51 protein-coding genes, 3 tRNA genes and 1 riboswitch (2 of these 55 only partly in view) are annotated in these 56,523 nt (G+C 69.0%); of the genes, 25 read left to right on the top strand and 29 right to left on the bottom strand.

The features are described from left to right. The 3 genes from FJ887_RS15035 to FJ887_RS15025 form a co-directional block, all read right to left on the bottom strand. Positions 1-1,443: the 5' portion of a phytoene desaturase family protein gene (locus FJ887_RS15035; RefSeq protein ID WP_137825851.1), read on the bottom strand. Its footprint begins 48 nt before the window's first position; only the first 1,443 of its 1,491 coding nucleotides appear in the window; it begins with the start codon at positions 1,441-1,443; its stop codon lies beyond the left edge, outside the window. A 4-nt stretch (positions 1,444-1,447) separates the two neighbouring features. Next, positions 1,448-2,131 (bottom strand): nucleoside/nucleotide kinase family protein, encoded by a 684-nt coding sequence (locus FJ887_RS15030; protein ID WP_171007055.1) that lies wholly within the window; start codon positions 2,129-2,131, stop codon positions 1,448-1,450. A 97-nt stretch (positions 2,132-2,228) separates the two neighbouring features. Then, positions 2,229-3,377 (bottom strand): hypothetical protein, encoded by a 1,149-nt coding sequence (locus FJ887_RS15025; RefSeq protein WP_137825852.1) that lies wholly within the window; start codon positions 3,375-3,377, stop codon positions 2,229-2,231. A 53-nt stretch (positions 3,378-3,430) separates the two neighbouring features. Here FJ887_RS15025 and FJ887_RS15020 point away from each other — a divergent pair, with 53 nt between their 5' ends. Next, positions 3,431-5,134, top strand: a complete 1,704-nt coding sequence (locus tag FJ887_RS15020; RefSeq protein WP_137825853.1) for a dihydroxyacetone kinase subunit DhaK — start codon at positions 3,431-3,433, stop codon at positions 5,132-5,134. Positions 5,135-5,174: 40 nt separating this feature from the next. Here the strand turns inward: FJ887_RS15020 and FJ887_RS15015 are convergent, their stop codons facing one another. After that, on the bottom strand, positions 5,175-5,819 hold the full coding sequence (locus FJ887_RS15015; RefSeq protein ID WP_249356800.1) for a TenA family protein: 645 nt from the start codon (positions 5,817-5,819) through the stop codon (positions 5,175-5,177). 23 nt (positions 5,820-5,842) lie between these two features. Then, positions 5,843-5,947, bottom strand: a riboswitch (TPP riboswitch). Positions 5,948-5,954: 7 nt separating this feature from the next. Next, the gene (locus FJ887_RS15010) at positions 5,955-6,965 is read right to left on the bottom strand and encodes an ATP-grasp domain-containing protein (RefSeq protein ID WP_137825855.1); all 1,011 of its coding nucleotides are present in this window, start codon (positions 6,963-6,965) and stop codon (positions 5,955-5,957) included. Positions 6,966-7,055: 90 nt separating this feature from the next. Between FJ887_RS15010 and FJ887_RS15005 the strand changes: the two genes are divergently transcribed. Next, complete coding sequence (locus FJ887_RS15005; protein WP_137825856.1) at positions 7,056-7,418, top strand: VOC family protein; 363 nt, start codon at positions 7,056-7,058, stop codon at positions 7,416-7,418. A 54-nt stretch (positions 7,419-7,472) separates the two neighbouring features. Here FJ887_RS15005 and FJ887_RS15000 read toward each other — a convergent pair whose 3' ends face one another. Next, positions 7,473-8,399 (bottom strand): alpha/beta fold hydrolase, encoded by a 927-nt coding sequence (locus tag FJ887_RS15000; protein WP_137825857.1) that lies wholly within the window; start codon positions 8,397-8,399, stop codon positions 7,473-7,475. A 109-nt stretch (positions 8,400-8,508) separates the two neighbouring features. Between FJ887_RS15000 and FJ887_RS14995 the strand changes: the two genes are divergently transcribed. The 4 genes from FJ887_RS14995 (at position 8,509) to FJ887_RS14980 (ending at position 13,058) form a co-directional block, all read left to right on the top strand. Beyond that, positions 8,509-9,042 (top strand): HutD family protein, encoded by a 534-nt coding sequence (locus tag FJ887_RS14995; protein ID WP_171007056.1) that lies wholly within the window; start codon positions 8,509-8,511, stop codon positions 9,040-9,042. A 200-nt stretch (positions 9,043-9,242) separates the two neighbouring features. Continuing rightward, positions 9,243-10,796, top strand: a complete 1,554-nt coding sequence (locus tag FJ887_RS14990; protein ID WP_171007057.1) for a hypothetical protein — start codon at positions 9,243-9,245, stop codon at positions 10,794-10,796. Positions 10,797-11,022: 226 nt separating this feature from the next. Next, positions 11,023-12,192 (top strand): Cmx/CmrA family chloramphenicol efflux MFS transporter, encoded by a 1,170-nt coding sequence (locus FJ887_RS14985; protein ID WP_137825859.1) that lies wholly within the window; start codon positions 11,023-11,025, stop codon positions 12,190-12,192. 20 nt (positions 12,193-12,212) lie between these two features. After that, positions 12,213-13,058: a DNA-formamidopyrimidine glycosylase family protein gene (locus FJ887_RS14980; protein WP_137825860.1), complete on the top strand. Its 846-nt coding sequence runs from the start codon at positions 12,213-12,215 to the stop codon at positions 13,056-13,058. A 42-nt stretch (positions 13,059-13,100) separates the two neighbouring features. On the opposite strand, the gene FJ887_RS14975 is transcribed toward FJ887_RS14980, so the two are convergent. Continuing rightward, positions 13,101-15,005 (bottom strand): primary-amine oxidase, encoded by a 1,905-nt coding sequence (locus FJ887_RS14975; RefSeq protein WP_137825861.1) that lies wholly within the window; start codon positions 15,003-15,005, stop codon positions 13,101-13,103. A 108-nt stretch (positions 15,006-15,113) separates the two neighbouring features. Here FJ887_RS14975 and FJ887_RS18595 point away from each other — a divergent pair, with 108 nt between their 5' ends. From FJ887_RS18595 to FJ887_RS14955, 4 genes are all read left to right on the top strand, one after another. Further along, positions 15,114-15,746 carry a TetR/AcrR family transcriptional regulator gene (locus FJ887_RS18595; protein ID WP_137825862.1) on the top strand — a complete coding sequence of 211 codons (633 nt, stop codon included), beginning with the start codon at positions 15,114-15,116 and terminating at the stop codon, positions 15,744-15,746. A 5-nt stretch (positions 15,747-15,751) separates the two neighbouring features. Beyond that, positions 15,752-16,684 carry an AraC-like ligand-binding domain-containing protein gene (locus FJ887_RS14965; RefSeq protein ID WP_137825863.1) on the top strand — a complete coding sequence of 311 codons (933 nt, stop codon included), beginning with the start codon at positions 15,752-15,754 and terminating at the stop codon, positions 16,682-16,684. Between the two features lie 103 nt (positions 16,685-16,787). After that, positions 16,788-18,341, top strand: coding sequence for an APC family permease (locus FJ887_RS14960; protein WP_137825864.1), 1,554 nt, complete (start codon positions 16,788-16,790; stop codon positions 18,339-18,341). Between the two features lie 106 nt (positions 18,342-18,447). After that, entirely contained in the window at positions 18,448-19,863 is a 1,416-nt protein-coding gene (locus tag FJ887_RS14955) for an aldehyde dehydrogenase family protein (protein ID WP_137825865.1), read from the top strand. 75 nt (positions 19,864-19,938) lie between these two features. Here FJ887_RS14955 and FJ887_RS18590 read toward each other — a convergent pair whose 3' ends face one another. The 3 genes from FJ887_RS18590 to FJ887_RS14940 form a co-directional block, all read right to left on the bottom strand. Further along, positions 19,939-21,936: an HNH endonuclease signature motif containing protein gene (locus tag FJ887_RS18590; RefSeq protein WP_140955677.1), complete on the bottom strand. Its 1,998-nt coding sequence runs from the start codon at positions 21,934-21,936 to the stop codon at positions 19,939-19,941. 210 nt (positions 21,937-22,146) lie between these two features. After that, the gene (locus FJ887_RS14945; RefSeq protein ID WP_140955678.1) at positions 22,147-22,680 is read right to left on the bottom strand and encodes a hypothetical protein; all 534 of its coding nucleotides are present in this window, start codon (positions 22,678-22,680) and stop codon (positions 22,147-22,149) included. A 304-nt stretch (positions 22,681-22,984) separates the two neighbouring features. Continuing rightward, a complete protein-coding gene (locus tag FJ887_RS14940) occupies positions 22,985-24,886 on the bottom strand; it encodes an FAD-dependent monooxygenase (RefSeq protein WP_140955679.1) in 1,902 nt (633 codons plus the stop codon). A gap of 176 nt (positions 24,887-25,062) precedes the next feature. Between FJ887_RS14940 and FJ887_RS14935 the strand changes: the two genes are divergently transcribed. Further along, entirely contained in the window at positions 25,063-25,743 is a 681-nt protein-coding gene (locus FJ887_RS14935; protein WP_140955680.1) for a GntR family transcriptional regulator, read from the top strand. 56 nt (positions 25,744-25,799) lie between these two features. Here the strand turns inward: FJ887_RS14935 and FJ887_RS14930 are convergent. From FJ887_RS14930 to FJ887_RS14920, 3 genes are all read right to left on the bottom strand, one after another. Continuing rightward, positions 25,800-25,875, bottom strand: a tRNA-Phe gene (locus FJ887_RS14930). Between the two features lie 68 nt (positions 25,876-25,943). Continuing rightward, positions 25,944-26,017, bottom strand: a tRNA-Asp gene (locus FJ887_RS14925). Between the two features lie 37 nt (positions 26,018-26,054). Further along, positions 26,055-26,127: transfer RNA gene (locus FJ887_RS14920), tRNA-Glu, on the bottom strand. Positions 26,128-26,293: 166 nt separating this feature from the next. Between FJ887_RS14920 and FJ887_RS14915 the strand changes: the two genes are divergently transcribed. Together FJ887_RS14915 and ybaK are read left to right on the top strand one after the other, a co-directional pair. Further along, on the top strand, positions 26,294-26,641 hold the full coding sequence (locus tag FJ887_RS14915; protein WP_140955681.1) for a metallopeptidase family protein: 348 nt from the start codon (positions 26,294-26,296) through the stop codon (positions 26,639-26,641). A gap of 243 nt (positions 26,642-26,884) precedes the next feature. Then, on the top strand, positions 26,885-27,391 hold the full coding sequence (ybaK, locus tag FJ887_RS14910; protein ID WP_137825194.1) for a Cys-tRNA(Pro) deacylase: 507 nt from the start codon (positions 26,885-26,887) through the stop codon (positions 27,389-27,391). Positions 27,392-27,431: 40 nt separating this feature from the next. Here ybaK and FJ887_RS14905 read toward each other — a convergent pair whose 3' ends face one another. Continuing rightward, positions 27,432-28,043, bottom strand: a complete 612-nt coding sequence (locus tag FJ887_RS14905) for a YigZ family protein (protein ID WP_140955682.1) — start codon at positions 28,041-28,043, stop codon at positions 27,432-27,434. A 119-nt stretch (positions 28,044-28,162) separates the two neighbouring features. On the opposite strand from FJ887_RS14905, the gene FJ887_RS14900 reads away from it, so the two are divergent. Continuing rightward, on the top strand, positions 28,163-29,527 hold the full coding sequence (locus FJ887_RS14900) for an aspartate aminotransferase family protein (RefSeq protein ID WP_140955683.1): 1,365 nt from the start codon (positions 28,163-28,165) through the stop codon (positions 29,525-29,527). 15 nt (positions 29,528-29,542) lie between these two features. On the opposite strand, the gene FJ887_RS14895 is transcribed toward FJ887_RS14900, so the two are convergent. Together FJ887_RS14895 and FJ887_RS14890 are read right to left on the bottom strand one after the other, a co-directional pair. Further along, a complete protein-coding gene (locus FJ887_RS14895; protein ID WP_140955684.1) occupies positions 29,543-31,174 on the bottom strand; it encodes an amidohydrolase in 1,632 nt (543 codons plus the stop codon). 60 nt (positions 31,175-31,234) lie between these two features. Next, positions 31,235-32,956 carry a thiamine pyrophosphate-dependent enzyme gene (locus FJ887_RS14890; protein WP_140955685.1) on the bottom strand — a complete coding sequence of 574 codons (1,722 nt, stop codon included), beginning with the start codon at positions 32,954-32,956 and terminating at the stop codon, positions 31,235-31,237. A 115-nt stretch (positions 32,957-33,071) separates the two neighbouring features. Between FJ887_RS14890 and FJ887_RS14885 the strand changes: the two genes are divergently transcribed. From FJ887_RS14885 to FJ887_RS14865, 5 genes are all read left to right on the top strand, one after another. Then, positions 33,072-35,921: an aminotransferase class I/II-fold pyridoxal phosphate-dependent enzyme gene (locus FJ887_RS14885; RefSeq protein ID WP_137825189.1), complete on the top strand. Its 2,850-nt coding sequence runs from the start codon at positions 33,072-33,074 to the stop codon at positions 35,919-35,921. A 30-nt stretch (positions 35,922-35,951) separates the two neighbouring features. Continuing rightward, positions 35,952-36,311, top strand: coding sequence for a UBP-type zinc finger domain-containing protein (locus tag FJ887_RS14880; RefSeq protein ID WP_137825188.1), 360 nt, complete (start codon positions 35,952-35,954; stop codon positions 36,309-36,311). 27 nt (positions 36,312-36,338) lie between these two features. Continuing rightward, a complete protein-coding gene (locus tag FJ887_RS14875; RefSeq protein ID WP_137825187.1) occupies positions 36,339-36,587 on the top strand; it encodes a DUF2630 family protein in 249 nt (82 codons plus the stop codon). Continuing rightward, positions 36,584-38,440, top strand: coding sequence for a GMC family oxidoreductase (locus FJ887_RS14870; protein WP_137825186.1), 1,857 nt, complete (start codon positions 36,584-36,586; stop codon positions 38,438-38,440). The genes FJ887_RS14875 and FJ887_RS14870 overlap by 4 nt, the downstream gene beginning before the upstream one ends. A 169-nt stretch (positions 38,441-38,609) precedes the next feature. Then, positions 38,610-39,611, top strand: coding sequence for a hypothetical protein (locus FJ887_RS14865; protein WP_140955686.1), 1,002 nt, complete (start codon positions 38,610-38,612; stop codon positions 39,609-39,611). A 15-nt stretch (positions 39,612-39,626) separates the two neighbouring features. Here the strand turns inward: FJ887_RS14865 and FJ887_RS14860 are convergent, their stop codons facing one another. The 6 genes from FJ887_RS14860 to FJ887_RS14835 form a co-directional block, all read right to left on the bottom strand. Then, entirely contained in the window at positions 39,627-40,106 is a 480-nt protein-coding gene (locus FJ887_RS14860) for a protein-tyrosine phosphatase family protein (protein ID WP_140955687.1), read from the bottom strand. Between the two features lie 5 nt (positions 40,107-40,111). Further along, entirely contained in the window at positions 40,112-40,894 is a 783-nt protein-coding gene (locus FJ887_RS14855; protein WP_140955688.1) for an amino acid ABC transporter ATP-binding protein, read from the bottom strand. 6 nt (positions 40,895-40,900) lie between these two features. Further along, complete coding sequence (locus FJ887_RS14850) at positions 40,901-41,692, bottom strand: amino acid ABC transporter permease (RefSeq protein ID WP_198500565.1); 792 nt, start codon at positions 41,690-41,692, stop codon at positions 40,901-40,903. Positions 41,693-41,826: 134 nt separating this feature from the next. Further along, a complete protein-coding gene (locus FJ887_RS14845; RefSeq protein WP_140955690.1) occupies positions 41,827-42,657 on the bottom strand; it encodes an ABC transporter substrate-binding protein in 831 nt (276 codons plus the stop codon). 260 nt (positions 42,658-42,917) lie between these two features. Further along, positions 42,918-44,354 carry an MFS transporter gene (locus FJ887_RS14840; protein WP_140955691.1) on the bottom strand — a complete coding sequence of 479 codons (1,437 nt, stop codon included), beginning with the start codon at positions 44,352-44,354 and terminating at the stop codon, positions 42,918-42,920. 156 nt (positions 44,355-44,510) lie between these two features. Beyond that, positions 44,511-45,722 (bottom strand): MFS transporter, encoded by a 1,212-nt coding sequence (locus FJ887_RS14835; RefSeq protein ID WP_140955692.1) that lies wholly within the window; start codon positions 45,720-45,722, stop codon positions 44,511-44,513. Positions 45,723-45,855: 133 nt separating this feature from the next. Here FJ887_RS14835 and FJ887_RS14830 point away from each other — a divergent pair, with 133 nt between their 5' ends. Beyond that, complete coding sequence (locus tag FJ887_RS14830) at positions 45,856-47,274, top strand: MFS transporter (RefSeq protein ID WP_140955693.1); 1,419 nt, start codon at positions 45,856-45,858, stop codon at positions 47,272-47,274. Between the two features lie 10 nt (positions 47,275-47,284). On the opposite strand, the gene pcaDC is transcribed toward FJ887_RS14830, so the two are convergent. From pcaDC to FJ887_RS14800, 5 genes are read right to left on the bottom strand one after another with little or no spacing between them, the layout of a single operon-like run. Then, positions 47,285-48,577 (bottom strand): bifunctional 3-oxoadipate enol-lactonase/4-carboxymuconolactone decarboxylase PcaDC, encoded by a 1,293-nt coding sequence (gene pcaDC / locus FJ887_RS18665; RefSeq protein ID WP_140955694.1) that lies wholly within the window; start codon positions 48,575-48,577, stop codon positions 47,285-47,287. A 14-nt stretch (positions 48,578-48,591) separates the two neighbouring features. After that, entirely contained in the window at positions 48,592-49,947 is a 1,356-nt protein-coding gene (locus FJ887_RS14815; protein WP_140955695.1) for a lyase family protein, read from the bottom strand. Between the two features lie 18 nt (positions 49,948-49,965). Beyond that, the gene (gene pcaG / locus FJ887_RS14810) at positions 49,966-50,538 is read right to left on the bottom strand and encodes a protocatechuate 3,4-dioxygenase subunit alpha (protein WP_140955696.1); all 573 of its coding nucleotides are present in this window, start codon (positions 50,536-50,538) and stop codon (positions 49,966-49,968) included. Continuing rightward, positions 50,531-51,331 (bottom strand): protocatechuate 3,4-dioxygenase subunit beta, encoded by an 801-nt coding sequence (pcaH, locus tag FJ887_RS14805; protein WP_140955697.1) that lies wholly within the window; start codon positions 51,329-51,331, stop codon positions 50,531-50,533. The genes pcaG and pcaH overlap by 8 nt, the downstream gene beginning before the upstream one ends. Positions 51,332-51,348: 17 nt before the next feature. After that, on the bottom strand, positions 51,349-52,545 hold the full coding sequence (locus tag FJ887_RS14800; protein ID WP_140955698.1) for a 4-hydroxybenzoate 3-monooxygenase: 1,197 nt from the start codon (positions 52,543-52,545) through the stop codon (positions 51,349-51,351). Positions 52,546-52,816: 271 nt separating this feature from the next. Here FJ887_RS14800 and FJ887_RS14795 point away from each other — a divergent pair, with 271 nt between their 5' ends. After that, positions 52,817-53,872: a YeeE/YedE family protein gene (locus FJ887_RS14795; protein ID WP_140955699.1), complete on the top strand. Its 1,056-nt coding sequence runs from the start codon at positions 52,817-52,819 to the stop codon at positions 53,870-53,872. Next, positions 53,869-54,093, top strand: coding sequence for a sulfurtransferase TusA family protein (locus FJ887_RS14790; protein WP_140955700.1), 225 nt, complete (start codon positions 53,869-53,871; stop codon positions 54,091-54,093). Before FJ887_RS14795 ends, FJ887_RS14790 begins: the two co-directional genes overlap by 4 nt. A 1-nt stretch (position 54,094) precedes the next feature. Here FJ887_RS14790 and FJ887_RS14785 read toward each other — a convergent pair whose 3' ends face one another. Further along, entirely contained in the window at positions 54,095-54,886 is a 792-nt protein-coding gene (locus FJ887_RS14785; protein ID WP_140955701.1) for a class II glutamine amidotransferase, read from the bottom strand. 28 nt (positions 54,887-54,914) lie between these two features. Between FJ887_RS14785 and FJ887_RS14780 the strand changes: the two genes are divergently transcribed. From FJ887_RS14780 to FJ887_RS14770, 3 genes are read left to right on the top strand one after another with little or no spacing between them, the layout of a single operon-like run. Beyond that, a complete protein-coding gene (locus tag FJ887_RS14780; RefSeq protein WP_140955702.1) occupies positions 54,915-55,448 on the top strand; it encodes an O-acetyl-ADP-ribose deacetylase in 534 nt (177 codons plus the stop codon). A gap of 10 nt (positions 55,449-55,458) precedes the next feature. Further along, on the top strand, positions 55,459-55,812 hold the full coding sequence (locus tag FJ887_RS14775) for a VOC family protein (protein ID WP_140955703.1): 354 nt from the start codon (positions 55,459-55,461) through the stop codon (positions 55,810-55,812). A gap of 16 nt (positions 55,813-55,828) precedes the next feature. Then, positions 55,829-56,494: an SDR family oxidoreductase gene (locus FJ887_RS14770; protein ID WP_140955704.1), complete on the top strand. Its 666-nt coding sequence runs from the start codon at positions 55,829-55,831 to the stop codon at positions 56,492-56,494. Between the two features lie 2 nt (positions 56,495-56,496). On the opposite strand, the gene FJ887_RS14765 is transcribed toward FJ887_RS14770, so the two are convergent. After that, positions 56,497-56,523, bottom strand: partial view of a GTP pyrophosphokinase gene (locus FJ887_RS14765; RefSeq protein WP_140955705.1) — the 3' end only. It continues 711 nt past the right edge of the window; only the last 27 of its 738 coding nucleotides appear in the window; its start codon lies off the right edge, out of view; it ends in the stop codon at positions 56,497-56,499.

Here is a 56,523-nt window from a genome sequence, read left to right as displayed (position 1 = left end):
GAAGCGGTGCTTGAGCGCGCGCTGGGCGGCGAACCAGCCGTTCATGCCGTGGACGCCGGGGGCCGGTGGGGTGGCCGCGGAGCAGAGGTACGCGCCGGGCACGCCGAGGCTGTAGTTGTCCCAGTTCGTCCGCGGGCGGGCGAGCATGCGGTAGAACGTGATGATGCCGGTGGCGATGTCCCCGCCCTGGTAGTTCTGGTTGTGCTCGGCCATCTGAGAGGCGGGCACCGATCGGTAGTCGACGATCGTGTCGCGGAAGCCGGGGGCGAAGCGCTCGAGCTGCCTGATGATGTAGTCGGCGGGGTCGATCGGGCAGTCGAAGGGGACGTGGCAGTACGTCCACAGCGGCCGCAGTCCGTTCACCTCGCGGGAGGGGTCGAAGACCGTCGGGTCGGAGACGAGGCAGACGGGGTGGGCAGGCATGCGGCCGGCGACGACGTCGCCCTCGGCCTCGGCCATCTGCGCCCGGGTGCCGCCGAGGTGGACGGTGCCGGCGCGGGCGACGTTCGGGTCGGCCCAGGGGACGGGGCCGCCCAGCACGAAGTCGACCTTCGCCGCGGCGTTGCCGTGTTTGAACGCCCGCAGGGCGCGGTCGACGTGGGCGGGCAGGAGGCCGGAGAAGATCTGGGCGGCATTCAGCGCCGAGGTGTCGAGGATGTAGGCGCGGGCCGCGGGCATATCGGAGACGTGGCTGATCCGGGCGTCGGCGGTGACCCTGCCGCCGTGGGCTTCGAGGTCGGCGACGAGTTCGTCGGTGATCGCCTGCGACCCGCCGATCGGGGAGGGCCAGCCGCCGGCGTGGGCGATCGTCGCGAGCATCGTCGCCGTGGCCGCGGTGCCCATGCCCGGCAGGGGGCCGATCGCGTGGGAGCCGACACCGGTGAAGAGCGCCTGCGTGGTCTCGTGGGAGAGCGGAATGTTCCACGCGGGACTCGCCTGCGAGAGCAGCCGCATCCCGAACTTCACGATGTTCGCGACCCCGTCGACATCGCGCAGGGTCGGGGGAATCGAACGCTTGTCGCCGAGGGAGAGCCAGATCGTGTCGTCGACGCGCTCGAGGAGGGGACGGAAGAACCGGTCCCATTCCGGGCCGGCGTCGCCGAGGTGGTCGACCGTCGTCGCGAGATCGTGGAACGCCAGCGCGGCGGGCTGCCCGTCGAGCGGTTGGGCGTAGGAGATCTCCGGGGTGGTGAACTTCAGGCCGCGGGCGCGCAGGTCGAAGTCGACGAAGAAGGGGCTGGCGATCGCGAGCGGGTGGACGGCCGAGCAGATGTCGTTCGTGATGCCCGGTGCGAGCCCGAGGTCGAGGGTGCGCGCTCCGCCGCCGATCGTCGGCTGGGCCTCGAAGACCTCGACGGACAGTCCCGCCCTGGCCATCGTCACGGCGGCGGCCAAACCGTTGGGACCCGATCCGACGACAGCGACATCCAGCTCAGTGCTCATGGCTTCAGTCTCTCATGTCGGGATCGGGGTGGCGCGTGGAGCGCAACCGCGGTCGGGTGAGGTCGGTGTTGTCAATGACCCAGGTCGCTCTCTCCCAGGGAGCGCACTCCTCGAAGTAGAGGCGTTGTCCTCCGACGTAGCGATGGTTCGAGGCACCTTCCGGGTCGGGATCGTGGTCTCCGGTGAAGCGTTCGCTGCCGCGCGGGACGGATACGTCGAAGGGGACGTCGATCCAGATGCTGGCGTCCCAGAGTTCGCGCAGCTCGGGGCGGTGGAGGAAGATGCCGTCGACGATGAGCACGCAATCGGCTGGCAGAGACAGCCGTGTCGTTGGCATTGGTTCATCAGCGTCGACATCCCAGATCGCCCGGACGGGCGACTCGCCTGCGCGGAATGGAGAGATGACGGAGTCGACGAACGCGTCATAGTCGTACGAGTCACGGTAGAACGATTCCGGGCCCATCCCTTGCGCGTATCGACGTGCCTTCGGGAAATGGAACCCATCGATGCTGAGATTCGCCAGGCGCCGCCCGTCGTCCTCCGCGGCGAGCTCCTCGAGCTCGTCGGCAAGCATCGTCTTCCCCGCACCATCGACCCCATCGACGGCGATGACGGCGCGGTTGCCGGGACGGACGCCGCGGATACTCCTGACTAGCTGCCAGAGAACTGTCTGCCGGGTGGTCACCACACGACTGATGCTAACGCTCCCCGGTTGAAGAATACGCCGAAAGCGTCAAAGCTTCGGCCGGTGCTCGTCGGAGGATCCGGAGGATTGGTCACACCGGTCAGAACTCGCCGAGGCCGTTCTGGAGAAGGTCGCGCAGAGCCGAGCGGAGGAGGCCGAGCTCTTCGAAGCCGTCGAACTCCTCATCGCCGATCGCGACCGCATCCGGTGTCGTCACCCAGTCGCAGAGGACGGTGCTCGACCCGAGACGATCGGTGCCGAAGAGGAGGAGACTCGCGGCGATCGGGGTCTCGCCGGCGGGCAGGGCCCGAGTGGCGAGCGTGGCGACCCGCGGATCGAGCGGACGCGTCGGTGAGTCGTCGGGGACGAGGGAGCTGAGTTCGGGCAGTGTCTCCCGCATCAGACGCGTGGGGTCGTCGTCATCGTCGAAGCTGTCGAGGAGTCGCGCCTCGACCTCGAAGGTCATCCGTGCCAGGGCACCCGCGAGGACATTCTCATCGAGCAGGGGCGTGCGCCGGGTGTACCGCTGGATGCCGCCGTCCGAGTCGGTGGCGAGGAGGAGCGACCAGACGGCGCTGACATCGGCGTCCTCCGGCAGCGGCAGGAACACCCAGCCGGCGAAGAGCTCGCCGAACGTCGTCACGTCCGGCAGGGACGTCACGGGCGAGTCCGCGCTGCCCTCGTTGTCCTCCGATTCCTCGTCGTCGTCATCGAACGGACTGAACGAGAACGTCTCGGCGAACCGCGCCCGAGCCACCCGGAGCAGCCCCTCGACGAGATCGCTGCTGACGTCCTCGGTGAGGAGTTCGACGTTGCCGGACTCGAACGGATCGTCATCGCAGATGAGGGCGACGTAGCGGCCGGTGGCCTCGTGCCCGTCAGGGAACGGGTACACCATGAGGTTCGACAGCGCCGCAGAGGCCTCTGCGACGAGGACGTCACCGCTGGACACCGGCGCGATGGGAACGTCAGGGTCATCCGCATCATCGTCATCGACCGGCACTTCGTCGTCGACCCACGCATTCGCGGCTTCGGTTTCGACGAGGAAGCCCGAGATCTGCGAGAGGATCGTCGCGTACGACGCCCCGTCGGAGGTGCGCTCGATCCACCCGGTCTCCCCGTCCGCGTTCTCCGTCTCGAAATACCCCCACACGGCGGTGGGGAAGAACCTCGGCGGCACACTCTCGATGATCTCAGGGCAGAGCAGCCCGAACGGGATGCGCTCGGACTCGACAGGGGAATCGTTCATCGGACAATAGTGCCACGTGGTGCCCGGCATGACCGGACGTTAGGCTGGCCGTCATGAACGCGTTCTTCGTCTCGTCCACCCCGATCCCCTCAGCGCTGGCCGGGTTCGCCCGGGCCCACGGGGACCTCGTCGCGCTCAACACCGACCCGCTCTACGTGAGCGCGACAGCGCAGTCCCCGACGCGGACGGTCGGCCTCGTCTCCGGCGGCGGCTCCGGTCACGAACCGATGCACGTCGGTTTCGTCGGCCCGGGCATGCTCGACGCCGCCGTCCCCGGCGAGGTCTTCGCCTCACCGCACAACGCGCAGATCTTCGCGGCGTCGAAGGCGGTGGCCGGTCCCGACGGCGTCCTCCACATCGTCAAGAACTACACGGGCGACGTCATCAACTTCGGCATCGCCGCCGAACGTCTCCGCGCCGCCGGTATCCCCGTGGCGACGGTGCTCGTCGACGACGACATCGCCACCGACAGCGACGACACCGAGACCGGTCGACGCGGCACCGGCGCCACCGTCATCGTCGAGAAGATCCTCGGTGCTGCCGCCGACGCCGGATGGGGTCTGGACGACCTTGCCGATCTCGGCGCCGAGGTGGTCGCCCGCTCCCGGAGCCTCGCCGTGGCCGCTCGCGCCCAGACCGATGCCCACACTGGTCGACCCGCGTTCGACCTTCCCGAGGGCACCCTCGAATACGGCGTCGGCATCCACGGTGAGCGCGCCGCGACCTCGATTCCGCACGACGGCTTCGAGAGCCTCATCGACCGGATGTGCCGTGAGCTCCTCGCCGCGGTTCCCGGCACCCCGGCCGACGGCGACCTCCTCGTCCTCGTCAACGGCCTCGGCGCGACGACCCAGATCGAGCTCCTCAACGTCTACGACGCCCTCGGCGCCGCGCTTGAGACCGCAGGCGAGTCGATCGCCGCCTCCCTCGTCGGCAGCTTTGTCACCGCGCTCGACATGACCGGGTTCTCCCTCACCCTCACGCGCCTGCAGCCGTCCTGGCTCGACTGGTGGACCGCCGCCTCCCGCACCGCGGCGTTCCCGGCACTCGGCGGTGAGCCCACGCACGCCGAGGCGGTGGCGACGACAGCGGCGACGCGGAGTGCGCAGGAGCCGACGGCTCCCGCCGTCTCTCTGCGGCAGCGGACGGCAGCTGGTGGGGACGCGGATCTCGAGACCGCTGTGCTCCGTCGGTTCGCCGAACTCGTCGAGGAGCAGCACGCCCACCTGACGGAACTCGATCAGGTCGGCGGTGACGGGGACTTCGGGGACAACCTCCGCGGTGGACTGCGCCACGCGACTCGACTCGTCGACTCCTCCGAGGCCGCGGGCTTCGCCGCGGCCGAAGCGGCATTCCTCGGCGGCGTCGGCGGCACGAGCGGACCGCTCCTCGGACTGCTCTTCCAGGAGCTCAGTGCCGGTTACGCCGAACTCGACCCCGACACCCACCGCGAGACCGCACAGGTCCTCTGGGAGCGGGCGACGGCGGCCGGATGCGAGGCGATCCAGCGCGTCGGCGGCGCAGAGACCGGAGATCGGACAGTCGTCGACGTCCTCCATCCCACCGCCTCGGCGTTCGGGAAGGGATTCGCCTCAGCCGCGCAGACCGCCGCCGAGGCCGCACAGGCGACGGCCGACATGCAGGCGAGGCGGGGTCGGGCGAGCTACGTCGACGGCCGTGGAGCCGGCACCCCCGACGCCGGGGCCGTGGGCATCTCGCTCCTCTTCTCCGCTGCCGCCGAGGTCTACGAGAAGTAGCCTGGCCGGTACGAGAGGCAGCCTGGACCCGGCAGCGCGGTCACCGGTACGCCTCGTCGAAGAAGGCGCGCTCGAGCCCGACGGCCCGCTGCCACAGATCGGCCAAGCGCTGCCGGGCGGCGGCCGACGCCGCATCGTCCCCGCGCGGGTACACCCGTTCGAGTTCGTCGACGAGGAACTGCACCCAGCCGGTGAAGGCCTCTCCGCGGTGGAGGTCGATCCAGTCGGTGTGGAGGTCGCGGCTCGGCATGGCTCGATCCTGCTCACCCCACTCGAGATAGAGCCATTCGGCGATGACGAGGACGACGAGGACGTCGGGATACGACGCCGCGGCGACCGCCTCACGCATGACACCGCGGAACCCCGCGGTCACCTCGGTGAGCTGGGGATCGGTGTAGTCCGCAGGCTCCACCCCCACCTCGGCGAAGGCGCGGAGGAAGTACGAATCCTCATCGGCGGCGAGGAACCCGAGCTGCTGGGCGAACCGGAGCTTCGCGGAGATGGTGTCGGCGTGGGCGACGCTGGCGCCGAGCATCGAGAGGAAGTCATCGAAGAACTGATAGTCCTGGACGAGGTACTTCGCCATCACCGCGTCGTCGACGGTGCCCGCGAAGAGCTCGGCGACGAACCGGTGATGGGTCGCCGCGGTCCACTCCGCTTCGGCACTCGCCCGCAGTCCGGCCACGGCCCCGCCGGTCGCGACTGTGATCGTGATGAGCCTCCATCTTCCTCCGCCGGTGTCACCCGGATCAGGTTCAAAGGGTCTGCGTGCGCACTCTCAGCGCCGGTCGCGGCGCTCCCCTGTGGTGGTTGAAGACTATCAGCCGACGGGTGCCGCCTCCGCTGCGTCACGACGAACGGCTGCGAGCTTCGCGCCGAGCACCTCGGCGATCCGGACAGCGGCAGGCTGGCGGCCGGCCGCACGCTCCCCGGCCTCGACCCCGGCGTTGTAGTTCGTGTTCGTGTTGATGTCGTAGACGACCTGCCGGCCATCGGCCGTGTCGATGAACTCGACTCCGGCGAAGTCGATGCCGAGCTCGGTCAGCAGCGCCTCGAGTCGACCGATGAGCGGGGTGTCGGCGGTGATCTCCTCGCGCCGGGTGAACTGACTGCCGCCGAGGCTGCCGGCCGTGCCCGGAATGACGCAGGCATCGGCGGGGCAGAGTTCGAAGGATCCGGCGGAGACGTCGACGGCGACCGCGTAGTGGAAGCGGCCGCCGATGAACTCGGCGCGCGTGATGAACGGCGCGGCCGGCTGCAGATACTCCTGGACGAGGGTGATGCCGTCGATCGCCTCGGTGGACCCGCCGGGGGCGAAGTCGGCCACCGCTGCCTCGAGCTCGGCGTGCGAGTCGAAGCGGCGCACGCCCAGTCCCTTGCCGCCCTGGTTGTGCTTCGTGATGAACGGGGGCGTGAACCCGGCAGCCACCTCGGTGATCGCCGCTGATCCGAAGGCCGCCGAGGTGGTCGGCACGTCGATTCCGTGCGCGGCGAGGGCGCGGTGCTGGCGGATCTTGCTGACCTCGAGCTCGAGGACCTGCGAGCCGTTGACGACGGCGCGGCCGGCGGCCTCGAGCCACGCGAGGACCGCTCGCCCGTACTCCTTGACGTGGGGGTCGGTGCGGGTGTGCGAGGATGCCGAGAGTCGGGACCAGAAGACGCCCTCGGGCGGGGCGGCGGCGAGGTCGATCGCGGCACCGGGCAGCAGCCATTCGACGAGCTCGACGCCGAGTTCAGCGAAGGCGTCGGCGAACGGCGGGATCCACTCGGGATTGTCGTGGATGACGTAGACCGCGGGACCGTCCGCGACCGGCAGGGTGTGCGTGCTCATCGATGTCCTCTCATGGGTGTATTGCTCAACAATTCTATCGAGACGGTGATTCCCTGGGTCGTGTCGGCCCTGCGGCGTAGACTCGGGACCATGGCTATCGCAAAGCAGCCCGTGGTCGTTCTCGATGCTCCGGATGCTGGTGAGCTCGCCCAGTTCTACGGCGAACTCCTCGACTGGCAGGTCCGCGTCGACGACGACGGCACATGGGCAGAGATCACGTCCGATTCCTGGCCGCCCATTTGCTTCCAGCAGGTCGAGGACTACCACGCCCCGAGCTGGCCCAGCCAGGAACACCCGCAGCAGATGCACATCGACGTCATGGTCGATGACCTCGATGCCGCCGAGGCGCAGGTCATCGGACTCGGCGCCGGGAAGGCCGCCGTCCAGCCGGGGGAGACGTTCCGCGTCTTCCTCGACCCGGCCGGTCACCCGTTCTGCCTGTGTGTCAACTGAAACACTGCGTCAACTGAAACGCTGCGTCAGCTGAAACGCTGCGTCAACTGAGGCTCAGTGACGCCGGAGACCCAGCACGTCGTCGACGGCGTCGACGACGGCATCGGGGCGTTCATGGGTGATGAGGTGCCCGGCATCCTCGAGGACGACGAGCGTGCCCTGCGGCATCGCGTCGGCGATCGCGGCCGCCGCCGCGTTCTGCCGCGTGCGCATCCTCCGCTCGAGCAGTCCCCGCTGCCGGCCGCCCTGGAGGACGACGCCGGGCACGTCCGGTCCGCCGTCGCGTTCGAGCATCCGGATGAGCGCGATCGACGAGGTGACGTGCCGTTCCTCGCTCAGCGCCATGCGCATCGCCCGCTGGGTCAGCGAGTCGCGCCAGAACAGGGCGAGGTCTGCCTCGGTGATCTGCGGTGATGCCCCGTCGGGCAGGAGCGTCCGGGTGAAGCGATCGCCCTGGCCGGCCCGGATGAGCAGCGACCCGAGCCGCATCGAACCGGCGTTGAGGGCTGCGACTGCGGGGGAGAGGATCGCCGAGGCGGTCGCATCGACGAGCACCATCCCGGCGACCCGGTCGGGGTTGAGGTGCGCGAAGAATCTCACGATCGGTCCGCCCCAGCTGTGGCCGACGAGGACGACCTGCTCGTTCCCGGCGACCCGGTCGACCACCTCGGCGAGGTCATCGACGATCCGCTCGAGACTGCGCGGACTCCGGTCGTCAGCGCTGCCGCCGATGTTCGAGCGGTCGTAGGACACGGTGCGGGCGCGGGTGGCGACCTCCCGTTGGATGTGCGTCCAGGCGGCGGCCGAGGCACCCATGCCCGCCTCGAAGACGACGCACGGACCGGGCGCATCACCTGCGGTGACGGTGCGGATGCGACGGCCATCGGTGAGCGTGACGACCTCCTCGGTGAGGCCGACACCGGGATCGAGGTGCGGCGAGCCTGACATGTCAGACGAGTCAGGGCGGGGTTGAACGGTCATCGCTGCTTCCTTGCCGGAGGTCCGTGTGCTCCCAGGCTAGCCCCTCGCCCGTGATGGCCGCTGACGAGGAGGCCGCGCTGACGACGGGAGGCGACCTACGATGGACGGCATGGAGATCATCGCGTCGTTCGTCGATATCGTCCCTGTTCCCTGGGCCAACGGCGCGGGCGAGACGACCGAGCTCGTCTCCCTCGACGCCTCCACGGCGCTCACCCCCGACCGGCGTCCGTGGCGGCTGAGCATCGCCCGCCTCGAGCGGACCGGTCCGTTCTCGTCCCTGCCCGGCCTCGACCGGACGTTCCTTCCCACCGACGCCGAGGTGGTCCTCGACATCGCCGGCACCGCGCACCGGGCCGGCCCGGGATCTCCGCTGCGCTTCTCCGGGTCCGACGCCGTCGCGCTCACCGACCTCGCGGGCCCGACCTTCGCCGTCAACCTCATGGTCGTCGCCGATGAGGCGGCGCTGCCGCCGCTGACGATGACCCTCGATCCCGAGGCGGCGGGGACGAGTGAGTCCGCTCGCCCGCGGTTCGCACTCGCCCTCGCCGACGGTCCGGATTGGCGCCGCTTCGATCTCCTCCGCCTCGGCGACGGCGATGCCGTGGGGCCGGGGGACCGCCTCGGCGGGATCGGATTCGCCTGACGCCTGACGAATGACAAGGTTCCTGGACAAACCATGTCAGTCGGCTGTTCCGCCCGTCACACGACCGCGCATCGGTCCAGGTCATGGGGGACGGGGCGGAGATCGGCTTCCAGACGGTTCACAGGTTCAGGGGACCCCGGTCAGCGTCTCCGGACCTCGGCAGAGAATACTGGGGAGAGTCACACAGTCTTGGAGGTACGTTGGCGCCGCAGAACAGAGATCCGCACGACCAGAACGATCCCGCAGCGGGATCGACTCCGCAGGAGAGCCAGCCGTCCCAGGCCCTGCCGATGGTCACGGAGGAGATGACGGCTGCCCATCAGCCGGTCCTGCCGCCCAACCCGATTCGCCGTGACGCTCCCGCCACGGAGAGCCGGCCGACGCAGACCGAGCCGGTCGACGCCCAGCCCACGGCAGCACAGCCGACGAGCACACAGTCGACATCCGTCGCGCCCGCAGTGGCCGCGGAGACGACGAAGCTCGACACCGCCGACGGCGACGGGGACACGGACGAGAAGAAGGAGAAGGGCGGCAACGGGATCTCCGCGACCCAGCTGCTCGCCGGCGCCGGTGCGGCCGCGACGTCGTCGATCGTCGGCGGTCAGCTCGGTGTGGCCGGAACCGTCATCGGGGCGGGCATCGCGAGCATTGTCACTGCGCTCGCCGTCAGCCTCTACAGCAAGAGCCTCGAGAAGGGCAAAGAGGCGGTTCGGGAGGTCGGGTCGAAGCTCGCTCCCGCCGTGAAGAAGGGCGCGACCCTCCCACTCGTCGGCCCTGGCGCCGGTGCCCCCGGCACCGCGAACCCCGACGCTCCCGGCACCGGCCAGAACGACAGCGGTACCGGCCAGAACGGCAGCGGCCAGCCCGGAACCGACCAGACTGCCGTCTACGGTACGGTTCCCGGGAGCACAGCACCCGGCAGCACAGCACCCGGCAGCACCGCACCCGGCAGTACGGCACCCGGCAGTGCGGACCCGGACGCCACAGCGGTCTACGGTGCGGTCGACGGCGATCCGTCGCGCACCGACTCGGCGTTCGGCAACCTCGACGAGACGGAGGCGAACACCGAGGCGGCCGCGGGCACGGACACCGACGACGAACCGAAGTCGTGGCTGCAGAAGCTCAAGCGCAAGCGCGTCCTCTACCCGGTGGCCATCGGCGTCGCCGCGTTCGGCATCGGCCTCGGCGGCGTCGTCATCGCCGAGAACCTCACGCAGGCCGACATCTCGCCGGGCACCTCGCAGATCTCGCGCTCGGTGACCGGTGACTCCGGCAGCGGCGACGAGTCCGGATCGTCATCGAGCGACGGCGGCAGCGACGGCGGATCGAACTCCGGGAACTCAAGCGGGGAGAGCGGCAGCAGCGACAGCAGCTCCTCGACGTCGGCGGAGAGCGATCAGAGCTCGACCTCTTCGTCGAACAGCGACCAGACCGGTGCGGATCAGGGCACGAACTCGAGCAGCGACACGAGCGGCACGTCCTCGGACACCTCGGGGTCGAGCAGCTCGAGCTCGGACTCCTCGTCGACCTCGGACGGCTCGGGCAGCAGCACGAGCGGCGACTCGGGAACCTCCGGCTCGGGCAGCAGCGGCAGCGGCTCGGATTCCGGTGGCAGCGGGTCGAGCAGCGGCGGGTCCGGATCCAGTTCCGGCTCGAGCGGCAGCGGCTCAGGCGGATCGGGCGGTTCCGGCAGCGGCGGCTCCGGGTCCGGCAGCAGCGGCTCCGGCGGCAGTGCCGCCGGCTCCCAGGGCTGAGCCGCTCCGGGGCTCAGCTAGCCCCGGAGCTCAGCTCGCCCCGGAACCCGGCCAGGCCCCGGGACGTTGCTGTTCCACCACGCCCCCATTAGCCTTGGACGCGTGAGCACACCAGAAGCATCCAGGACCGGGCTGTCGGCACGCCGATAGCCCGGAGATCCTCATCCCGGCACCGGCAGTGCCAGACGGTTCACCCCTTACGCTGCTGTGTCCGAAAGGCTGCTTCATGCCTGTGCTGCTCTATCTCCTTGCCCTCGCCGTGTTCGCGCAGGGCACCTCCGAATTCGTCCTCGTCGGTCTGCTCACCGACATCTCCCGTGATCTCGACGTCTCCCTCGCCGAGGCGGGCCTGCTGACCACCGCATTCGCCGTGGGCATGGTCGTCGGCGCCCCGGTGATGGCGGCGGCGAGCCGCCGGTTCTCGCCGCGGTCGGCGCTGACGGGCTTCCTCGTCGTCTTCGTCCTCGCGCACGTCGGCGGTGCGCTCACCGACTCGTTCCCCGTCCTCGTCGCCACCCGCAGTCTCGCCGCTGTCGCCAATGCGGGGTTCCTCGCCGTCACACTCGCGCTCATCCCCCGACTCGTCGCCCCCGGGCGGCAGGGACGGGCGATCGGGGTCGTCCTCGCGGGGACGACGCTCGCGCTCATCGCCGGGGTGCCGGCAGGGGCGTTCCTCGCCGCCGGCTTCGGCTGGCGGTCAGCGCTGTGGGTGATCGCCGCACTCTGCGTGCCCGCTCTCCTCGGTGTGCTCGCGGCCGCCCCAGGAGGGACCGCGCACGCGGGCGAACGGATTCCGCTGCGCGCCGAGCTCGCGACGCTGCGCTCCCCGGACCTTCTCATCGTCATCGCCGTCGCGGTGCTCGTCAATGCTGCGACGTTCGGCGCGTTCACCTATCTCGCGGCGATCGCCGAGGCGGCATTCGGACTCTCCGGGGCTGCCGTGCCGGTGCTTCTCGCAGTGTTCGGCATCGGCGCCTTCTGCGGGGTCAGCATTGCCGGACGGTTCGCCGATGCGCAGTGGAGGCGGCTCCTCTGGGTGCTCGGCCCTGTGCTCGTGCTCACCTGGGTCGGGGTCGCCCTCACGGTCACGGGGCCGGAGACGGACGGCCGCCTCGGCGCGGTGATGTTCTGGGCGCTCACCCCGCTGGTCGGATTCCTCTCGTTCGCGACCGGTAGCACTCTCATTGCGCGCATCGTCGCCACTGCCGCCGGTGCACCTGCGCTCGGCGGATCGTTCGCGACGGTCGCGCTCAACCTCGGTGCGGCGGTCGGACCCATCCTCACCGGGCTCGCCTTGCAGCGGTTCGGTCCGGTCGGGCCGTTCGGCGTCAGCGCCGTCTGCGCAGGTCTCGGTCTGGTCGTCATCCTCCGGCGGCTCGCCCTTGTGCGCGACTGAGGCGGGGGCATACTGGACTCATGCCGGAACTGCCCGAGGTCTCAGCGCTCGTCGACTTCCTCACCCCGCGTCTCGTCGGTGAGTTCATCGCGCAGGTCGACATCGCCGAGCTCTCGCTGCTCCACACCGCCGACCCGCCGCTCGACGCCGTCATCGGACTCGAGATCACCGGGGTGAGGCGGGTCGGCAAGGCGCTCGTCATCGACTTCGACGGGCTGTCGCTGGTGTGCCGATTCGCGCGCGCCGGCTGGCTGGTCTGGCACGATGCCGTTCCGTCGGCGCCGGTGCGGATGGGAAAAGGGCCGTTGGGGATGCGGGTCACGCTCGCTTCTGGCTCAGGGTTCGACCTCACGGAGGCGGGGACGAAGAAGAACGCGTCCGTGTCCCTCGTCCGCGACCTCGGCGACGTCGCTGCGCTCGCCGGCGCGGGTCCCGACGCCCTGGAGATCACGGCGGAGCAGTTCGCCGCCGCGCTCGCCAGCACGACCTCGCGGATCAAGACCGTGCTCGACGATCAGAGCGTCGTCGCGGGAATCGGCAACGCCTTCTCCGACGAGATCCTCCACACCGCGAAGATCTCCCCGTTCGCGACGGCGAACAAGGTCGATGCCGAGGCTGTGTACGCGGTGATGACCTCGGTGCTCGGAGCGGCACGGGACGCGCTCTCGGGGCTGCCCCCGGCGAAGATCAAGTCCGCGAAGAAGAAGCTGCTGCGCGTGCACGGGAGGACCGGTCAGACGTGTCCGGTGTGCGGCACGACGATCGCCGAGGTCTCCTTCGCCGACCGGTCGCTCCAGTATTGCCCCGGATGCCAGACCGGTGGGAAGCGACTGAGCGACCGGCGCATGGACCGCCTCCTCAAATAGCGGCGGCTGACGGTGCAGTGATCCCGTCGGCGATGCTCCCCCTCACTCCGCGCAGCAGTGGCTGCCGGACTCGGGGGCCGGCACGTCGAGGACCGGCGAGCGGTCGAAGAAGCCCTCGGGGCGCAGCTTGAAGCCGACGGTGTCGACGGGCATGATCGGCCAGTCCTCGACGCGCGGGAAGTGCGTGAGCCCGAAGGTGTGCCACACGACGATGTCCTCACCGTCGACGCTGCGGTCGGCTTGCGTCCACGTCGGCAGACCGGCATGACCGGCGTGCTGGTTGGGAAAGTCGCCGGTCGGGTACCGTTCGTCGACGTCGTACTGGCTCACCCACAGCGCCTTCGACGCGAACGTCGCCCGCTTGTGGACCGAGGATTCCTCGGCGGCGAGCAGCGTCGGCAGGCCGGCCGGGTGGAGTTTGTAGGCGACGGGTTCGCCGAGGCGGTTGATCGACTCGGGATTCGACACCACCCACGTCCTCGCCACCGACTGGTCGGCGTCGCGCTGGGCCTCGAGCTCCGTGGCGAGCAGGGTGCGCTTGCGGGTGAAGGCGTTGCCGCGCGGGTTCTCCTCCGAGACCGGCAGCCGGACGACGTCCTCCTCCTCGACCCGGCAGCCACCGCCGTCGAGGGCGAAGTCGAGACGGGCGCCGAAGAGATGCTGGTGGAACGGGGCGCCGAGGCCCGGCGCGATCTCCGAGGCGAACTCCGTCGACCCGTGCGGCAGCGCCGAGGTGAAGACCACGCCCGTCGCCTTCGCCTCGAACTCGATCGTCCCGTCGAGGTAGAGGTACCAGTAGAAGCCGTAGTCGTAGTTGCCGACGGTGGTGAAGAACGAGACGACGAAGCGCCGATTGCGCCGCGTGTAGGCCACTCCCGACCACAGATCCGAGTGCTTCGCGAGCACCCCGGCGTCCTCTTCGTGCATGCAGATGCCGTTCCGGATCTGCCGCGGCTCGCCGAGGTTGTTGACGACCCACGGGGAGAGGTAGGTGATGTCGCCGAGGCAGTCGCACCCGAGTTCGAGCGAGTTCGCCCACTGGCCGACGAGGTATTCGCCGGTGTCGAAGTAGTTCTGCCACGACCGCACGGGGGAGGGGTCGCCGTAGGGGACGACCATCTCCGCGATCGCCGCCCGGTCGAGGATCCGCCGGGTCTCATCCCCGTCGGTGAAGGCGATGTTGTGGAGGACGAGGCCCTCGCGCATGTCGAAGCCGACGTCGAAGGACCACTTCTCCCAGTCGATGTGGTTGCCTTCGGTGACGGTGAAGCTCGGTCCCTCGGGCTGGGTGATTGAGATCGGCTTCTGCGTCGTGCGCAGCGGACCGGTGAGGTCGGGGTCGGTGTAGTTGCCGTGCTCGGCCGGGATGGGCACGTCCTCAAGGTCGAGGACCTGGTCGACGCTGCGGTTCGTCACATCGACGTAGGCGACGAGGCCGTCGATGGGGTGCGCCCACGCGCTGTCGGACGGGTGCTGCTGGTGGAAGGCGAGCCCGCGGAGGATCCGCCGTCCCGCCTCATCGGGGTATTCGAAGACACCGGCCGACAGGGGCGCGACCCTGACCTCGTCAAGGGCGAGACCGCGTCGGGCGATCGCCTCCTGCCACGCGGGATCGGCGGCGAGCACCTGCTCGACGACCTCGAACTCCTCTTCCATGACGGGGAACTCACCGGCGACGGAGGAGTCGACCTCGGTGACGGATTCGACGCTGCGCCGGGTTGCGGACACGACGATGTCACGGGCGGTGCCGGCCTCCTTGTCGCTGACGAGGACGCGGAACCGGCGGTCGACATGGGTGGCATCGCGGGGTGTTCCGCGGACGGGATCGAGGAGGCCGAGGTAGGCGATCCGCGCCGCGGCGGGGAAGAGGTCGGCCTCACGGAGCGTGTCGATGACGGTCGTCATCTCGTCATCGGTGGCCAGGGAGTAGGGGGTCTGGGCAGACATCGTGCACCTTTGCATTCCGAGGGTTCACTGCATTGCGGGGTTGGCGTGAGCCGGATCACGTTATAATCTACACTCGTAGGAAATAAAGTCAATGGAGATGGAGCAACGGTGCCCAAGATCGTCGACTACGCCCAGCGTCGCCGCGACATCGTCGAGGCGACGCTGCGGATCATCGCGCGCCAGGGCCTGCCGGGAGCGACGATGCGCGACATCGCCGCCGAGGCCGGATTCGCCAACGGCGTCGTCAAGTCGTACTTCGGATCGAAGGCCGACCTCCTCGCCGCGACCTACGTCGATGTCTATGAGGCGACGAATCGCCGCGTCGTCATCGCCACGGCCGGGCGCACCGGGCTGACCGCCCTGCAGGCGTTCGCCGCCGAGGTCGTTCCGCTCACCCCCGAACTCCGCGACGAGGCCCGCGTCGTCCTCTCCTTCCTCGCCGAGGTGGCCCAGGATCCCGTCCGGGCCCGCGAGGTCCGCGCGACGATGGCCCGCTGGCGCGAGTGGATCCGCGGGTGGCTCGCCGAGGCGGCCGCTGCGGGAGAGATCTCCGACGACGTCAGCATCGACGTCGAGACCGACATCCTCGTCACGTACCTCTACGGGGCGCAGACGACGTCGATCCTCGGCGGGGAGAGCTTCGACTTCGAGGGCTTCCGGACTCAGCTGAGCTACCTCATCACGCGACTCGGATCCACCGGAACGCGTGAACCCCGGACAACAGCACAGGCAGGCAGGTGAGAGCGATGACGCTGCTGGAGAGCACGGCCGCGGACTTCGACGATTGGCGGAGCCTCGTCTCCGACTCGTTCGTGCCCTTGGAGACCGAGCCGCAGCGCCGCGGCGGCTTCGCCGGGTCGATCAGCGCCCGCGACTACGACGCCGTCGTCATGTCCCACATCTGCGCGAACCCCCACGCGGTGCTGCGCACCCCGCGGCTCATCGCCGGTGGGGGAGAGGACTACTACAAGGTCTCCCTCCAGGTCAGCGGGCATGGTCTGCTCATACAGGACGGCCGGGAGGTGCCGTTGGCCCCGGGCACGCTCGCCCTCTACGACACCTCCCGACCGTACACGCTCAGCTACGACACCGACTCGACGTCGTACGTCATGATGTTTCCCCAGTCGCGGGTCACCCTGCCGCAGGACAGCGTCGCTCAGCTCACGGCCACGGCGATCGGAGCCGGCCACGACCTCGGCGCCGTCGCCTCGGACGTCATCGTCCGTGCGGGCACGCTGCTGCCGACCCTGACCCGCGCAGTCGGGATCCGGTTCGCCGGGAACATCGTCGACCTGCTCACGACCGTCATGGCCGATGAGCTCAGCGTCGGCGCCGAGGTGCCCGATGAGCGGCAGCAGCTGTGGGCTCGGGTGATCGCCCACATCGACGACCACCTCGGCGATCCGACCCTGTCACCGGCGACGATCGCGGCGGCGCACTTCATGTCCGTGCGCGCCCTCCACCAGCTCTTCGCCGGTGGCGAGAGCGTGGCCGGGGAGATCCGGCGCCGGCGCATCGACCGCTGCCGGATCGACCTCGCCGATCCCCTCCAGAAGCACGTGCCCGTCGCGGCCATCGGTGCGCGGTGGGGGCTGCCGGACCCCGCGCACTTCTCCCGACTCTTCCGCAAGGTCGTCGGCCAGCCGCCGGCGGTCTACCGGCGGACGCATCTGGGCTGAGCTCTGTGCACGGGAGGTCAAGGGGACTGCTCGGAAAGCCAAGACGCGCCGGTCCGCGGTGCGGCAGGGTGAGGAGAACAATGACGTCTGTGAGGTGAACGACATGAGCGCTGCCACCGGGAACTCCCACGGCACCGGCCAGTCCAGCGGCCCTGGTGGTCGAAGCGGCACCGGTCACCCAAGCGAATCCGGGCGCTCGCACGGTCACGGGCCGGCGGCTGCGAGCCTCGATGCGCGGCGGATCGGCACCCCGGCACTCGTCTTCATGATCATCGCCGCCTCGGCGCCGCTGACGGTCGCCGCCGGCGGACTGCCGAGCAACTTCGCCGTCACGGGGCTCCTCGGGATCCCGCTGTCGTTCATCGTCCTCGGCGTCATCCTCATCCTCTTCGCGATCGGCTACGGAGCGATGAGCCAGCACGTCCACAACGCGGGAGCGTTCTTCGCCTACATCGCCAAGGGGCTGGGCAAGCGGATCGGCGTCGGAGCCGCGCTGACGGCGCTGATGTCGTACAACGCGATGCAGATCGGCATCGTCGGGATGTTCGGCTTCGTCTTCTCCTCACTCCTGAACTCGTTCTTCGGGCTCACCGTCTCGTGGGTCGTGTGCGCGCTCATCGGCTGGGTCGTCGTCGGTCTCATGGGCATCGCCCGGGTCGACTTCTCCGCGAAGATCCTCGGCATCATCGTCACCACGGAGTTCCTCGTCGTCGTCATCTACGACGTCATCGGACTCTCGAACAGCCCCGAGGGCCTGTCGACGGCCGGCTTCGTCCCCGGTGACCTCTTCGTCCCCGGGATCGGCGCGGTGCTCGCGTTCTCGATCGCGGCGTTCATGGGCTTCGAGTCCGGGGCGATCTACAACGAGGAGGTCAAGGACCCCAAGCGCACGGCCGGACGGGCGACGATCATCGCGGTGTGCCTCATCGCCGTCTTCTACGCCTTCTCCGGCTGGGCGATGGTCATGGCCGAAGGTCCCTCGCAGCTCGTGCCCCGCGCCCAGGAGCTCGGCCCCGACCTCATGTTCGCCTACCTCGGCGAGCACGCCCCGGTGTGGTTCGTCGACCTCGCGAACCTCCTCTTCCTCACCTCCCTGCTCGCCGCTCTCGTCGCATTCCACAACATCGTCGCCCGGTACTTCTTCGCCCTCGGCCGCGACCGGGTGCTCCCGTCGTTCCTCGCCCGCACCTCACGGCGTTCGGGCGCCCCGGTCGCCGGATCGCTCACACAGTCGGCGCTCGCCCTCATCGTCATCCTCGTCTTCGCGGCCGCCGGCGCCGGCAGCACGGACCCGCTCTTCCCCGTCGTCACCCTCTTCACGTGGCTGACGAACATGGGAGCGTTCGGCCTCGTCCTCCTCATGGCGCTCACCGCGCTCGCCGTCATCGGGTTCCTCCGGACCCAGCGCGGGGAGTACTCGACGTGGGTTCGGCTCATCGCCCCCGGCATCGCGGCCATCGGACTCTTCGTCCTCTTCTTCGCGATCGTCGCGAACTTCGACGTCCTCATCGGCACGACCGAGCCGACCGTGCTCTCGTGGCTGCTGCCGCTCCTCGTCCTCGTGCCCGGGCTCATCGGCACCCTCTGGGCCTACTGGCTGCGCGGCAGCCGGCCCGAGCTCTATGCAGGAATCGGATCCGGTGGAAGTCTGGGATGAGGACCTGGATGAGAACTTCCGATCCTGACCGCCTGCTTCCGCCTGACCGCCTGCTTCCACCTGACCGCACCCGTCCCACTCACCGAATCCGAACCGAAGGAGCATCATGAGCACCGACCTCACGACCTACGATGGACTGCTCGCCGCGATCACCGACCCGGCGGGTCGCGAGATCACCGACCCGGCGACCGGCGATGTCATCGGCCGCACCCACGAGGGCACCGTCGCCGACATCGACGCGGCGGTCAGCGCCGCGGTCGCGGCGCAGCCGGCGTGGGCCTCGCGCCCCGTCGCCGAACGCAACGACCTGCTCAACAAGGCCGCCGACGCCGTCGAGGCCTCCGCCGAAGCGCTCGCGCAGCTGCTCTCCCGCGAGGCGGGCAAGCCGCTCAACGGGCCCAACGCGCGCTTCGAGGTCGGAGCCTGCGCGGCATGGCTGCGGGCGAACGCGGCCTTCGTCCTCGAACCCGAGACTCTCGTCGACGAGGACGGCACGCACGCCGAACTCGTCTATGACCCGGTCGGCGTCGTCGGCGCTGTCGGTCCGTGGAACTGGCCGATGATGATCACCGTGTGGCAGCTCGCTCCGGCCCTGAAGATGGGCAACGCCGTCGTCGTCAAGCCCTCGGAGTACACCCCGCTGTCGGTCCAGGGCCTCATCGCCGTGATCAATCAGGTGCTGCCCGCCGATGTGCTCTCCGTCGTCGCCGGTGACGGGGCCGTCGGTGCGGCGCTGACCGACCACGACGACGTCGACAAGATCATGTTCACCGGCTCGACGAAGACCGGCCAGGCGATCATGCGCTCGGCCGCCGACAACCTCGCCCGGCTCACCCTCGAACTCGGCGGCAACGACGCAGGCATCGTCCTCGAGGACGCCGACCCCAAGGCGATCGCCACCGATCTCTTCTGGGGTGCGTTCATCAACACGGGTCAGACCTGTGCGGCGATGAAGCGACTCTACGTGCCCGAGTCCCTCTACCAGGAGGTCTGCGACGCCCTCGTCGAGGTCGCGGCGCAGATGCCGATGGGTGTCGGCCTCGATGAGAACAACGTGCTCGGTCCCCTGCAGAACAAGCAGCAGTACGACATCGTTGCCCGGCTCGTGCAGGCGGCGAAGGACGGGGGAGCGACGGTGCTCGTCGGCGGAGACCCGCAGGAGGGGCAGCCGGGGTACTTCTACCCGACGACGATCGTCGCCGACATCGACAACGACAACCCGCTGGTGGCCGAGGAGCAGTTCGGTCCCGCCCTGCCGATCATCAAGTACACCGACCTCGATCAGGCGATCACCTGGGCCAACGAGCTCGAAGTGGGGCTCGGCTCCTCGGTGTGGGGATCCGACCTCGAGGAAGCGAAGAAGGTGGCTGCCCGGCTCGAGGCCGGGTCGACGTGGATCAACAAGCACGGCGCCGTCGATCCCCGGGTGCCCTTCGGCGGGGTGAAGAAGTCCGGATACGGCCTCGAGTTCGGTGTCGAAGGCCTCAAGCAGGTGAGCGTCCCGCACGTCATCTCCTGGTGACCAATCCGCTGTTGCGCAGCAGTCGAGGCCCCCGGTCGGGTGCCTCGACTGCTGCTTCGTGAGCGAGGGTCGTTCTCAGAACGGCGGCGGCTCGCCGCTGTCCCAGACCCATTCCTGCTGATGGGCCGTCGTGCGCCGGGTGCTTCTCGTGCGTTTGACCCAGCCAGGTCTCCCGATCTCGCCCTGCGCGCCGGGACAGTCGTCGGAGATGCGCGTGTCACCCGGTTCCGGCGGGGGCGGCCCGGGCAAAGGCGGTTCGGGCAAAGGCGGCTCCGGCGGTGGCGGCTCCGGCGGGGATGGCTCGGGCGGTGGCTCGGCGGTGGCGAACTGCCGGGCGTGCTCGGCGTTGGCAGGGTTGTCCCCTGCGGTGAGAAGCGCGCTCACTCCGTGGGCGAAGCGGTACTCGAGGAGGCCGGCAGACTCCATCCACACGGTGTACTTCCTGTCCGTCTTCGCCTGGTGGTGCGGTTTGCACAGGGGATGGAGGTTGCCGAACACGGTGAGTCCGCCGTGTTCGGGGTCATCGTGGTCGAACGGAATGATGTGGTCGACTTCTGAGGATTCCGCTCGCCGTCGGCATCCGGGGACGGTGCACGACTGCCATTGGGCGATGAGCGTCTGTCTCACCGTCTGCGGAATGTAGTAGCTCTTGGCCTGGGCGTCGACCGGAGTGCCGGTGGCGGGGTCGGTGAGGATCCGCGACCACGTCGAACAGTGGCCGGCCACGCGTCGCGCCATGTCCGCCGGAACCGGTGAGCCGTCGGAGAACGTCCCCGGCAGCTCGGACTGGTCGAGCAGTGACATGAACGGCACCGTCATGATCATCCGGGCCTGATTGGCGAACCAGAATCCTGTGGTCGGCAGGGAGAGTTTGAGGCCGAGGAGCGGGCGTCCCTCCTCGTCGCGTTCGACATCAGTCGCCTCCTCGAACCGATCGGCAGCCGCGGTGAGGGCATCGGCGATGTCGGCGACGCTGCGCACGTGCTCGGTGTCGAAGGGGATCTCCCGTGTGGTGATCTCGCCGGTGTCGGTGTCGTGGGCCCGCACCTCGATGCCGACCTGGGGCCTCGTCTGGGTGAAGATGTCGAACATCAGAGCCATGATCGTGCGGTCGTCGTCGATGACGGCACCGGACGGGAGCATGTCGGCAAACGGTGCGGTGCTGTTGTTCCGGATCGCTTTGGCGAAGGCCTCGATGCGAAGGAAGCAGGCTTGGAGTTCCGCTGACGGGCCGGTGATCGTCAGGCACGACGTGCCGTCCGGATGGGTGGTGAGATCGACGCGGCGGTGGTCGAAGGCACGCTCGCTGCGCTCCTCGACGGGTTCGACCACGCTGACCTTCATGGCCAGCGACTTGCGGAAGGTCTCGATCGTCACGTCGGCTCGCCGTCGCGCGAGGTAGCAGTCGATCTCCGGCAGGTGGGCGAACCCGATGTCCTTGCACAGGCGCGCAGCGGCGATGACGTGAGCGTAGGTGAAGTCGCCGGCGAGGCAGCGCTCGTGGAACTTCGGCAGTCCGTGGACGAGGAGCATCGCCGTGGTGATGTGGGTGTACGTCGTGGTGATCGAGTTGCCGAGGATGGTCGCGAGCTCTGCGATGTCCTCAGCGTGGGAGTGCGCATGGACCCAGCCGTCGATCGACTGGGTCTCGCGGAAGCGCGGGAAGCCCGGCAGGAACGCCGTGGCAGAGGATTCGCTGTCGCTGAGCTCTCCGGCGTCGGCCACGCTGTCGCCGGGTCCTTCGGCATCGCGTTCCGCCGTCGCAGCGGGGCTGTCCGCTGCCGCGTCGGCCCGGTCGTCCCTCGCTCGTGCCCGCGCGAAGCGCCGCGCGGTCTCGGTCAGGCTCGCGTGCCGGTACGGTTCGTCCGCATCGGGATTCATGAGGTTGAGGTGGTCGATGACTTCGTCGTGGAAGAGCGCGGCAGTCGTCTCGAGCGCGGTGAGCTGAGCGCGGTCACACGCGGAGTAGACGTCGACGGCAGCGGCGAAACGGGAGTCCGGATCGACGTCGATGCGCCGGCTGTTTCGGCCAGGCTGGGCTCCGGAGGGGACTGATTCGGTTGTGTCGGTCACGGCGCTTCACCTGTCTTCCCACGTCAACGTGGCTAATGACATTAGTGTAGTTCACGTCACAAGTGAAGTCAATAGGTTGATCGAAACTGATTCGAACGCAAAATTCGATAGATTCCCTGGGCTTAGCAATATTCGTGGCCCGCGATGACATGCGAACGCCCTCCCACCTCGGCGAGCGAGGGGAGAGGGCGCGCGGACCGACGGGGAGGGTCAGTCCTCCCGGTAGGCGTTGTCGATCGTCTCCGGCATGCCGTCGATGACGTCGACCTCTTCGACGTGATCGTCGGCGAGGGCGTCGACGTCGAGATCGTCGCCGCTGAGCTCGGCGACCTCGGAGTCGTCGTCGCCGTAGGAGACCATGTCGTCTCCGTCGCGGTTGCCCTGTTCGGCGGCGGTCGTCGGGTCGGTGTCGAGATCGCCGTCGAGCGCGGGGGCGTCCTGTTCGTCGTCCCAGCCGGCGTCGGCGATGAGGGCGTCGTCGGCGCCTTCGATGCCGGTGCCCTCGGGTCCTTCGGCACCCGGTTCGACGTAGGGCTCGCTGTCCTCGTCGTCGATCTCGTCGAAGTCGTCCGATTCGGCGTCGTCCTCGGCTTCGTCGGCGGTCTCCTCGAGGCCGGTGAGGTCGACCCCGGTGGGCTCGGCGTCGTCCTCTTCGAGCTCTTCCTCGTCGAACTCGTCGTCCTGCGTGAGGAAGTCGTTGTCTGCGGGATCGGTGTCGTCTGCCCAGGTGTCGCCGGTGCTCATGGTCGCTCCTTGGTTCGGGTCGGTACATCCTTATTCTTGCACCGTTGCGCGACATTCTCGCACCCTTGCGCGGCGGTGGGCCCAGGCGGCGGAAAGTGCGCGGGAATCGGTCGCGCCGGACGGATCCCCGGCAATGATTTCCGGGATCCCCATGGCTCGCCGAGGTGGTCCTGCGGTTCCCGCGCCCGCCCGGTCCGGAGCCCGCCCGCTCCGGGGCCCGCCCGGTACCGGAGCCCGCCCCGCTCCAGGGCCGGCGCGGTTGAGGAAGGTCCGCGCCGGGTCCTCTCCCCGGTTCGCGCAGCCCTCAGACGGTCACGCCGTTGACTCCGGCCGTCGAAGCCTCGGCCGAGTCCGCTGCGCCGCCGCGCGACCCCGCAGCTGACCCCGTCGCCCCCTGCTGTCCCGCAGTCGACCCTGACCCCGGCGCCACCGCGAGCAGCGAGTCGAAGACTCGGCGGAGCTCGTCGTCGGCGTCGGGCACACCGGCGACCGAACGGTAGGCGACGTAGCGGTCGGGGCGGACGATGACGACGCCGGAGGAGCTGATGCCGCGGTTCTTCATCCACGCCATCCGCACGTCGACGAAGTCGCAGCCCTCGAGGCCGACGGTGTGCGCTCTCAGCGGCAGGCCGCGCTCGGCGGCCAGCCGGTTCGCCGCGTCGACCCAGCCCTGGCCGTCCTCGCCGGCGAGGACGAGGAAGTGCCCACCGGCGACGAGGTCACCGAGCGCGATCCGCTCATTCGACTTCTCGACGAACGCGTGGGGGAGCGGATGGCCCGGTTTGGTCGAAGGCTCGTAGAGCCGGACGGGGTCGATGGGGGCGTAGGCGGGCGATCCGTCGGAGACGATGGCCGCGGAGTCATACCGATACCCGAACTCGACGTTGTGATGGCGGAACTCCATCGTCTGCGTCCCGATCGCCTTGTTGAGCGCGTGGCGCTTCTCCGCGGCGTTGGGCAGCGAGTCGTCCCAGATCGGCTCGAGTTCGGCCCAGTTGTCCGCGGCGGAGGCCTCGGGGGAGAGGTTGAGCGCCTTGTCGATCGTGAAGTGATTCATCGCCGAGGCGACCGCGGCGTCGACATTGTCCTGATCGACCGGCTGGCGCTCGGCTTCGTAGGTGTCGAGCAGTGCGTCGTCGGCCTGGCCGGCGAGGACGAGGGAGAGCTTCCACGCGAGGTTGTACCCGTCGTGGATCGCGGAGTTGAGCCCGAGTCCGCCGGTCGGCGGGTGGCGGTGGGCGGCATCGCCGATGAAGAAGACGTCGCCGGCCCGGAACCTCTCGGCCACGACGCCCTCCATGATCCACGGCGAGACCTTGTGGACGGTGAGCGCCGAGCGGTCGACGCCGAGCACGGTGCACAGGCGCTCGATGACGAGATCGTCTTTCAGTGCGTCCTTGTCGTGCGTGGCGTAGTCGAGATGAACGACCCACTCCTCCGAGGTCGTGCCCCAGTTCTCGGGCCCCATCGCCACGAGGACGCCGGAGGACCATGATCCGCCGAATTCCGGATTGACGAGCCAGCGGATGAGCACATCGTCGTCGCGGGCCGACTGGGAGAGGTCGGCGGAGAAGTGGACGGAGACCATCATCATGAGGTCGGTCGGGCCGGTCATGCCGACGCCGAGGGCCGGGCCGATCGTGCGTCCGCGATCGGCTGCGATCGCATAGCGGGCACGGACGGTGTACTCGGTGTCGGTGTCCTTGTCGAGCACTGTCGCGCGCACCCCCTCGTCGAGCTGCTCGATCGCGGTGACCTCATGATTGAAGCGCACGCCTCGGGGGTCGGGGTGGAGCTTCCGGGCGTGGTCGAGGAGGAGCGGTTCGAGTCTGATCTGGGGCAGGTTGCACGTGCGCTTCGCGCTCGCCGCGATGTAGTCCGGGTCGGTGTAGCCGCCGCCCCAGACCTCGAGGTGGCCGAGGCGGCGCCCGGAGTACCGGTGATCGCCGACGAGGCCGGCGTACCATCCGGTGGCCTTCATGTTCTCGGCGGGTGTGCTGCGCTTCTCGACCTCCGGGGCCACGCCGACCTCCTCGAAGATCTCCATCGTGCGCTGATTGAGCACATGGGCCTTCGGCAGCTTCGAGGTGTAGGGCAGCGAGCTGACGAGCAGGTGATCGACGCCGAGCTTCGACAGGTTCATCGATGCCGACAGTCCGGCTCCGCCGCCGCCGATGATGAGAACGGGTACTTCGATATCAGCCATGGTGCCTCCTTGCATCCCGGCATCGGCGTTGCGATGCCACAGGCTCTGATCCGACTTCTGCGCCACGATCGGTCGTCGCGTGGTGTCCACCGTATGAGCTGAATCACAACATTGCAAGAGAAAAAAGATATTTTCAGCAAACGTCGACAGATGACCGTTCCGTCTATACTGACGCTATGCCAGGACCTCGGACCGGAAGCACGCTGTCGGCGGAAGCCTATGATCGCCTGCGAGCAGATCTGCTCAAGGGAACCTTCACGCCGGGATCCAAGCTGCGCATCGGTGAGATCGCCCGCGGATTCTCCGTCAGCGCCTCGGTGCTCCGGGAGGCGATGACGCGGTTGGCTCAGGATGGACTGCTCAGTGCCAGCCCGCAGCGCGGGTTCTCGGTTCCCGAGCTCACCGTCGGAGCGCTCGAGGATCTCACCCGTGCCCGCCGCATCATCGAAGCCGCCGCCCTGCGGGAGTCGATCGCCGATGGGAGTCTGGCGTGGGAGTCGGATGTGCTCGCGGCCCATCACATGCTCGAGCGCACCGCCTTCACCGATGGGGGAGGGCACATCACCGAGGAGTGGGGGCAGGCGCACGGGGTGTTCCACGAGGTCATCCTCGCCGGCGGCCGGAGTGAGACGCTGTCGAAGGTGGCGACCGATCTGCGGGCGCGCTCGGCGCTGTTCGTCCACTGGTCGCGCGAACTCGTCGTCGACGAGACCCGTGACGTCTCCGGTGAGCATCGGGAGATCGCCGAGGCGACGGTGGCCCGAGAGGTCGAGCGCGCGGTGCATGCCCTCGAGTGCCATATCCAGCGTTCGGCCGATGTGCTCATCGCCAGCGTCACCGCGAAGGCGAGCGCCTGAGCCGCATGCCCCTGCGATGCAGAAGAACCCCGCGGAATCCGCGGGGTTCTTCGTGGTGGTGGCTCCGACCGGCGTCGATCCGGTGACCTTTCGATTTTCAGTCGAACGCTCTACCAACTGAGCTACAGAGCCTGGCCGCCGACATACGCAAATATGTCGAGAGAAACAAAGGCTCTTCCGAAGAAGAGCCTTGTGCTCCGCGACCCTGACGGGACTCGAACCCGCGACCTCCGCCGTGACAGGGCGGCGCGCTAACCAACTGCGCCACAGGGCCTTGCTGTTGTGGTGACAGACCTTTCGATCCTACACCGTACCCCCAACGGGATTCGAACCCGTGTCGCCGCCGTGAAAGGGCGGTGTCCTAGGCCTCTAGACGATGGGGGCCTAGTTTGCTCTCGGATTCCCCGTGGGCAACGACGTTAAGCTTATCCCAACCTTTTCGGAGAATGCAAAACAGATCGCGGTGTCCTCCGTCACAGATTTCCGGCCCCTTTCGCGGGCCTCGCGCACCCGGATTCCCATGTCAGTTCCGACCGTTAGGATCGGGGCCATGGAGCAGCTGAGCGACGAGGAATTCGATGCCATCCTCGACGAGGCGGTCGAATCGCTGCCTGCCGGAGTCACCGACGAACTCGACAACGTCGCCCTCTTCGTCGAGGACCGTCCCGAGGACGGCAGTCGCACCCTGCTCGGCCTCTATCACGGGATCCCGATCGGCGAGCGCGGTCAGAGCGGACTCGAGATGCCGGACACGATCTTCCTCTACCGCGACAACCTCATCGCCTTCGCCCGGGATCGCGATGACCTCCGCGAGCAGCTCGTCATCACGATCGTCCACGAGATCGCCCACTTCTACGGCATCGACGACGACCGACTCCACGAAATCGGTTGGGGGTGAGGCCGGCTGACCCGGTGCCCGAACGCGATGATCCCGTGTGAGCTGGACGAAGGCTCGCTGTCGGCAAGTTCGGTTTGCCTCCATTGATTGGCGCAGGGCTTGACGGTTCGCCTATTGTGGGCGGGTACCCAATCAGTAACCGATACAACATTCCGTCCGTATCGAGCTGGGAAGAGCGCGAGGCTCCGGCAGTCGCGCTCTGCGTCTCCCTCTCGACCCGCGGGCAGGAGGCACGACCCCCTTATGACAGTTGCATCTGCATCCAAATCAGCCAGCGCGGCTACCCCGGCCGTTCGCGTTCTCAATCTCGCGGGCATCGACTACAGCCTGCACAGCTTCGAGCACGACCCCGCCACCCGGCGCTACGGCTCGGAAGCCGCTGACAAGCTCGGCGTCGGGTCCGATCAGGTGTTCAAGACCCTGATGATCCAGGTCGACGGCGCCCCCGTCACCGCTCTCGTCCCCGTCTCGGGACAGCTCGACCTCAAGGCTCTCGCCTCGGCGCGCAGCGCGAAGAAGGCGCAGCTGGCCGGGGTCGCGGAGACCGAGCGCCGCACCGGCTACCCGGTCGGCGGCGTCTCCCCGTTCGGGCAGCGCCACGCCGTGCCCGTCGTCATCGACCGCACCGTGCTCGAGCACGCCTCGGTCTTCGTCTCCGCCGGCCGCCGCGGCCTCGAGATCGAGATCCGACCCGAGGACCTCGTCATGCTCACGAACGCGCAGGTCGCGAAGATCGCCGCGCTCGACTGAGCAGAATCGATCACTGAGCAGAACCACCGAGGCGACAGCCTCACACCCACTCCACGTCGCCGACCTCCGGCTGGGCCCGCCCCGCTGTGAGGTCGGCGAACATCGTCAGGGCCGGATCCACCTCGGCGAGGGGGACGAGGACGTCGAGCGTCACCTCAGCGCCGTACTCCGCCCGGACCGACCACCCGCGGATCCCCGCCGCGCGCTCGAGGACATTCGCCTGCGCGTAGTCGACGGTCGCACGCACCGGCACGAGCTCCTGCTTCGTGATGATCGCCGCCTCATCGACCGCCGCCGAGGCGGCCTGCCCGTAGGCGCGCACGAGCCCGCCCGCACCGAGCAGGGTGCCCCCGAAGTACCGGGTGACGACGGCGAGGGCGTACGTGAGGTCGCGGCCGGCGAGGACGTCGAGGATCGGGGCGCCCGCCGTGCCCGCCGGCTCCCCGTCGTCGCTGAAGCGCTGCGTGCGCGCATCGGGATCGAGGATGAACGCCGTGCAGTGATGGCGGGCCTTCGGATGCTCCGCGCGGCGGGCGGCGATGATCTCCCGGGCCTGCGCTTCGGTCTCGACCGGGGCGATGAGGCCGAGGAAACGGGACTTCCTGATCTCGATCTCGGCTGCGGCGGGGCGGGCGATCGTCCGGTAGGGCATGTGGTTCACTGTAGTCCGCGGACCTGGCCTCCCAGTGCTCTACCCTTGAGCGTAGGCGGCGCCGAGGCTGCGCCGCATGCCCCGCTGCCGGGCCCGGACGAGCGCGAAAGGTGACGATCATGGAGCAGTTCAGCGATGCGGAGATCGCGGAGATCAAGGACGAGTCCGCCCGCGCCTACGCCCTCGACCGCGCCCACGTCTTCCACTCGTGGTCGGCGCAGAGGACGCTCGACCCGATGACCGTCTCCCGGGCGGCGGGCTCGTACATCTACGACGGCGAGGGCCGGCCGCTGCTCGACTTCTCCTCCCAGCTCGTAAACACGAACATCGGCCACCAGCATCCCAAGGTCGTCGCCGCGATCAAGGACCAGGCCGATCTGCTCTGCACGATCAGCCCCGCGTACGCCAACGCCGCCCGCTCGGAGGCCGCCCGCCTCATCACCGAGCGCACCCCCGCCGGCCTCGACCACGTCTTCTTCACCAACGGCGGGGCCGACGCCAACGAGCACGCGATCCGCATGGCCCGCCTCCACACCGGCAGGCACAAGGTCCTCTCCCGCTACCGCTCGTACCACGGGGGCACGCAGACGGCGATCAACGTCACCGGCGATCCGCGACGGTGGAGGAACGACCTCGGCGATTCCGGTGTCGTCCACTTCTTCGGCCCCTTCCTCTACCGCTCCGAATTCGCCGCGACCACCGAGGCGGAGGAGACCGAGCGCGCCCTGCGCCACCTCGAGCGCACGATCGAACTCGAGGGCCCGTCGACGATCGCCGCGATCGTCCTCGAATCGATCCCCGGCACCGCGGGCATCATGATCCCGAGCCCGGAGTACATGCAGGGCGTGCGGGCGCTCGCCGACGCCCACGACATCGTCCTCATCGCCGACGAGGTGATGGCCGGCTTCGGTCGCACCGGCCGGTGGTTCGCCTTCGAGCACTTCGACATCGTCCCCGACATCATCACCTTCGCCAAGGGCGTCAACTCCGGGTACGTCCCGCTCGGTGGGGTGATCATGGACGATGCCGTCTATGACTCCTTCGCCGAGGTGCCCTACCCCGGCGGTCTGACGTACTCCGGTCACCCGCTCGCGTGCGCGGCCGCGGTCGCGACGATCGATGCGATGGAGAACGAGGGCATGGTCGCCCACGCCGCCCGGATCGGCGAGGAGATCATCGGACCGCGCCTGCGGCAGATCGCGGAGACCTCGAAGCACGTCGGGGAGGTCCGTGGCACCGGGGCGTTCTGGGCGATCGAACTCGTCTGGGACAAGGAGACGAAGGAGCCGCTGGCCCCCTACGGCGGCGGCTCACCCGAAGTCGCCTCGGTGCTCGCCTCCCTCAAGGAGTACGGTCTCGTCGCGTTCAACAACTACCACCGCATCCACGTCGTCCCGCCGATCAACATCAGCGAGGACGACCTCGAGAAGGGCCTCGGCATCCTTGACAAGGTCCTCACCGACCTCGACTTCCCGCCCCGCTGAGCCGCCGTCCCGGCGCTACCGGGCGTCGTGGGTGAACGCGCCGCCGAGGACGGTCGCGCGGACGGGGATGTCAGCGATCTCGTCGGGGGCCACCTCGGCGGGATGGGCGTCGAGCGCGACGAAGTCGGCGAGCTTCCCCCGGGTCAGCGTGCCCTTGTCCGCGCCCTGCCCCGAGGCGACGGCGGCGACCGAGGTGTAGGCGGCGACCGCCTCAGCGGGGGTGAGCCGCTCGCTCGCTGCGCCCATGACGTCACCGTCCCGGGTCGCGCGGGTGACGAAGGCCTCGATGCCGCGCAGCGCCGTGCCGTCGGCGCACGGGCGATCCGAGCTGCCGGGCAGCAGAACCCCGGCGTCGACGAACGACTTCGCCCGGTAGAGCAGGCGGCGGCGCTCGGGCCCGAGCGACCGGTTCATCCCGTCGCCGATCGCCTCGGCGAACGCGGCCTGCGGGGTCACCGCGATGCCGTGCTCGGCGAGCGTCGCGAGGTGCTCGTCGTGGACGAGACCGGCGTGCTCGATCCGGTTGGGCACCGCCCGCCGGCCGTGGAGCCTCTGCGCCTCGACGATGTTCGCGATCGCGGCATCGACGGCGGCGTCGCCGATCGCGTGGACGGCCAGCGACCACCCGGAGGCGTACGTGTCGAGGATCTGGCGGCGCAGCACCTCGGCGTCGGCCTGGAGGTACCCGCGATGATCGCGGCCCGCGTAGTTCTCCCGCAGGGCGGCGGTCTCCCCGCTCATCGCCCCATCCATGAAGAACTTCACCGGGCCGATGCTGATGAGGTCGTCACCGAGGCCGGTGCGCAGTCCCGCGTCGAGACCGATCCCGAAGCCGTCGGCCGGGTTCGCGGCGATCGCGTGGAGGCCGTCGGCCTGCGGCATCAGCTGCGCGCGGGCCCGCAGCCGGCCTTCCTCGCGCGCCCGCAGGTACGCGGAGATCTCGATGGGGGAGTGGCCGATCCAGCCGTAGGCGATGCCGCATTCCCCGAACGAGGTGATGCCCTCCTTCGCGTACTGCGTCGTCGCGAGATCGAGGGCCTCGACGATCGTGTCGAGCGAGTACGGGCGGATGAGGTCCTGGACGAGGCCCTGCGCAGTCTCCTCGACGAGCCCCGTCGGATGCCCGGCGGCGTCGCGGACGACCTTCCCGCCGACCGGATCGGTGAAGCCGGGGTCGAGGATGCCGGCCCGGCGCATCGCCTCGGTGTTGACGATCGCCGCGTGCCCTGAGGTCTGGCGCATGAAGAGAGGCCGACTGCCGGTGATCGCGTCGAGGCGGGACAGCTCCGGGTACTGCCCGCCGTAGTCGCGGTGGGCGAAGCCGGTCGCCTCGATCCACTCGCCCTCAGGCGTCGTCGCCGCCGCCTGCTCAAGTGCCGCGTAGACGTCGGGCAGGCCGCCGGGCATCGCCGTGACGTCGACGGAGGCGAGCGTGAGGCCGAACCACGTCGTGTGGCAGTGGACGTCGTTGAAGCCCGGGAGCACGGTCGCCCCGCCGAGCGATTCGACGCGGTCGGCGGTGACGCCGTCGAGGTCCTCGTCGATGCCGACGATCCGCCCGGCGAAGACCCCGATCCGCTGCGCCCGGGGCCGGGCGGGGTCGAGGGTGTGGGCGTCGAGATCCGTGAAGATCGCGTCGATTCTCATGGGGCTGCCTTCTCCGTGGACGTCGCTGTCACCGGTGACCCGGTCACCTCGAGTCTGCCATCACAGCCGGGCGCCGCGGATCGCGGGGTCGGTGAGGCAGTGGACGAGCGCCGGGCCCCGGTGGTCCAGCGCGGCGGCGAAGGCCTCGCGGAAGTCCGCGGTCCGCTCGACCCGGATGCCGAGTCCGCCGAAGGCCGTGGCCATCGCCGCGAAGTCGGGGTTGTCCAGGGCGGTGCCCGTCGCCCGGCCCGGGTAGTCGCGGTCCTGGTGGCCGCGGATCGTGCCGTAGACGGAGTTGTCGTTGACGACGATCGTGAGGTCGACCCCGTACTGTGCGGCCGTCGCGAGCTCCTGGCCGTTCATGAGGAAGTCCCCGTCCCCGGCGATGCAGAAGATCGTCCGGTCGGGGGCGACGAGTCCCGCGGCGACGGCGGCGGGCACCCCGAAGCCCATCGACCCGTTGCGCGGCCCGAGTGCCGAAGGGAAGGCGTGCGTGGGCAGGAACCGCGTCGCCCACCCGGAGAAGTTCCCCGCCCCGTAGGTGACGATCGCGTCCTCCGGCAGCAGCTCCCTGACATGGGTGAACGCCTCGTCCATGTCGACGAAGCCGGGGCCTGAGCCGGGGGCGGCCTCCGTTCCGGCCGGTGCGGGTCTCGGCACCCGCCATGCCTCGAATTCGGCGCGGGCCGCGGTGATCCACGCGGGGAGTTCGGGTGCGGCCGCGGCACCGGTCTTCCCGCCGGCGACCTCGTTGACCGCGCCGTCGGCGGTGACCGCGTAGTCCGGGGTCCCGTCCGCGGCGACGACCCGGGCGGCGAACCGGCTCACCGAGGTGACGATGTGCTCATCGAGGCGTCCGAAGTGCCCGTGCGCATCCGGGTCGGGGCCGATGACGATCGTCTTCTGCTCCGTGCCGAGGGTGAATCCGTCGGTGGCGACATCCGTGCGCACGCAGCCGAGGAAGATGTGGAGGTCGGCCTCGGCGAACACGCGCTGGGCCACCGGGGCAGCCCCGTACCCGAGGATGCCGAGGAAGTTCGGACTGTCGTGGTCGATCCCGTCGTAGGCGCGGAACGTGCCGAGCACCCCGAGGCCCCGGTCGGCGGACCAGCGGGCGATGCGCTCGGCGGTGGCCTGCGGCCAGTCCTCCCCGCCGATGATGAGGACGGGACGTTCGGCCTGGTCGATGCGGGCCCGCACCTCGGTGAGGTCGCCGTCGTCGGGGGCGGGCACCCCGACGGTCAGGGGCGGAATCGCCGAGGCGGTCGTGCGCCGGGTCAGCACCTCCTCGGGCAGGCCGACGACGACGGGACCCGGCCGGCCGGTGACCGCGGTGTGCAGCGCATCGGCGACCACCTCGGCGGCCTTGTCCGGATCATCGAGGACGAGGACCTTCTTCGTCGTCGAGCCGAACCACCCGCTGAGGTCGAACTCCTGGAAGGACTCCCGACCGCGGTGGGAGGTGGGGATGAGGCCGACGAAGACGACGAGCGGGGTCGCATCCTGGTGGGCGGTGTGGACGGCGGCCATGACGTTCGCGGCACCGGGACCGCGGGTGACCATCGCAACCCCCGGCACCCCGGTCATCCGCCCCTCGGCCACGGCCATGTACCCGGCCCCGCCCTCCTGGCGGCAGACGATCGGGGTGATGGGCGAATCGTGGAGTCCGTCGAGGACGTCGAGGTAGGACTCGCCCGGGACGAGGTAGGCGCGGCGGACGCCGTGGGCCTCGAGCTCGCGGACGATGAGGTGGCCGGCGGACAGCGACTCTGATGCATCCATTCCTCATGCTTATCACTCTTTCGTCTCAAGTGGGCACCGCGGTGGCGAAACGGGTGAGGGCAGGCCGTATGATCGTCAGCACAACGGATTTCGCACCACGCCAGGAGGCTCCAGCATGACCGGCATCGACTCCGACGATCTTCCGGGGCGGGCGATCTTCACGCCCGAACCGTCGGCTTCCGGAGGAGGTGCGCGAACGCCGCTGCGACCGGGGTTCCTCACGAGACCGGAGAAGGCGAAGCTCGAACGCGACCCGGGAATGCCGGCGAGCACGTGGCGGCTGCGCTCGGACGCGTGGGAGTACCTCAAGTACGCGATCAAGCGCCTCGTCATGAGCGGCGGGGACTTCTCGATGATCGCCGCCGACGGCGAGGTGTGGCGGTCCCTGCGGTCGCTGAAGACCATCGAGCTCTACTGGGGCGGGTTCGGGCAGCGCTACGTCGAGGAGATCGCCGAGCTCCTCTCCGACGGCGAGTTCGACCGGGCCCACGACATGATCACCCGCGCGGTCAACCGGCTGCGCGGGACGACGGTGCCTGACCTCCTCGAGGACGAACTCACCGAGGAGGAGCGCAATGAGCTGCGCGACCGGCAGGACCAGCGTCCCCGGTTCGAGGTCCTCATCGTCGACGAGACGACCGAGGGCGGGCGCGACGAACTCCACGCCGACCTGCTCAAGCTCCGCAGCCCCTCCGACCAGTTCATCTACGACTACGTCATCGTCCCCACCGCCGATGACGCCGTCGTCGCCGCGCTGACGAACCCCAACCTGCTCGCGTGCGTCATCCGGCCCGGGTTCACCGACCGCACCCGTGAGGTCCTCAGCCGCGACCTCCGCGATGCCGTGGCCTACGCCCACGAGGGGACGACGTCGTCGCCGACCGGGCCGATGAGCCCGCTCAACTCGGTGCGCCGGGTGCTGCGGCTGGCCGACACGCTCGCGGGCATCCGCCCCGAACTCGACCTCTACCTCATGGCCGGGGCGCACATCGAGAGCCTCGCCGGGGCGCTCACCCACCGCTTCCGTCGCGTCTTCCGCCGGGAGGACCAGTTCGAGCTCCACCTCTCGCTGCTCCGCCGCGTCCAGCACCTCTACGACACTCCGTTCTTCGCTGCGATCCAGGAGCATGCCCGGCGCCCCGCCGGGGTCTTCCACGCTCTGCCGGTCTCCCGCGGCGGATCGGTCGTCGGGTCGAAGTGGATCAGCGACTTCGTCGACTTCTACGGGCTCAACCTGCTGCTCGCTGAGACGAGCGCGACCTCGGGTGAGCTCGACTCCCTGCTCGCCCCGGTGCGCACCCTGAAGAAGGCGCAGTCCCTGGCCGCCCGCGCGTTCGGCGCGAAGCGCACGTACTTCGTGACGAACGGGACGTCGACGGCGAACAAGATCGTCCACCAGGCCGTTGTCGCCCCCGGCGAGGTCGTCATGGTCGACCGCAACTGCCACAAGTCCCATCACCATGCGCTCATGCTCACCGGGGCCCGGGCCGCCTACCTCGAGGCGTACCCGCTCAACGACTTCGCGTTCTACGGCGCGGTGCCGCTGTCGCGGATCAAGCAGCTCCTCCTCGACTACCGGGCCGCCGGTCGCCTCGACGAGGTGCGGATGATCACCCTGACGAACTGCACGTTCGACGGCATCGTCTACGACCCCGAGCGCGTGATGGCCGAGTGCCTCGCGATCAAACCCGATCTCGTCTTCCTCTGGGACGAGGCGTGGTTCGCGTTCGCCCGCTTCCATCCCGTCACCCGCAAGCGCACGGCCATGGTCGCCGCCGAGCGGCTCGATGAGAACCTGCGGACGAACGCCCACGACGCCGCGTACCGGGAGCAGCGGAAGCGGCTCTTCGACCCGGTCACCGGGGAGCCGGCGCCCGACGAGGTGTGGCTCAATGAGACCCTGCTCGCCCCGCCGGATGCGACGATCCGGGTGTACGCGACGCAGTCGACGCACAAGACCCTGACCGCGCTGCGGCAGGGGTCGATGATCCACGTCTACGACCAGGAGTTCGGGGCCGGCGCCGAGGAGGCCTTCCACGAGGCGTACATGACGCACACCTCGACGTCGCCGAACTATCAGATCCTCGCCTCTCTCGACCTCGGTCGGCGGCAGGTCGAGATGGAGGGCTTCGCGCTCGTCCAGAAGCAGCTCGACCTCGCTGTCAGCCTCGCCTCGGCGGTGGCCCGGCACCCGCTGCTGAAGAAGACGTTCCGGGTGCTCACCGCCAAGGACCTCATCCCCGCCGAATACCGGGAGACGACGCGGTCGATGCCGCTGCGCGACGGCCTCGGGACGTTCTGGCACGCGTGGACGACGGACGAGTTCGTCGTCGACCCGAGCCGGATCACCATCGAGATCACCGGCACCGGCGTCGACGGGGACACGTTCAAACACGAATACCTCATGGACCGCTACGGGATCCAGGTCAACAAGACGAGCCGGAACACCGTGCTCTTCATGACGAACATCGGCACCTCCCGGTCGGCCGTCGCCTATCTCATCGAGGTGCTCGTCAAGATCGCCGAGAAGTTCTCCGACCCGCACGCGCTCACCCGGGCGAATGCGGCGACGGAACTCGCCGTCGTGATGCCGCCGCTGCCCGACTTCAGCGCCTTCGCCCCGGAGTACGCCGCCGAGGTGCCGGCCGAGGACCCCGCGGCGCAGCTGCCCGACGGGGATCTGCGGTCCGCGTACTACGCGGGTCTGCGGCAGAAGTCGGTCGAGTACGTCCTCCCGCACGAACTGCGCCGTCGCGTCGATGCCGGGGAGACCCCCGTCTCGGCCGGGTTCGTCACCCCGTACCCGCCCGGCTTCCCGGTGCTCGTGCCCGGTCAGGTCATCACCGCCGAGGTGCTCGACTTCATGTCCGCGCTCGACACCCGGGAGATCCACGGCTACGACGCGCGCCTGGGCTACCGGGTCATCCTCGCAGAGGTCGCCGGAGAGTCGGAGACGACCGGCTGAAACCAGTGTGACTTGTGCCATACTCGGTGCATGGACATTCAACTCGAACCCGGAGACATCGACACCGCGGTTCCGCCCTCGGGACCCGGATGCGTCGAATGCGAAGCGACCGGCGGCTGGTGGGTGCATCTGCGCCGGTGCGCGGCCTGCGGTCACATCGGGTGCTGCGACACCTCTCCGTCGCAGCATGCGAGCAAGCACGCCGCGGAGACCTCGCACCCGGTCATCCGCAGCTACGAGCCGGGCGAGACGTGGTTCTACGACTTCCGCACCGAGCAGGTCTTCGACGGACCCGAGCTCGCCCCGCCGGAGTCCCACCCCGAATCCCAGCCGGTGCCCGGACCCGCAGGCCGCGTGCCCGCGGACTGGATGGACAAGGTCCACCGCTGAGCGTCCCCACTCACGAAAGGTTCCGTCATGGCCAGTGACAAGTCGATTCATCAGCAGATCAACGACGCCGTCGAGGAGGAGCGCGAACTGCGCCGTCGCCTCGGTGCCGGTGAGATCACCGAGGAGCAGGAGCACCAGCGCATCGCCCAGCTCGAGGGAGAGCTCGATCAGCTCTGGGATCTCCTCCGCCAGCGGCAGGGGGAGCGCGACGCCGGACGCGATCCCAACCTCGCCAAGGAGCGTCCCGTCAGCGAAGTCGAGAACTACCTCCAGTGACGGCCTCCGCCGCTCCCGCCGAGACCACCGCCGATTTCGTCGTCGTGGGCTCGGGGGCGGGCGGCGGACCGCTCGCTGCGAATCTCGCCGCGGCGGGATTCAGCGTCGTCGTCCTCGAAGCCGGCCGCGATCACGACTGCCGGTACTACGACATCCCCGTCATGCAGGCCTATGCTAGCGAGGACGTCGACATGGTGTGGAACTTCTTCGTCTCCCATTACGACGATCCCGACCGCGGAGCGCGGGATGCGAAGTGGGTCGACGAGGAGGGCGGGATCCTCTATCCGCGGGGCAGCACGCTCGGCGGCAGCACGGCGGTGAGCGCGCTCGTCCACATCGCCCCGCATCCGCGGGACTGGGATGCCCTGGCGTCGCTGACCGGGGATGAGACCTGGGGCAGTGCGCACATGCGGACGATCTTCGAGCGCATCGAGGACTGGCAGGGTGTCGACGCCCGTCCGCTGCCCGGCGACACCGAAGCCGACCGCGACGCGACAGCGCACCACGGACGCGGCGGGTGGCTGCCGACGACCCGGGCGGATCCGGCGATCGCCGGTCGGGAACCGCGGTTCCTCGACATCATCAACGCCACCGAGGCGACGAGCCGGGAGAGGTTCGGCATCCCCGCCGAGGTGTCCCTGCCGCGTGACATCAACGCCGCCGACACCCCGCCGGAGTACCAGGGCATGTCGTTCGTGCCCGTGGCCGCCGGCGGTGGGCAGCGCCACGGTGCCCGGGAGCGGCTGCTCGCCGCGCGGGATGCTCACCCGGAGAACCTGACGATCATCGAGGATGCGCTGGCCACGCGGGTCGTCGTCGACGGCACCCGTGCCGTCGGGGTCGAGTACCTGCCCGGTGCCGGGCTCTACCGGGCGACGCCCGAGGAGCGCCGGTCCGCCGAGGCGTCGCCGGCGGCCCGCATCGTGCGCGCCCGCCGCGAGGTGATCATCGCCGGCGGGGCATTCAACACCCCGCAGCTGCTCAAGCTCTCCGGCATCGGTCCGGCCGCCGAGCTGCAGGAGTTCGGCATTCCCGTCGTCGTCGACCTGCCGGGGGTGGGGGAGAACCTCCACGACCGCTACGAGGTCTCGGTCGTCAACGAGCTCGATGCCGACTTCCCGATCTTCGACGGGTCCACGCTCGACGTGCCCGCACCGGGGGAGCCCGACGACGATCTCATGAAGGAGTGGAAGGACGACCGCGGTGGGCCATATTCGACGAACGGGTCGCTCGCGGCCCTCGTCGCCCGCACGAGTGCCGCGTCCGATGACGGCACCGATGTCATCGTCTTCTCCCTCGCCGCGGACTTCCACGGGTACTACCCGAACTACTCGTATGACGCGAAGCCCCATCACAACCGGATGAGCCTGCTCGTGCTCAAGGGCTGGACGCGGGATCGCGCCGGGTCCGTGCGGCTGCGCTCGGCCGATCCGCGCGATGTCCCCGACATCCGGATGCGGTATTTCGATGAGGGGTCTGAGGGCTGGGAGACCGACCTCGACGGCGTCGTCGACGGGATCGAACTGGCGCGGGAGATCGCCTCGAACATCGAGAACACCAAAGTCGTGCGCGAGCTCGTCCCCGGCGCCGAGGTGGACACCCGGGAGAAGCTGCGCGATCACGTCATGGCCGAAGCTTGGGGTCACCATGCGTGCGGCACCGCGAAGATCGGCGCCGCTGACGACCCGCTGGCGGTGCTCGACGGAGATCTGCGGGTGAGGGGTGTCGAGGGCCTGCGTGTTGTCGACGCGAGCGTCTTCCCCGACATCCCCGGCTACTTCATCGCCAGCGCCGTCTACATGGTCAGCGAGAAGGCCTCAGACCAGATCATCGCGGAGCACGGGGGCCGCTGAGCCGGCTCCTGGCGCCTCCGCCGGCGCCGTCGCCGAGACCACCACTTCGCGCCGAGATCGCCACTTATAACCGGCGATCTCGGCGCGAAGTGGTCGTCTCGACGAGGGCTCGCAATTTTTATGTGGTGTTTGCATTCATTTGCAGCTGTTTGATGGTTATTGTGAATGCATGGTCACTGTGTTCAGCTCGAGTGAGTTGCGCGACCTCGGTATCGGGGCCGACACGTTCGACGAGTGCATCGGCCGGATCCGGCGCGGCTGGTTCGTGCTCAAGAAGCCGTGCGAGAACACGGCCCATGAGGTCCTTCACGAGATCCATGACGCGTCGGGACATCCGTACCCGCAGACCTTCGGCGACATCCGCGACAGCACCGAGCAGCTCAAAACGCTCATCCGCTCCTACGTGCGGGAACTGCTTCCGGGGAGCTTCTTCTCCCACGTCTCTGCAGCCATCATCCACGGACTCGATCCGCCGTTTCCCACGACGACAGCGGCCGAGCTCATCCGGTCCGGGTATGCGAAGAGGAAGCCGACGGTCCACTACCGGAATCGCGACGTCGCGTCTGACGACCGTGCCCGCGTCGGCGACCTTCCCGTGACGTCGATGAGGCGGACGCTCCTCGACCTTGCCCACGACTATCCGAGCGATGTCTCGGTTCCCTTCATCTCCCAGGCTCTGCGAGAGGGGAAGGTGACGAAGGAGTCACTCGAGAGCGGCATCCGCCTCGGCAGCCGAGGGTGCAGGAGCGCGCAGCTGGCACTCGAGCTGGCGAGTCCGCTGCATGAATCAGCGGGCGAAGCGCTGTGCGCGGTCAAGTTCCATCGCTTCGGCATCACCGGCATGATTCCGCAGGTCGATTCCTACGATGCCAGCGGCGCCTGGATCGCCCGCAACGACTTCCGACATGAGACTCTGCCGCTCGTCGTCGAGTTCCACGGGCTGGGCAAGTACTTCCTCAACGAGGGCGGGCCTGACCGGGCGAGTCAGAAGAACCACGAACGTCATATGAGGCTGCTCAACTCCGGGCTGCGGGTGTTCAACCTCGTGTGGGGAGACCTCTTCCGCGCCCAGCCGTTCACGGAGATCAAGGCCGAGCTCAAGGCGCTTGCCTCATCGAGATCACCACTTCGCGCCGAGATCGCCACTTCTGAGCGGCGATCTCGGCGTTAAGTGGGGGTCTCGGCGTCAGCGGGTGCCCTCCAGCCCGAATCGCTCGACGAAGCGGCGCTGCCACGGGGTCTCGACGGCGCGCGGGTCGTAGTGGGTGCGGACGTAGGCGACCGCCTCGGTGGGAGGCACGCCGTCGATGACCGCCAAGCACGCGAGCGCGGTCCCGGTGCGTCCGCGCCCACCGCTGCAGGCGACGCCGACACGGTCGAGCTCTGCTCGCCGCCAGCACTCGACGAAGGCATCCGCGGCGTCGTCCCGGTCCTTCGGCAGGGCGAAATCGGGCCATGCCACCCACCGCAGATCCAGCGCGGGCGCGGGACTGTGGGCTTCGGCTTCGAACTCGCGCTGCCTGCCGAGGAGGATGAGCTCGAAGTCCGCGGCGTCCGGTCTGTCATCTGCGGCAGCGCGTCTCGACCGCGCCAGGGAGCGCCCACGAACCAGTCGACCCGACGGCAGCGTGAGCACGCCCTGACTCGTCGGGTCCCAGGTGCTCACGACTGCTACTCCAGCTGACCCGGGTGGAGGACGCGGGAGAGGAAGTCCTTCGTCCGCTGCTCCCGCGGATTGCCGATGACGTCCCTGGCCGGGCCCTCCTCGACGACGACCCCGCCGTCCATGAAGACGACACGATCGGCGACCTGGCGGGCGAACTCCATCTCGTGGGTGACGACGACCATCGTCATCCCCGCCTCGGCGAGGCGACGCATGACCTGCAGGACATCACCCACGGTCTCCGGGTCGAGCGCCGAGGTCGGTTCGTCGAAGAGCATGAGGTTGGGGTCCATCGCGAGCGCGCGGGCGATCGCGACGCGCTGCTGCTGGCCGCCGGAGAGCTGATCGGGGTAGCGGTCGGCGTAGCCCTCCAACCCCACCTGCGCGAGGCGGTCGAGAGCGATCCGCTCCGCTTCCGCCCTGCCCCGCTTGAGCACCCGACGCTGCGAGATCGTGCAGTTGTCCATGACCGTCAGGTGCGGGAAGAGGTTGAACGCCTGGAACACCATGCCGACATGCCGGCGCAGACTGTTGATCTCCACATCGGGGTCCGTCGCGTCGTAGCCCGCGACGGTGATCGTCCCGGCGTTGGGCCGCTCGAGCAGATTGACGCAGCGCAGCAGGGTCGACTTCCCGGATCCTGAGGGGCCGATGAGGCAGACCACCTGACCCGGCTTGACGTCGAGATCGATGCCCTTGAGCACCTCGACATCGTCGTAGGACTTGTGCAGGCCGGTGATCGTGCACCCTTCGGCGTGGATGTCCTCGGTCGGTTTCGATGCAATCGACATATCGTCCTACTTCTTGATCTTGGCGGTGCGCGACTCGAAGCGCCGGGCGAGGATCCCCAACGGGACCGTGATGACGAGATAGCAGACACCGGCGACGACGAGCGGTGTCAGCCCCGCCTCCGGATTGGAGATCGCCTCTCTGCCGAACTTCGTCAGCTCGTACTGGGAGGCGGTGAGGCCGAGGATGTAGATGAGCGAGGAATCCTTCGTCATGAGGATGATCTCGTTCGTCAGCGGCGGCAGGATGATGCGGAACGCCTGCGGGATGACGATCGTGACCATCGCCCGCGTATGCGACATGCCCAGCGACCGCGCTGCCTCGTACTGGCCCTTCGGCACGGCCTGGAGCCCGGCGCGGATCGTCTCGGCGATGTAGGCGGACTCGACGATGCCGAGCGCGAGCATCACAGTGACATACGTGTCCATCCGGATGCCGAACGCATAGGGCACCGCGTAGCCGAACGCGAGGAAGACGAGGAGGGCGGGCACGCCGCGGAAGAGCTCGATGTAGGCCGTCGCGATCCACCGGTAGGGAGCGACCGACGAGATCTTCATGAGCGCGAGGAGGATCCCGAGTGACAGCGCGAGCACGAACCCGAGGGCCGTGTAGATGATCGTGTTGACCAGCGCAGTCGTGATGATCTCGGGGAACTGCGCCGCGATCACGTCGGGGTTGAAGAACTTGAGGTAGATCGTCTGCCAGTCGGCGAGGAAGACGGCGAGAAGGACGGCGACGATGAGGATGCCGTATTGGATGCCGCGGGATGTCCGCTCGCGCTGACGCACGCTGAGTGCCACAGTGCCTCCAGAATTCTGGGCCCGATGTGAGGAGCCCTCATGCATCCGGCGGGGTGGGCCGCATGCGGTGTCGGTGGACGGGAACCTGCCGAGGCCCGGTCGGCGTCATGCCGACCGGGCCTCATGCACGGACGTCAGGGAGTCGTCGCCGCCCGATCCGCTTCGGGGATCCGCGCGGCGTCGGCGACGTCGCCGAACCACTTGTCGACGGCGGCGTCGTAGGCGCCGTCGGAGTAGAGGCGCTGCATCGTCGTTTCAAAGGCGTCGAGCATCGGCTGATTGCCCTTCTTCACCGCGGCGCCGAGGACCTCGCCGGTGTCGTACTCCTCGACGAAGACGAGGTTGTCATCAGCGGCGACGGCGGTGGAGATGATGGAGATGTTGCCGATGACCGAGTCGACCTGACCGGTCTGGATCGCCTGGGTCATCAGACCGGAATCCTCGAACTGGACGGGTGTGGCGCCGTTGTCCTGGGCGTAGGTCTCACCGGTCGTCGCCTGCTGCACGCCGACCTCCTTGCCCTTGACGTCGGCGATGCCCTTGATGCCGGACTCCTTCGTCGCCATGAGCCCGAGGTTGTCCTTGAGGTACGGCGCGGAGAAGTCCATCTTCGTCTTCCGGTCCTCCGTGATCGACATGCCCGACAGGGCGATGTCGCACTGAGCGGTGTCGAGCGCCGACCCGGATTGGATGGCCTCGAACGCGGTCGTGATGACGTTGAGCTCGACGCCGAGGTCGTCGGCCAGACCCTGGGCGAGGTCGATGTCGAAGCCGACGTTCTCGCCGTTCTCGACGAACTCGAACGGCTCATAGGGAATGTCGGAGCAGACGGTGAGCTGTCCTTCGCTGACGAGGGGGACCCCGCCCTCAGCGGTCGGTTCCGACCCGGATCCTCCACCTCCGCATGCGGACAGGGCGAAGAGGGCGCCAGCGGCCACGGCGGCCATGGTCAAGCGTCGTTTCATGGATCCTCCCAGATCGTCGGTGACGGCGATGTCACACGCATGTGCGCCGCCCAGCAACCGAATTCTGAGCGGCATCTGTGAGGAATCGTACCGTGTACTGTGTCACATCGATGTTTCGTCGGCCCTCGCCGAGGTGGTCGTTGCCAAACCGTTGCACGAAGCCGTTGCACGAAGACGTTGCACGAAGCGCCGAGGCGGACCTGCGGGTCCACCTCGGCGCTGGGTGCTGGGTTCTGCTCTGCGGTCAGCTGGGTCGGGACTCAGCTCAGTTCGGCTTCGATGTCGAGGTCCGCGGTCTCCTTCGCGAAGTAGAGCGCGACGAACGTGAGGAACGCGGCGGCGACGATGTAGAGGCCGCACCAGAAGATCGTCCCTCCCTCGGCCTGCCACAGCGCGACCATCGCGAACGGGGCGGGACCGGCGCCGATGACGCTGGCCATGTTGTACGACACGGCCGAACCCGTGTAGCGGACGTTGGCGGGGAAGAGCTCGGGCAGGTACGCGGCCATCGGCCCGAACGTCAGCCCCATGAGGGTGAAGCCGATGATGAGGGCGGCGACGACGCCGACGGTGCCGGCGTTGAAGAGCGCGTTGACGGCGAAGCCGTAGACGGCGATGAGGACCGTGACGCCCATGAGCATCTTCCGCCTCCCGAGCTTCTCCGCCAGTGGTCCGGAGACGACGGTGAAGATGCCGAAGAACACGACGCCGATGATGAGGTAGGTGAGGAACTCGTTCTTCTCGTAACCGAGCCCCGCGACGAAGCCCGCGGGATCGAAGGGCTTGCCGGCCGCCTCGGCGGCGGTCTCTGCCTGCTCCACCGTCGCCGGGGACGTGCCGTACGTGAGCGTGAACGCGGTCATGAAGTAGAAGATGACGTAGGTCGCGAGCATGATGAACGTGCCGAGCAGCAGCGGCAGCCAGCTGCCGGTGAAGACGCGGCCGATCGGGGCGCGGGAGATCTGCTGGCGCTGCTCGACGAGCTGGAACGCCGGGGTCTCCATGAGCGAGAGCCGGACGTAGAGGCCGACGGCGACGAGGAGGGCCGAGAGGAGGAACGGGATCCGCCAGCCCCAGGCGAGGAAAGCTTCGGGCGAGGTCCACGAGTTGAGGCCGACGAAGAGGAGGTTCGCGAGGATGAAGCCGACAGGCGCGCCGAGCTGTGGGAACGTTCCCCAGATCGCACGCTTGCCCTTGGGGGCGTTCTCCGTCGCGAGCAGGGCCGCACCCGACCATTCGCCGCCGAGGCCGACGCCCTGCGAGAAGCGGAGGAGGACGAGGAAAAGCGGGGCGAGGACGACCCAGCCGGGTGTGTCCGCGGTGGGGAGGAGGCCGATGAGGAACGTCCCGATGCCCATGATGAGCAGGGACGCGATGAGCGTCTTCTTCCGGCCGATGCGGTCGCCGAAGTGACCGAAGATGATCGACCCGACGGGGCGGGCGACGAAGGCGACGCCGAAGATCGCGAACGAGCTCAGCAGCTGCGTCGTCGAGGTCTGGTTGGGGAAGAAGAGGGCGGGGAAGACGAGTGAGGACGCCGTCGCGTAGGCGTAGAAGTCGAAGAACTCGATGGTCGTGCCGACCATCGAGGCGCTCAGCACCTTGCCGCGCGTGTTGTTCTTCCTCGTCGCCGCGATCGCCTCGGACTCGGCGGCAGACTGCGCGGGCGCGCCGTCCGGCTGTGTTTCGGTGGACATGTTCTCTGTGCTCCGCTGTGGTGGTGAACACGGGCAGTCGTGCTCGTGTGGACGGACCGACACTACGCTCGTCTCAGCAATCGCACAGACTGCGTCTCAGAGATCGAGATTACTCGGATATCCGATGATTCTGTCCGACTCGGCCGCGGGGCACGGTCACAGGTCGAGAGTCGTGCGGCTCGATGGCGCGGCCGGGCCCTTCCGGCGCAGGACGATCGCGATCGTCAGCACGATGAGGCCGGCGAGGCAGAGGCCCACTCCCACCCACGCGGGCGCTCGGTAGCCGAGACCGGCGGTGATGACGATGCCGCCGAGCCATGCGCCGAGGGCGTTGGCGAGATTGAACGCCGCGTGGTTCATCGCCGCCGAGAGGCTCGGGGCGTCGGTCGAATCACGCAGCAGCCGCATCTGCAGGGAGGTCGTGATCATCGAGCCGGCGATGCCGATGAAGAAGAGCGCGATGATCGCGACCGCGGCGTTCTCCGTGAACGCCCCGAACGCGGCGAGGACGAGAGCGGAGAGGATCATGCCGCCGGTGCCTGAGCGTTCGATCGACTTGTCGACGAGCGGACCGGCGATGAGCGAACCCGCCGTCATGCCGAGACCGTAGACGGCGAGCACCCACGGGATCGCGGTCTCCGGGACATGCGCGACCTCCGTCATCGTCGGGGTGATGTAGGTGTAGACGGCGAACATGCCGCCGAAGCCGATCGAACCGGCGAGCAGGGTGAGGATGATCTGCGGCCGTGCCAGCGCCTTGATCTCCCCGCGCGCCGAGGGCGCCTGCGAGAGGCTCACCCGGGGCACTGCGATGGCGACCATGATGACGGTGAGGATGCCGAGCGCGGCGACGAGCGCATAGGCGCTGCGCCAGCCGAAGGCGTTGCCGAGGGCCGCGGCGACGGGCACACCGACGATGTTCGCGATCGTCAGACCGAGCATGACCCTCGCCATCGCCCGGCCGCGGCGGCCCACGGGCACGAGCGAGGCCGCGACGATCGCGCCGATGCCGAGGTAGGCGCCGTGGGGGAGACCGCTGACGAAGCGGGCGATGTTGAACAGCGCCGCATTCGGCGCGAGCATCGAGGCGACATTGCCGAGGGCGAAGAGCCCCATGAGGCACAGGAGCAGGAGCTTGCGGTCCATGTGCGCGGCGATCGTCGTGATGAGCGGAGCCCCGACGACGACGCCGAGGGCGTAGAGGGACACCGCATGCCCGGCCTGCGGGACGGTGATGCGCAGCTCGGCCGCGATCTGCGGAAGGAGCCCCATCGTGGCGAACTCGGTGACGCCGATCCCGAACGCGCCGATCGCGAGGGCGAAGACGGCGAATTTGTAGGTCCGGCGGGGCACGGGCGCATCGCTCATGGCTGTCCTCTGGGATGGGGTGCGGATTCTCACCGACGGCAGGGCGGCCGCGGCAACCGCACCAGCCTAGTGCCCGCGACCGGGCACCGGTAGTCCGCGCCGTCACAATGTGATCGGTCCCATGATCCGTGCCATGTCCGTGGGTCAGGCTACTGTGAGAGGCGTGACGGATCCCCATGCGGCTGACCCCGAACCGCCGCCGGGCGGGCAGCGGACGTTCCTCCATGTCCTCATCAACACGGCGATCGCCAACGTCACGACGAGCTTCCTCTGGTTCGCCCTGACCTTCTGGGTCTACCTCGAGACCCGATCGGTGCTCGCCACCGGGGTCATCGGCGGGGCGTACATGCTCCTCGTCGCGCTCTTCTCGATGTTCTTCGGCACCGTCGTCGACCGGTTCCGCAAGCTTCGGGTCATGGTCGTCGCCACGGCCGGCACGCTCGTCCTCTTCGCCGTCACCGGGCTCATCTACCTGGCGGTGCCGAATCCGATCCTCCTCGACATCGGCGGACCGTGGTTCTGGGTCTTCAGCATCGTCATGCTCGCCGGCGCCGTTGTCGAACAGCTGCGCGGCATCGCCCTGTCGACGACCGTGTCCCTGCTCGTGCCCGGGCCCAAGCGCGCCAATGCGAACGGCCTCGTCGGCACCGTCCAAGGGCTCGGCTTCCTCGTCACGAGCGTCTTCAGCGGACTCGCCGTCGGGTTCCTCGGGATGGGCTGGTCGATCGCCATCGCCGTCGTCCTCATCGGCCTCTCCCTCCTCCACCTCCTCACCCTGCGGATCCCGGAGCCGGTCATCGTCGCCTCCGCAGGGCAGCCGGGCTGGGTCGACATCCGCGGCGGCCTCGCCGCGGTTCTCGCCGCCCCCGGGCTCTTCGCGCTCGTGCTCTTCACGACGCTCAACAACCTCGTCGGCGGCGTCTACATGGCGCTCACCGACCCCTACGGGATCGAGGTCTTCGGGTCCGCTCAGGCCTGGGGCATCGCCCTGGCAGTGGTCTCGACCGGGTTCATGATCGGCGGCGGACTCGTCGCGAAGTTCGGTCTCGGGCGCAACCCGATCCGCACGATGCTCCTCTTCTGCTGTCTCATAGGACTGCTCGGCGGGGTCTTCGCGCTGCGCGAGTCGTGGCTCCTCTACGGCCTCGGACTCTGGGGTTTCTTCCTCATGCTGCCGGTCATCGAAGCCGCCGAGCAGACGGTCATCCAACGGGTCGTGCCGTTCCGTCAGCAGGGTCGCGTGTTCGGCTTCGCCATGACGTTCGAGGCGGCATCGGCGCCGATCACCGCGTTCCTCATCGCCCCGATCGCGGAGTTCTGGGTCATCCCGTACATGCGCACCGAGGCGGGCGCCGACCGCTGGGGCTGGCTGCTCGGCGCGGGGGACGTGCGCGGCATCGCACTCGTCTTCCTGTGGACGGGCATCGTCTCGATCGTCCTCGCTCTCGCGGCCTTCGGCACGCGCGCCTACCGGATGCTCTCAGCCCAGTACCTCGAGGTCGCCGCCAAGGACGGGGCTGCCACGGACGGCGCGGCCGCAGACGGCGCCTGAGCGCACCTCGTCAGTCGAGACCGTCGGTGTCGACCTCGTCCAGGGCCTCGGCGGCGACGGCGAAGGCGGTGTTGGCCGAGGGCACCGAGCAGTAGATCGCGGACTGGAGGAGGATCTCCTTGATCTCATCCCGGCTGAGCCCGTTGCGCAGCGCGGCCTTGACGTGCATCTTCAGCTCCGCCTCGTGTCCGCCGGCGATCATCGCCGTGAGCGTGATCGCCGAGCGCATCCGCCGGTCGAGGCCCGGCCGCGTCCAGATCTCACCCCACGCGAAGCGGGTGATGAGGTCCTGGAAGTCGGCGGTGAAGTCCGTGATCGCGGCGTTCGCCCGGTCGACGTGGGCATCGGAGAGGACCTCGCGGCGCACCCGCATCCCCGCCTCCCACACGGCGTCACGGTCGGCGTCCCGAGGTCCCGAGGCTGTCGGCCGGGGCACATCGGCCACCGCCCCGGTCTCTGTCCCGCTCGTGCCGCGGCCGGCGAGGAAGTCGGAGAGGAGTCCCGCGGTGACGACGGGTGCCTCGATCGGCACGAGGTGGGCGGCGCCTTCGATGATCTCGAGGAGCGCACCGGGGACGGCATTGGCGATCTCGGCGAGCTTCGTCGGCGGGGTCGGAGTGTCGTGCTCACCGGCGACGGCGAGCAGCGGCAGGCCGATCTCGGACAGGCGCCCCCGGATGTCGAAGTCGGCGAGCGTGTAGCAGAGGGCGGCGTAGGAGAAGCGGTCGGCATCCTGGAGGGAATGGAGGAGTGCTGCCGAGGCCTCGGGTTCGCGTTCCATGAACCCGGGCCCGAACCACCGTTCGGCCGATCCGATGACCTGCGTCGGGGTTCCGGAGATCGCGACGGTCTCCGCGCGCTCCTCCCACCCCTGGGCCTCGCCGATCTTCGCCCCGGTGCAGAACACCGCCGCCCTCTCGAACCGCTCCGGATGGTCGAGGGCGAGCTGGAGGGCGATGGCACCGCCGATCGAGTCCCCGGCCAGCGACACCGGCACCTCTGACTCGCCGACGACATCGGGAAGGACACGGTCGAGGGTCGTGAGCACCGCCTCGGCGAGATCGGCCATCGACACCCGGGGAACCTCCGAACGCGACGCTCCGGCACTCACATCGAGGGCGGGGGAGCGGCCGTGACCGGGCAGGTCGATGCCGACGACCGCGGTGTCGGGGGCGACGTCGGCCAGGGCGCTCGCCGCCTGCTGCCACAACGCGCCCACCGAGGTGCCGAGCGAGGGCAGGGCGATGACGACCTTGGCGACGGGGGCGGTCGGGGTCGTGAGGACTGAGGCGGTGAGTTCCACGGTGGTCGCTTTCGTCAGGGGGTGGTCGGGTCGGTCGTGCGGATGATCGTCTCCCGGATGCTCTCGGCCTCGCCGAGGTAGGACGACGGTCCGAAGAATCCCTCGAGCTCCGCGGGGTCGGGCACCGGCCCGGGGGTCGCGGCGAGGGCGGCGCCGAGGCGCTCGGCAGGGTCGCCGGAACCGGAGAGAATCTCTCTGATCGCGTCCTTCGACAGACGGTCGCCGAAGACGATCGTGAGCTTCTCGCCGTAGATGCCGGGACCGGCGGCGTCGAGGTTGCGGCGCATCGCCTCGGGGCGGGCGCTCAGTCCGGTGACCATCTCCTCGAGGAGGGCCAGGGAGGACAGGGCGAGGACCATGAGCGCGGACAGGGCCGGCCATTCGGCATGCCAGGCGCCGTCGGAGCGCTCCTCGACGGCCTCGGCGCCGGTCGTCGCGAGCGTGGCGAGCAGGCCGGGAGCGCGCATGCCGTTGCGGTGGAGGAGGACGGCGACGGTCGGGTTGGTCTTCTGCGGCATCGCCGAGGAGCCGCCGGTCGCGGCGAGGGCGAGTTCCCCGACCTCGGGGCGGGTGCCGATGAGGACGTTGCGGGCGATCGAGGAGCCCACGCCCACGCACTGGGTGAAATGGGTCGCCCAGGTCAGGACGCGGACCCGGTCGCTGTGCCAGGGAACGGGGGTGGGGGAGAGGGCGGCGTCGGGGCCGCGCAGCTGGACCTCGAACTCCCGCAGCAGCGCCTCGGTGCGGTCCCCGGCGAACTCCCGGATCGCCGCGCGCGTGCCGGCGGCCCCGCCGACCTGGACGGCGTCGCTGCGGGGAGTGAGGGCGGCGACCTCGGCGACCTCCGCCGCCCACGTCGCGACCCTCAGCCCGAACGTCGTCGGCAGCGCCGGCTGGGTCAGGGTGCGGGCCAGGCACAGGGTTTCGGCATGGGTCTCGGAGAGGGAGCGGAGCGCCTCGGTGATGACGTCGAGGCGCGCCCGGGTCTGGGTGATCGTGCGGGTGACGAGGAGGCCGAGCGCGGAGTCCAAGACATCCTGGCTCGTCAGCCCCCGGTGGAGGGCACGGCCCGCCTCGGGAGTGAGGCGGGCGCGCACCTGGGTGAGGAACGGGATGACGGGATTGCCGCCGGATTCGGCGTCGGCGGCCAGGCCTGCCAGCGCTTCCGCATCGGCTTGGAGCTCCCACGTCACGGCGTCGACCGCGCCGGTGACCGCGGTCCGCGTCTCCGCGGAGACGAGACCGGCCGCGGCCTGCGCGGTCACCCACGCGCTCTCGACCTCACCGATCGCCCCGGCGAGCGCCGCGTCGTCGACGCTGTCGGCACCGCGAAGGTCGCCGGGGGCGAAGAGCAGCCGGGTGCGGCTCATGCAGTCTCCTCAGTCGTCTCAGTCGGTGTGGCCGGGGAACCGGAGGAACGGGGTCTCGTCCTCTCCCTGCAACCGTATGTCGAATCGCAGCGTTCCGTCAGCCTCCCGGGTCGCGATGAGACGGTCCCGGTCGGCCGGGTCGAGGGAGGACAGCAGCGGATCGGCGGCCAGCGCCTCGGCGTCACCGGGGATGTAGACCCGCGTGAAGAGCCGGTTGAGCAGACCGCGAGCGAAGACGACGACGCTGATGAAGGCGGCCTTGCCCTCCTCGGTGGGGCCGGGAACGACGGTCGAGAAGCTGAACCGTCCCTCGGGGTCGCAGGCGGCGCGACCGAACCCGGTGAATGTGAAGCCGTCACGGCGCAGCGACCCGGTCTCCCGGGACACCGTGCCGGTCTCGTCCGGCTGCCAGATCTCGAGGATCGCATCGGGCACGGGCACCCCTGCGCCGTCGTAGACGACCCCGGCCAGCTGCACGGCGTCGGCCGCTGCCGGCGGGACGAGCGCGCTGTCGCCCGGGTAGGGCAGGGCGTAGCCGTAGAAGGGTCCCACGGTCTGGCCGGGGGTGGCGGTGTACTCGGTCTCAGGCATCGTCGTCCTCTTCCATCCAGGTCCGCTCGGCTCCCGTGAGGACGATGTCCCACGAGTAGCCCATGAGGAATTCGTGTTCGGTGATGTCGTGGTCGTATGTGGCCACGAGGCGCTCGCGCGCCTTGTCGTCAGTGATCGACTGGAAGATCGGGTCGAGGGCGAAGAGCGGGTCACCGGGGAAGTACATCTGCGTGACCATGCGCTGCGTGAACTCGGTGCCGAAGAGCGAGAAATGGATGTGGGCCGGTCGCCACGCGTTGTGGTGGTTCTTCCACGGGTAGGGGCCGGGTTTGATCGTCGTGAACGAGTACGATCCGTCCGGTCCCGTCAGGGTGCGTCCGACCCCGGTGAAGTTCGGGTCGATGGGGGCCGGGTGCTGGTCGCGTTTGTGGATGTAGCGGCCGGCGGAGTTCGCCTGCCAGATCTCGACGAGCTGACCGGCGACAGGCCGGCCCTGGCCGTCGAGGACGCGGCCGGTGACGCGGATGCGCTCACCGATCGGCTCTCCGCCAGCCTGGATCGTCAGATCCGATTCGAGGGTGCCGATGTCCCGGTGGCCGAACGCCGGCGAGTAGAGCTCGATCGTCTCCGGATCGGTGTGGCGCAGGTCCTTCGTCGGATGCCGCAGGAGGGAGGAGCGATAGGGCGGGTAGTCGAGTCGCGGCTGCGTCTCGACGGGGGCGCCGGCTGCCACGGCGCCGCGGTACTCGCTGCCGATCGCGTTGATCTCCGCGCTCAGCGTCGCCTGGGATTCGGCGGCGTCGTCGGGACCGGAGAGCTTCTGTGCGCTCATGGTCTGACCTCTCTTCTTCAGGGGATGGTGGTGGTGTGCGGCCAGCCGGTGTAGCACTCGGCCAGGTAACGGCGGCCGTGGTCGGAGGTAAGGATCGAATCGAGTTCGCCGAGGCTGCGGCGGGCTTCGAAGGGATCCGCGGTGGGGTCGGTGTGGAGCATCCTCGTCATCTGGAACGAGAAGTGCTGGGCTTTCCAGACGCGCGTCGTCGCGGTCGCCGAGTACCGGGCGAGCGCCTCGGCGTCGGAGTCCTGCAGGGCGCGCACGAGGGCGGGGGCGAGCACCGCGACGTCGGCGAAAGCGAGGTTGAGGCCCTTCGCCCCGGTCGGTGGGACGGTGTGGGCGCTGTCGCCGGCGAGGAAGAGGGAGCCGTGCTGCATCGGCTCGGTCACGGCGGAGCGGAACGGCAGGACCGTCTTGTCGATGATCGGACCGGTCCGGAGTGCGAAGCCGTCGGGGCCCTCGACCCGGGCCTGGAGTTCGGTCCAGATGCGGTCGTCGGACCAGTCGGCGACCTCGGTGTCGGGTGGGGCCTGGAAGTACATCCGCTGGACGGTGTCGCTGCGCTGGGAGATCAGCGCGAAGCCGCGTGCGGAGCGGGAGTAGATGAGGACCTCGTGGCTCGGTGGCGCCTCGCAGAGGATCCCGAACCACGCGAACGGGTACTCGTGGAAGAACCGCTTGCGCGTGGTTTCGGGGATCGATGCTCGGGAGGGGCCGCGGGAGCCGTCGGCGCCGACGACGTACCGGGCGGTGACGGTGAGCGGCTCACCGTCTGCGGTCACGGCGCGCACCTGCGGGGACGGTGAGTCGACGGCGTCGAGGCGGGTGTCGGTCACCGAGTGGAACGTCGGTCGTCCGGTGCGGGCGCGGGCGGCGGCGAGGTCGACGTAGATCTCGTTCTGCGGGTAGAGCCACACGGATTCGCCGACGAGGTCGGGGAAGTCGAGGGGGTGGCTGACCCCGTCGACGCGGATGTCGATGCCGTCGTGGCGATGGCCTGCGGTGTGGACGCGGGAGTCGATGCCCGGGGTCTCGAGCATCCGCACCGAGGCGGCCTCGAGGATCCCGGCGCGATGGGTCGTCGCGATGTCGTCGTGGCTGCGATTGTCGACGACGACGGAGTCGATGCCGGCGTTGTGGAGCAGATGCGCGAGCATCAGTCCCGCGGGTCCTGCGCCGACGATCGCGACATCGGTGTGGAGATCTGGCACTGAGGCCTCCTTGCCTGTCAGGGTTCACCTCAGTGTGCTCCGCACCACGAAACCGGCGCGAGAGCTTTCTCATTCAACGGCGTGCGTGAGTGACGGCACATGACGCAGGCATTGACGCGATCGGCCTGATTGCTCAACAATAGTGGGCGGTGCTGATGGGTGTTTACTCAGATCTTTCGGGCTGACATTGTCAGTTCTGCACCGCAGTGCTCAACACCTGGGCCCCGTCATCGCAGGACGGCCCGGGTGCACACCGTCAGGAAGGCCATCCATGATCATCACCGGACTCGTCGTCGGGCTGCTGCTCGGATTCGTCCTCCAGCGCGGACGCTTCTGCGTCACCGGCGCCTTCCGCGATCTCACGCTCACCGGCAACACCCGGTGGTTCTCCGCGCTCATCGTCGTCATCGCCGTCCATGCGATCGGCCTCGCCGCCTTCAGCTCGCTCGGGATCATCACCCTCGAGCAGTCGGCGTTCCCGTGGCTGGCTTCCATCCTCGGCGGACTCATCTTCGGGGCCTCGATGATCCTCGCCGGGGGCTGCGCCACGGGCACGTACTACCGGGTCGGGGAAGGACTCGTCGGCAGCTGGATGGCGCTGATCTTCTTCGCCCTGACCGCTGCGATCATGAAGACCGGGCCGGCAGCGGGACTCACCGACGGTCTGCGGTCGATCACTGTGCCCGACGGCACCCTGAGTGCGACGACCGGACTGAGCCCGTGGGTGTTCGCGATCGCGCTCTCCGGAGTCGCCGTGTGGCTGACCGTTCGCCACAACCGCAAGCTCACCACCCCGGTGGCCGCGCTGCCCCCGCGGCGGACCGGACTGGCCCACCTCCTCTTCGAGAAGCGGTGGAACCCGTTCGCCACGGCCGCGATCATCGGCGTCATCGCCACACTCGCGTGGCCGCTGTCGGCGGCGACGGGACGCAACTCCGGGCTCGGCATCACGACCCCCTCGGCGAACCTCGTCACCTACTTCGCCACCGGGGACGTCACCCTCGTCGACTGGGGAGTCATGCTCGTCATCGGCATCCTCGTCGGCTCGTTCATCGCCGCGAAGGCCTCCGGTGAGTTCCGGATCCGCGTGCCCGACCGTGAGACGCTACTCAAGGCGATCGCCGGCGGCGTCGGGATGGGCATCGGCGCGGCGATCGCCGGCGGCTGCACCGTCGGCAACGCCATGGTCTCGACCGCACAGTTCGAATACCAGGGCTGGGTCGCGACGTTCTTCATGATCGTCGGCGCGGCCATCGCCGCGAAGGCCACCATCAGACCACGCAGCGCAGCGAGCACTCCCGTGCCCGCGGAAAGCAGGACAGCATGAAACAGATCCTCGAGACCAACGGGCTCGTCTGCCCCTTCCCGCTCGTCGAGGCCAAGGACGCGATCAGCGACTTGAGTGTCGGTGACGAACTCGTGATCAACTTCGACTGCACCCAGGCCACCGAGGCGATTCCCCAGTGGGCGGCGGAGAACGGCTACCCGGTCACGCACTTCGACCGAACCGGCGACGCCGCGTGGACGATCACCGTTCAGAAGGCGTAGGTCACAGTCGCACGATCGTCTCCGCGCCGTCGGCGACGGTCAGCCGCATCGCGGTGTTCTGCTCGATCCGGCTCCACCCGGCGTGACTGAGTCCCGAACTCGTGACGATCGTCGCCCCGTCGTCGAAGCGCTGCCAGCTCATCCGGTAGTAGTGATCGCGATGGTCGAGCGGAAGCCTGCCACCGGTGCCTGAGGTGTCGAAGCTCGCGTAGGGCACGTCGGTGCCGAGCGTCGCGTGGACGACGATGAGCTCTGCCGGGGTGAGGACGAGCAGGTTGATGCCCGGATGGTCGAACTCCGCGCGGATCTCACGCACCGTCTCGACGACGGCCTCGAGGAGCGGGGTGCCCGCATCGACCCGCCGGAGGATGAGGGCGAAGAGAAGCGCCGAATCCGTCGTGCCGCCGATGCGGGCGAGCTCGGCATCGGTGACCCGTCCCCGCAGCTGCTCGACCGGGTGGATCGACCCGTTGTGCGCGAGTGCGACGCCGTCGGCGAGGAACGGGTGCGTGTTCTCGACGAGGTCGGCCATCCCCGTCGTCGCCATCCGCAGGTGGACGATCCGTCCGCGCGCGGCCGCATCGTCGAGCGCCGCAGTGAGTCGGGGGTCGTTCGTGCCCTCGTGGGGCGTGCGGAACCGGTCGAGCGCCTCGGTGGCGGGATCGATCCATGCGGTGCCCCACCCGTCGTCGTGGAGTCGGCCGAGGTCCTGCCATTGCCGACACTGCTCCCGGCCGATCAGCCCGGCCGCGCTCACCGGGGTCGGTGAGATGAATCCGAGAAGCCTGCACATCTGCCACCGTCCTGACTAGACTCGCTCCATGAAGATCACGGTACTCGAAGGCGATATCACCGAGGTGAGCGTCGACGCGATCGTCAACGCCGCGAACTCGAGTCTCCTCGGCGGAGGCGGTGTCGACGGGGCGATCCACCGCGCGGCGGGACCTGCCCTCCTCGAGGCGACGAGGGAGCTGCGGCGGACGAGCCTGCCGCGGGGTCTTCCCCCAGGTCAGGCCGTGGCCACCGAGGCGGGGGAGCTGCCGGCGAAGTGGGTCATCCACACCGTCGGCCCGAATCGGAACGCCGGTGAGGCCGACCCGGAGGTGCTCGAGTCGGCGTTCGAATCGAGCCTCAACGTCGCCGAGGAGGTCGGGGCCGCCTCGGTGGCATTCCCGGCGATCGGCGGCGGGGTCTACGGCTGGTCACCGCGGGACGTCGCCGAGGCGGCGCATGCCGTCATCGTCGACGGGCGAGCCCGTGGGCGCTGGGAGACGATCACCGAGGTCCAGTTCGTCCTCTTCAGCGACGCGATGACGAGCGTCTTCTGCCAGGTCTTCGACCACGACCAGTGGTGAAAGGGAAGCCATGAGAGTCCACAGCATCATCGCCGATCTGCCGGTCGCCGATATCGCGGCCGCGCGCGACTTCTACACGTCCTACCTCGGGCTGGCGACCGAGGAGTTCAACCTCGGCTGGGTCGCCCGGTTCACCTCACCCGAGACCGGTGCGCACCTCCAGGTCGTCACCGCGGACGCGACCGCCCCGGTCGACGCGGCGGCTTCGATCAAGGTCGACGACGTCGACGCCGCCTACGCCGAGGCGGTCGACCGCGGGGTCGAGATCGTCCACCCGCTCACCGACGAGGAATGGGGCGTGCGGCGCTTCTTCGTCCGCGCGCCCGACGGCAACGTCTTCAACATCGTCGCCCACCGGGAGTAGGCACTACCCTCGAACCATGCCCCTTGCGCTCATCACCGGTGCCGGCCGACCCGACAGCATCGCCGCCGGCATCGTGCCGCGGCTCGAAGCCGACGGCTGGGACGTCGTCACCAGCGACCTCGACGGCACCGACCATCCCTGCGACCTGTCGACGCCAACGGGTCCCGACGAACTCATCGCGGCGGTGACCGCCGAGCACGGCACCCTCGACGCCCTCGTCCTCAGCCATGCCCACGGCGTCGAATCGGGCATCCTCGACACGACGGCGGAGAGCTTCGACCGACATGTCGCTGTCAACGCCCGGGCCAGCCTCCTCCTCATCGCCGCCTTCGCCCGGCAGGTCGGCCCTGACGGCGGCGCGGTCGTCGCGTTCACGAGCGACCACGTCACCGGCAATCTGCCCTACGGGGCGTCGAAGGGGGCGCTCGATCGCATCGTCATCTCCGCAGCGAGAGAACTGGGGCCGCGGGGGATCTCGGCGAACGTCGTCAATCCCGGCCCCATCGACACCGGGTGGATGGACGAGGACCTGCGGGCCGCTCTGCTCCCCGCCCAGCCGCTCGGTCGCCTCGGCACGCCTGCCGACATCGGCGGCATCGTCGCGTTCCTGCTCTCACCTGCCGGGCGCTGGGTCTCCGGGCAGCTCATCGGCACCGACGGCGGATTCTCCGCTCGGTTCTGACCTCACTCCTCGTCGCGGCTGAGGTTCCA

It is taken from the genome of Brevibacterium sp. XM4083, from assembly GCF_006489205.2.
In the GTDB taxonomy this organism is placed as follows: Bacteria; Actinomycetota; Actinomycetes; order Actinomycetales; family Brevibacteriaceae; genus Brevibacterium.
The sequence above is the reverse complement of the archived record's forward strand: the minus strand, read 5'-3'. Positions and strand labels throughout refer to the sequence as shown.

What these genes read in the sequence shown, in the direction of transcription:
- FJ887_RS14995 (WP_171007056.1), top strand. Translation starts at nt 8,509, where the DNA reads ATGGAGATCATCGCGTCGTTCGTCGATATCGTCCCTGTTCCCTGGGCC.
- FJ887_RS14960 (WP_137825864.1), top strand. Translation starts at nt 16,788, where the DNA reads ATGAGCGCTGCCACCGGGAACTCCCACGGCACCGGCCAGTCCAGCGGC.
- FJ887_RS14940 (WP_140955679.1), bottom strand. Translation starts at nt 24,886, where the DNA reads ATGGCTGATATCGAAGTACCCGTTCTCATCATCGGCGGCGGCGGAGCC.
- FJ887_RS14890 (WP_140955685.1), bottom strand. Translation starts at nt 32,956, where the DNA reads ATGGATGCATCAGAGTCGCTGTCCGCCGGCCACCTCATCGTCCGCGAG.
- FJ887_RS14795 (WP_140955699.1), top strand. Translation starts at nt 52,817, where the DNA reads ATGATCATCACCGGACTCGTCGTCGGGCTGCTGCTCGGATTCGTCCTC.
- FJ887_RS15025 (WP_137825852.1), bottom strand. Translation starts at nt 3,377, where the DNA reads ATGAACGATTCCCCTGTCGAGTCCGAGCGCATCCCGTTCGGGCTGCTC.
- FJ887_RS14880 (WP_137825188.1), top strand. Translation starts at nt 35,952, where the DNA reads ATGGACATTCAACTCGAACCCGGAGACATCGACACCGCGGTTCCGCCC.
- FJ887_RS14775 (WP_140955703.1), top strand. Translation starts at nt 55,459, where the DNA reads ATGAGAGTCCACAGCATCATCGCCGATCTGCCGGTCGCCGATATCGCG.
- FJ887_RS15000 (WP_137825857.1), bottom strand. Translation starts at nt 8,399, where the DNA reads ATGACCGTTCAACCCCGCCCTGACTCGTCTGACATGTCAGGCTCGCCG.
- FJ887_RS14845 (WP_140955690.1), bottom strand. Translation starts at nt 42,657, where the DNA reads ATGAAACGACGCTTGACCATGGCCGCCGTGGCCGCTGGCGCCCTCTTC.
- ybaK (WP_137825194.1), top strand. Translation starts at nt 26,885, where the DNA reads ATGACAGTTGCATCTGCATCCAAATCAGCCAGCGCGGCTACCCCGGCC.
- FJ887_RS14815 (WP_140955695.1), bottom strand. Translation starts at nt 49,947, where the DNA reads ATGAGCCGCACCCGGCTGCTCTTCGCCCCCGGCGACCTTCGCGGTGCC.
- FJ887_RS14885 (WP_137825189.1), top strand. Translation starts at nt 33,072, where the DNA reads ATGACCGGCATCGACTCCGACGATCTTCCGGGGCGGGCGATCTTCACG.
- FJ887_RS14875 (WP_137825187.1), top strand. Translation starts at nt 36,339, where the DNA reads ATGGCCAGTGACAAGTCGATTCATCAGCAGATCAACGACGCCGTCGAG.
- FJ887_RS14895 (WP_140955684.1), bottom strand. Translation starts at nt 31,174, where the DNA reads ATGAGAATCGACGCGATCTTCACGGATCTCGACGCCCACACCCTCGAC.
- FJ887_RS14900 (WP_140955683.1), top strand. Translation starts at nt 28,163, where the DNA reads ATGGAGCAGTTCAGCGATGCGGAGATCGCGGAGATCAAGGACGAGTCC.
- FJ887_RS14905 (WP_140955682.1), bottom strand. Translation starts at nt 28,043, where the DNA reads ATGCCCTACCGGACGATCGCCCGCCCCGCCGCAGCCGAGATCGAGATC.
- pcaH (WP_140955697.1), bottom strand. Translation starts at nt 51,331, where the DNA reads ATGAGCGCACAGAAGCTCTCCGGTCCCGACGACGCCGCCGAATCCCAG.
- FJ887_RS14945 (WP_140955678.1), bottom strand. Translation starts at nt 22,680, where the DNA reads ATGAGCACCGGCGACACCTGGGCAGACGACACCGATCCCGCAGACAAC.
- FJ887_RS14840 (WP_140955691.1), bottom strand. Translation starts at nt 44,354, where the DNA reads ATGTCCACCGAAACACAGCCGGACGGCGCGCCCGCGCAGTCTGCCGCC.
- FJ887_RS15010 (WP_137825855.1), bottom strand. Translation starts at nt 6,965, where the DNA reads ATGAGCACGCACACCCTGCCGGTCGCGGACGGTCCCGCGGTCTACGTC.
- FJ887_RS15005 (WP_137825856.1), top strand. Translation starts at nt 7,056, where the DNA reads ATGGCTATCGCAAAGCAGCCCGTGGTCGTTCTCGATGCTCCGGATGCT.
- FJ887_RS14955 (WP_137825865.1), top strand. Translation starts at nt 18,448, where the DNA reads ATGAGCACCGACCTCACGACCTACGATGGACTGCTCGCCGCGATCACC.
- FJ887_RS14785 (WP_140955701.1), bottom strand. Translation starts at nt 54,886, where the DNA reads ATGTGCAGGCTTCTCGGATTCATCTCACCGACCCCGGTGAGCGCGGCC.
- FJ887_RS14985 (WP_137825859.1), top strand. Translation starts at nt 11,023, where the DNA reads ATGCCTGTGCTGCTCTATCTCCTTGCCCTCGCCGTGTTCGCGCAGGGC.
- FJ887_RS14770 (WP_140955704.1), top strand. Translation starts at nt 55,829, where the DNA reads ATGCCCCTTGCGCTCATCACCGGTGCCGGCCGACCCGACAGCATCGCC.
- FJ887_RS14975 (WP_137825861.1), bottom strand. Translation starts at nt 15,005, where the DNA reads ATGTCTGCCCAGACCCCCTACTCCCTGGCCACCGATGACGAGATGACG.
- FJ887_RS14980 (WP_137825860.1), top strand. Translation starts at nt 12,213, where the DNA reads ATGCCGGAACTGCCCGAGGTCTCAGCGCTCGTCGACTTCCTCACCCCG.
- FJ887_RS14915 (WP_140955681.1), top strand. Translation starts at nt 26,294, where the DNA reads ATGGAGCAGCTGAGCGACGAGGAATTCGATGCCATCCTCGACGAGGCG.
- FJ887_RS14830 (WP_140955693.1), top strand. Translation starts at nt 45,856, where the DNA reads ATGTCCGTGGGTCAGGCTACTGTGAGAGGCGTGACGGATCCCCATGCG.
- FJ887_RS14835 (WP_140955692.1), bottom strand. Translation starts at nt 45,722, where the DNA reads ATGAGCGATGCGCCCGTGCCCCGCCGGACCTACAAATTCGCCGTCTTC.
- FJ887_RS14965 (WP_137825863.1), top strand. Translation starts at nt 15,752, where the DNA reads ATGACGCTGCTGGAGAGCACGGCCGCGGACTTCGACGATTGGCGGAGC.
- FJ887_RS14780 (WP_140955702.1), top strand. Translation starts at nt 54,915, where the DNA reads ATGAAGATCACGGTACTCGAAGGCGATATCACCGAGGTGAGCGTCGAC.
- FJ887_RS14935 (WP_140955680.1), top strand. Translation starts at nt 25,063, where the DNA reads ATGCCAGGACCTCGGACCGGAAGCACGCTGTCGGCGGAAGCCTATGAT.
- FJ887_RS14790 (WP_140955700.1), top strand. Translation starts at nt 53,869, where the DNA reads ATGAAACAGATCCTCGAGACCAACGGGCTCGTCTGCCCCTTCCCGCTC.
- FJ887_RS14865 (WP_140955686.1), top strand. Translation starts at nt 38,610, where the DNA reads ATGGTCACTGTGTTCAGCTCGAGTGAGTTGCGCGACCTCGGTATCGGG.
- FJ887_RS14855 (WP_140955688.1), bottom strand. Translation starts at nt 40,894, where the DNA reads ATGTCGATTGCATCGAAACCGACCGAGGACATCCACGCCGAAGGGTGC.
- FJ887_RS15020 (WP_137825853.1), top strand. Translation starts at nt 3,431, where the DNA reads ATGAACGCGTTCTTCGTCTCGTCCACCCCGATCCCCTCAGCGCTGGCC.
- pcaG (WP_140955696.1), bottom strand. Translation starts at nt 50,538, where the DNA reads ATGCCTGAGACCGAGTACACCGCCACCCCCGGCCAGACCGTGGGACCC.